Annotated in this window: 49 protein-coding genes (2 of these 49 only partly in view); 22 read left to right on the top strand and 27 right to left on the bottom strand. The window is 68.0% G+C overall.

Features of this window, described 5'->3' with window-relative positions:
* The 3 genes from ASC92_RS29305 to ASC92_RS13605 all read left to right on the top strand — a co-directional run.
* Positions 1-843, top strand: the 3' portion of a protein-coding gene (locus tag ASC92_RS29305) for a hypothetical protein (RefSeq protein WP_235505814.1). Its footprint begins 336 nt before the window's first position; 843 of the gene's 1,179 nt are visible here — the last part of the coding sequence; its start codon lies beyond the left edge, outside the window; the stop codon is at positions 841-843.
* Positions 770-1,633, top strand: coding sequence for a hypothetical protein (locus ASC92_RS29300; RefSeq protein WP_235505812.1), 864 nt, complete (start codon positions 770-772; stop codon positions 1,631-1,633). The genes ASC92_RS29305 and ASC92_RS29300 overlap by 74 nt, the downstream gene beginning before the upstream one ends.
* A gap of 152 nt (positions 1,634-1,785) precedes the next feature.
* Positions 1,786-3,420: a peptide chain release factor 3 gene (locus tag ASC92_RS13605; protein ID WP_056516053.1), complete on the top strand. Its 1,635-nt coding sequence runs from the start codon at positions 1,786-1,788 to the stop codon at positions 3,418-3,420.
* Between the two features lie 5 nt (positions 3,421-3,425).
* Here the strand turns inward: ASC92_RS13605 and ASC92_RS13600 are convergent, their stop codons facing one another.
* The 3 genes from ASC92_RS13600 to ASC92_RS13590 all read right to left on the bottom strand — a co-directional run bounded on the left by ASC92_RS13600 (position 3,426) and on the right by ASC92_RS13590 (position 6,384).
* Complete coding sequence (locus tag ASC92_RS13600; RefSeq protein WP_056516050.1) at positions 3,426-4,229, bottom strand: ABC transporter permease; 804 nt, start codon at positions 4,227-4,229, stop codon at positions 3,426-3,428.
* Between the two features lie 323 nt (positions 4,230-4,552).
* Positions 4,553-5,329, bottom strand: a complete 777-nt coding sequence (locus ASC92_RS13595) for an ABC transporter permease (protein WP_056516433.1) — start codon at positions 5,327-5,329, stop codon at positions 4,553-4,555.
* A 59-nt stretch (positions 5,330-5,388) separates the two neighbouring features.
* Positions 5,389-6,384: an ATP-binding cassette domain-containing protein gene (locus ASC92_RS13590; RefSeq protein ID WP_056516046.1), complete on the bottom strand. Its 996-nt coding sequence runs from the start codon at positions 6,382-6,384 to the stop codon at positions 5,389-5,391.
* A 96-nt stretch (positions 6,385-6,480) separates the two neighbouring features.
* Here ASC92_RS13590 and ASC92_RS13585 point away from each other — a divergent pair, with 96 nt between their 5' ends.
* Entirely contained in the window at positions 6,481-7,332 is an 852-nt protein-coding gene (locus ASC92_RS13585; RefSeq protein ID WP_056516044.1) for an HAD-IIB family hydrolase, read from the top strand.
* 36 nt (positions 7,333-7,368) lie between these two features.
* Here the strand turns inward: ASC92_RS13585 and ASC92_RS13580 are convergent, their stop codons facing one another.
* The 4 genes from ASC92_RS13580 to ASC92_RS13565 all read right to left on the bottom strand — a co-directional run bounded on the left by ASC92_RS13580 (position 7,369) and on the right by ASC92_RS13565 (position 12,116).
* Positions 7,369-8,343, bottom strand: coding sequence for a Bug family tripartite tricarboxylate transporter substrate binding protein (locus tag ASC92_RS13580; RefSeq protein ID WP_056516041.1), 975 nt, complete (start codon positions 8,341-8,343; stop codon positions 7,369-7,371).
* A gap of 128 nt (positions 8,344-8,471) precedes the next feature.
* Positions 8,472-9,512: a histone deacetylase family protein gene (locus tag ASC92_RS13575; RefSeq protein WP_056516038.1), complete on the bottom strand. Its 1,041-nt coding sequence runs from the start codon at positions 9,510-9,512 to the stop codon at positions 8,472-8,474.
* A 7-nt stretch (positions 9,513-9,519) separates the two neighbouring features.
* Positions 9,520-10,569 carry an ornithine cyclodeaminase gene (locus ASC92_RS13570; protein WP_056516035.1) on the bottom strand — a complete coding sequence of 350 codons (1,050 nt, stop codon included), beginning with the start codon at positions 10,567-10,569 and terminating at the stop codon, positions 9,520-9,522.
* Positions 10,570-10,703: 134 nt separating this feature from the next.
* On the bottom strand, positions 10,704-12,116 hold the full coding sequence (locus ASC92_RS13565) for a PLP-dependent aminotransferase family protein (protein WP_056516032.1): 1,413 nt from the start codon (positions 12,114-12,116) through the stop codon (positions 10,704-10,706).
* 163 nt (positions 12,117-12,279) lie between these two features.
* On the opposite strand from ASC92_RS13565, the gene gabT reads away from it, so the two are divergent.
* From gabT to ASC92_RS13530, 7 genes are all read left to right on the top strand, one after another.
* Entirely contained in the window at positions 12,280-13,572 is a 1,293-nt protein-coding gene (gene gabT / locus ASC92_RS13560) for a 4-aminobutyrate--2-oxoglutarate transaminase (protein ID WP_056516028.1), read from the top strand.
* Between the two features lie 27 nt (positions 13,573-13,599).
* Entirely contained in the window at positions 13,600-14,694 is a 1,095-nt protein-coding gene (locus ASC92_RS13555) for an ABC transporter ATP-binding protein (protein ID WP_056516026.1), read from the top strand.
* A 58-nt stretch (positions 14,695-14,752) separates the two neighbouring features.
* Positions 14,753-15,781, top strand: a complete 1,029-nt coding sequence (locus ASC92_RS13550) for an ABC transporter substrate-binding protein (protein WP_056516023.1) — start codon at positions 14,753-14,755, stop codon at positions 15,779-15,781.
* 22 nt (positions 15,782-15,803) lie between these two features.
* Positions 15,804-17,060, top strand: a complete 1,257-nt coding sequence (locus ASC92_RS13545; protein WP_056516022.1) for an ABC transporter permease — start codon at positions 15,804-15,806, stop codon at positions 17,058-17,060.
* A 22-nt stretch (positions 17,061-17,082) separates the two neighbouring features.
* A complete protein-coding gene (locus ASC92_RS13540) occupies positions 17,083-17,901 on the top strand; it encodes an ABC transporter permease (RefSeq protein WP_056516020.1) in 819 nt (272 codons plus the stop codon).
* The gene (gene speB, locus ASC92_RS13535; protein WP_235505811.1) at positions 17,877-18,989 is read left to right on the top strand and encodes an agmatinase; all 1,113 of its coding nucleotides are present in this window, start codon (positions 17,877-17,879) and stop codon (positions 18,987-18,989) included. The genes ASC92_RS13540 and speB overlap by 25 nt, the downstream gene beginning before the upstream one ends.
* 142 nt (positions 18,990-19,131) lie before the next feature.
* Positions 19,132-20,610, top strand: a complete 1,479-nt coding sequence (locus tag ASC92_RS13530; RefSeq protein WP_056516016.1) for an NAD-dependent succinate-semialdehyde dehydrogenase — start codon at positions 19,132-19,134, stop codon at positions 20,608-20,610.
* A gap of 35 nt (positions 20,611-20,645) precedes the next feature.
* Here the strand turns inward: ASC92_RS13530 and uvrA are convergent, their stop codons facing one another.
* Positions 20,646-26,567, bottom strand: coding sequence for an excinuclease ABC subunit UvrA (gene uvrA / locus ASC92_RS13525; protein WP_056516014.1), 5,922 nt, complete (start codon positions 26,565-26,567; stop codon positions 20,646-20,648).
* A 176-nt stretch (positions 26,568-26,743) separates the two neighbouring features.
* Between uvrA and ASC92_RS13520 the strand changes: the two genes are divergently transcribed.
* Complete coding sequence (locus ASC92_RS13520) at positions 26,744-27,859, top strand: ABC transporter substrate-binding protein (protein WP_056516010.1); 1,116 nt, start codon at positions 26,744-26,746, stop codon at positions 27,857-27,859.
* 18 nt (positions 27,860-27,877) lie between these two features.
* On the opposite strand, the gene ASC92_RS29065 is transcribed toward ASC92_RS13520, so the two are convergent.
* The 5 genes from ASC92_RS29065 to ASC92_RS13500 form a co-directional block, all read right to left on the bottom strand.
* Positions 27,878-28,024: a hypothetical protein gene (locus ASC92_RS29065; protein WP_200935980.1), complete on the bottom strand. Its 147-nt coding sequence runs from the start codon at positions 28,022-28,024 to the stop codon at positions 27,878-27,880.
* Between the two features lie 119 nt (positions 28,025-28,143).
* Entirely contained in the window at positions 28,144-29,838 is a 1,695-nt protein-coding gene (locus tag ASC92_RS13515; RefSeq protein ID WP_056516008.1) for an MFS transporter, read from the bottom strand.
* A 170-nt stretch (positions 29,839-30,008) separates the two neighbouring features.
* Positions 30,009-30,653 (bottom strand): 2-hydroxychromene-2-carboxylate isomerase, encoded by a 645-nt coding sequence (locus ASC92_RS13510; RefSeq protein ID WP_056516005.1) that lies wholly within the window; start codon positions 30,651-30,653, stop codon positions 30,009-30,011.
* Positions 30,650-30,916 carry a DUF1289 domain-containing protein gene (locus tag ASC92_RS13505; RefSeq protein WP_056516002.1) on the bottom strand — a complete coding sequence of 89 codons (267 nt, stop codon included), beginning with the start codon at positions 30,914-30,916 and terminating at the stop codon, positions 30,650-30,652. The genes ASC92_RS13510 and ASC92_RS13505 overlap by 4 nt, the downstream gene beginning before the upstream one ends.
* On the bottom strand, positions 30,913-31,401 hold the full coding sequence (locus ASC92_RS13500) for a YbaK/EbsC family protein (RefSeq protein ID WP_056515999.1): 489 nt from the start codon (positions 31,399-31,401) through the stop codon (positions 30,913-30,915). Before ASC92_RS13500 ends, ASC92_RS13505 begins: the two co-directional genes overlap by 4 nt.
* Before the next feature lie 395 nt (positions 31,402-31,796).
* On the opposite strand from ASC92_RS13500, the gene nirB reads away from it, so the two are divergent.
* From nirB to ASC92_RS13480, 4 genes are read left to right on the top strand one after another with little or no spacing between them, the layout of a single operon-like run.
* Positions 31,797-34,328, top strand: coding sequence for a nitrite reductase large subunit NirB (nirB, locus tag ASC92_RS13495; protein ID WP_056515996.1), 2,532 nt, complete (start codon positions 31,797-31,799; stop codon positions 34,326-34,328).
* A gap of 20 nt (positions 34,329-34,348) precedes the next feature.
* Positions 34,349-34,690 carry a nitrite reductase small subunit NirD gene (gene nirD, locus ASC92_RS13490; protein ID WP_056515992.1) on the top strand — a complete coding sequence of 114 codons (342 nt, stop codon included), beginning with the start codon at positions 34,349-34,351 and terminating at the stop codon, positions 34,688-34,690.
* A gap of 51 nt (positions 34,691-34,741) precedes the next feature.
* Positions 34,742-35,554, top strand: coding sequence for a formate/nitrite transporter family protein (locus ASC92_RS13485; RefSeq protein WP_056515988.1), 813 nt, complete (start codon positions 34,742-34,744; stop codon positions 35,552-35,554).
* A 10-nt stretch (positions 35,555-35,564) separates the two neighbouring features.
* Positions 35,565-37,307: a bifunctional protein-serine/threonine kinase/phosphatase gene (locus ASC92_RS13480; protein WP_056515985.1), complete on the top strand. Its 1,743-nt coding sequence runs from the start codon at positions 35,565-35,567 to the stop codon at positions 37,305-37,307.
* 15 nt (positions 37,308-37,322) lie between these two features.
* On the opposite strand, the gene ASC92_RS13475 is transcribed toward ASC92_RS13480, so the two are convergent.
* Positions 37,323-38,243 carry a hydroxymethylglutaryl-CoA lyase gene (locus ASC92_RS13475; protein ID WP_056515982.1) on the bottom strand — a complete coding sequence of 307 codons (921 nt, stop codon included), beginning with the start codon at positions 38,241-38,243 and terminating at the stop codon, positions 37,323-37,325.
* A gap of 160 nt (positions 38,244-38,403) precedes the next feature.
* Positions 38,404-39,315 carry a LysR substrate-binding domain-containing protein gene (locus ASC92_RS13470; protein ID WP_056516423.1) on the bottom strand — a complete coding sequence of 304 codons (912 nt, stop codon included), beginning with the start codon at positions 39,313-39,315 and terminating at the stop codon, positions 38,404-38,406.
* Positions 39,316-39,456: 141 nt separating this feature from the next.
* On the opposite strand from ASC92_RS13470, the gene ASC92_RS13465 reads away from it, so the two are divergent.
* The 5 genes from ASC92_RS13465 to ASC92_RS13445 all read left to right on the top strand — a co-directional run bounded on the left by ASC92_RS13465 (position 39,457) and on the right by ASC92_RS13445 (position 44,378).
* A complete protein-coding gene (locus tag ASC92_RS13465; protein ID WP_056515979.1) occupies positions 39,457-40,608 on the top strand; it encodes a CaiB/BaiF CoA transferase family protein in 1,152 nt (383 codons plus the stop codon).
* Between the two features lie 39 nt (positions 40,609-40,647).
* Entirely contained in the window at positions 40,648-41,550 is a 903-nt protein-coding gene (locus ASC92_RS13460; RefSeq protein WP_056515977.1) for a dioxygenase, read from the top strand.
* Positions 41,551-41,574: 24 nt separating this feature from the next.
* A complete protein-coding gene (locus ASC92_RS13455) occupies positions 41,575-42,381 on the top strand; it encodes a citryl-CoA lyase (RefSeq protein WP_056515974.1) in 807 nt (268 codons plus the stop codon).
* Positions 42,378-43,334 (top strand): Bug family tripartite tricarboxylate transporter substrate binding protein, encoded by a 957-nt coding sequence (locus ASC92_RS13450; protein WP_056515971.1) that lies wholly within the window; start codon positions 42,378-42,380, stop codon positions 43,332-43,334. Before ASC92_RS13455 ends, ASC92_RS13450 begins: the two co-directional genes overlap by 4 nt.
* Positions 43,335-43,409: 75 nt before the next feature.
* On the top strand, positions 43,410-44,378 hold the full coding sequence (locus tag ASC92_RS13445) for a Bug family tripartite tricarboxylate transporter substrate binding protein (protein ID WP_056515968.1): 969 nt from the start codon (positions 43,410-43,412) through the stop codon (positions 44,376-44,378).
* 29 nt (positions 44,379-44,407) lie between these two features.
* Here ASC92_RS13445 and ASC92_RS13440 read toward each other — a convergent pair whose 3' ends face one another.
* From ASC92_RS13440 to ASC92_RS13410, 7 genes are all read right to left on the bottom strand, one after another.
* On the bottom strand, positions 44,408-44,707 hold the full coding sequence (locus ASC92_RS13440; protein WP_056515965.1) for an acylphosphatase: 300 nt from the start codon (positions 44,705-44,707) through the stop codon (positions 44,408-44,410).
* A gap of 10 nt (positions 44,708-44,717) precedes the next feature.
* Entirely contained in the window at positions 44,718-45,887 is a 1,170-nt protein-coding gene (locus ASC92_RS13435) for an acyl-CoA dehydrogenase family protein (RefSeq protein WP_056515962.1), read from the bottom strand.
* Positions 45,884-47,110 carry a CaiB/BaiF CoA transferase family protein gene (locus ASC92_RS13430; RefSeq protein WP_056515959.1) on the bottom strand — a complete coding sequence of 409 codons (1,227 nt, stop codon included), beginning with the start codon at positions 47,108-47,110 and terminating at the stop codon, positions 45,884-45,886. The genes ASC92_RS13435 and ASC92_RS13430 overlap by 4 nt, the downstream gene beginning before the upstream one ends.
* A 193-nt stretch (positions 47,111-47,303) precedes the next feature.
* Positions 47,304-48,323 (bottom strand): Bug family tripartite tricarboxylate transporter substrate binding protein, encoded by a 1,020-nt coding sequence (locus tag ASC92_RS13425; RefSeq protein ID WP_056515956.1) that lies wholly within the window; start codon positions 48,321-48,323, stop codon positions 47,304-47,306.
* Between the two features lie 27 nt (positions 48,324-48,350).
* Positions 48,351-48,740: a cupin domain-containing protein gene (locus ASC92_RS13420; protein WP_056515953.1), complete on the bottom strand. Its 390-nt coding sequence runs from the start codon at positions 48,738-48,740 to the stop codon at positions 48,351-48,353.
* Positions 48,737-49,486 (bottom strand): IclR family transcriptional regulator, encoded by a 750-nt coding sequence (locus ASC92_RS13415; protein ID WP_056515951.1) that lies wholly within the window; start codon positions 49,484-49,486, stop codon positions 48,737-48,739. Before ASC92_RS13415 ends, ASC92_RS13420 begins: the two co-directional genes overlap by 4 nt.
* Positions 49,487-49,573: 87 nt before the next feature.
* Complete coding sequence (locus ASC92_RS13410; RefSeq protein ID WP_056515947.1) at positions 49,574-50,494, bottom strand: 2-hydroxyacid dehydrogenase; 921 nt, start codon at positions 50,492-50,494, stop codon at positions 49,574-49,576.
* Positions 50,495-50,611: 117 nt separating this feature from the next.
* On the opposite strand from ASC92_RS13410, the gene ASC92_RS13405 reads away from it, so the two are divergent.
* A complete protein-coding gene (locus ASC92_RS13405; RefSeq protein ID WP_056515945.1) occupies positions 50,612-50,926 on the top strand; it encodes an EthD family reductase in 315 nt (104 codons plus the stop codon).
* Here ASC92_RS13405 and ASC92_RS13400 read toward each other — a convergent pair.
* The 5 genes in view from ASC92_RS13400 to ASC92_RS13380 are tightly spaced (at most 36 nt apart) and all read right to left on the bottom strand, a layout consistent with a single transcriptional unit that may run on beyond the window.
* Complete coding sequence (locus tag ASC92_RS13400) at positions 50,923-52,926, bottom strand: acetyl/propionyl/methylcrotonyl-CoA carboxylase subunit alpha (RefSeq protein WP_056515942.1); 2,004 nt, start codon at positions 52,924-52,926, stop codon at positions 50,923-50,925. The two genes, ASC92_RS13405 and ASC92_RS13400, sit on opposite strands and share 4 nt — an antisense overlap.
* Positions 52,919-53,590, bottom strand: a complete 672-nt coding sequence (locus ASC92_RS13395; RefSeq protein WP_056515938.1) for a DUF4126 domain-containing protein — start codon at positions 53,588-53,590, stop codon at positions 52,919-52,921. The genes ASC92_RS13400 and ASC92_RS13395 overlap by 8 nt, the downstream gene beginning before the upstream one ends.
* Positions 53,591-53,599: 9 nt before the next feature.
* Positions 53,600-54,391, bottom strand: a complete 792-nt coding sequence (locus ASC92_RS13390; RefSeq protein ID WP_056515935.1) for an enoyl-CoA hydratase/isomerase family protein — start codon at positions 54,389-54,391, stop codon at positions 53,600-53,602.
* Positions 54,388-55,551, bottom strand: coding sequence for a hypothetical protein (locus ASC92_RS13385; protein ID WP_162245723.1), 1,164 nt, complete (start codon positions 55,549-55,551; stop codon positions 54,388-54,390). The genes ASC92_RS13390 and ASC92_RS13385 overlap by 4 nt, the downstream gene beginning before the upstream one ends.
* 36 nt (positions 55,552-55,587) lie before the next feature.
* Positions 55,588-56,220: the 3' end of a carboxyl transferase domain-containing protein gene (locus ASC92_RS13380; protein WP_056515930.1), read on the bottom strand. It continues 993 nt past the right edge of the window; only the last 633 of its 1,626 coding nucleotides appear in the window; its start codon lies off the right edge, out of view; the stop codon is at positions 55,588-55,590.

The raw sequence follows: 56,220 nt of genomic DNA, 5'->3' as shown, positions 1-56,220 counted from the left end.
CCCACCAAGATCGGTGTTGCACGCCAGATCGCTGAAACTGCGACCGTCCAGGCGGTGTCCAGCATGATGAGCTGGACGCCTTCGGAACGTGGAGGCAAAGTGGCCGCTTTGCGATTCGCATCACCGAATGCGAAGGGTGTTCGCACCGGCCTGCGTGTCGATAGTCTTCCCCCAGGCACCATGGTGCGCTTCTACGGCGACGCGAGCCCAAAGATCTACGAGGTGTCCGCGCAGGAAATCCTCACGGTCATTCAGCGCAATCTCGACGCAGGCGATTCGAGCGACAACGCGCGCACCTATTGGTCACCCAACATGGGCGGAGAAGCCCTCACGGTCGAGATCGAGGTGCCGCCCAACGCCGTGCTCGAAGCGGTCAAGGTGGCGGTGCCCATGCTGTCGCATGTGTCCATCGACATCACCAAGCAGGCCTCGCTGGAGAAAGTGGGTGAAGCCGGCTCATGCAATCTGGACGTTACCTGCGCCTCCCAATACGACACCCTCAGCAAGTCGGTGGCGTTGATGCACTTCATCGATAGCGGGAGCAACTATGTATGCACCGGCACCTTGCTACGACCGCATGTCGACGGGCACGCCGTATTTCCTGAGCGCGAACCATTGCATTTCCAATCAGACGGTCGCATCGACTCTCTACACCTACTGGTCCTACAAGTCCGCCAGCTGCAACAGCACGCAGGTCAGTCCGGCGGCGGTCGCCATGACCTCCGGCGCCACGCTGCTCTATGCGGAGTCGACGACCGACACGTCCTTCATGCGGCTGAATTCACAACCGCCGGCCGGCGCACTGTTTGCCGGTTCCAGTCCCTTCGACCCCAGTTCCTTTGACAGCATTCAGGGCGTCTATGGCGTGCACCACCCTAAAGGTGATTTGCAGAAGTACAGTGAAGGCGACTATCTCGGAACCGCGGCTTGTGCAAATTCAAGCTGCTCTTCTTCAACAGGAAGCAACGCCAAGTTTCTGGCAGTGAGATGGAATCGGGGCGTGACCGAGGGCGGCAGCAGCGGCTCGGGGCTGTTCCGGAGACTCAATGGCAAAGACTATCTTGTCGGACAATTGTGGGGCGGAGCGTCCTCGTGCATCCAACCCACCGGGTACGACTTCTACGGGCGCTTCGATCTCCCCTTCAACACCGCGCTGCAGCGGTGGCTCAATGCGCCTTCCACGACGGTGCGTACGACCATCTACCGCTTCTACAACACCAGAACAGGTGCGCATTTCTATACCTCCAGCATGCCGGAGCGTGACCTCGTCATCACGACGCTGCGCGAGTACAACTACGAAGGCCCTGCCTTTTTCGCGTTTGGTGCTGCAGCAGCAGGCACCAGCCCGGTTTATAGGTTTTATAACACGCGCACCGGCGCGCACTTCTATACGATCAGCGAGCAGGAGCGCGCCAATGTGCAGGCCACCTTGCCCTGGTATTCGTACGAGGGCGTGGCCTGGTATGCCAACACCTCGCAGACCGGCGGTGCCACCCCGATGTTCCGGTTCTACCAAACGAAGGTCCAAACTCACTTCTACACAATCAACGCAAGCGAGCGGGACAGCATCCAACAAAATCTTCCGATATACACCTACGAGGGGATTGCGTATTTCAGTTGGACGAACCTCTGATCCACGTGGCGCCGCAGCTACGCGGCGCCACCAGATCGGGTGTTCGATCATGGAATTCACCGCCACGGATGAGGTTGAGCGGGGAATTTCCAGCACGGGCTCGACGCCGGCAAACCCACATCTGCGAAAATCGCGGGTTCCCTGGAGTTCCCGTGTCATCCCCCTTCCTCGCCGAAACCCGCCGCCGCCGCACCTTCGCGATCATTTCCCACCCTGACGCCGGCAAGACCACGCTGACCGAAAAGCTGCTGCTTTTCTCCGGCGCGATCCAGATCGCCGGCTCGGTGAAGGCGCGCAAGGCCTCGCGCCATGCGACCTCCGACTGGATGGAAATCGAAAAGCAGCGCGGCATCTCGGTGGCCTCGTCGGTCATGCAGATGCTGTACCGCGACCACGTCATCAACCTGCTCGACACGCCCGGCCACAAGGATTTCTCGGAAGACACCTACCGCGTGCTCACCGCCGTCGACTCGGCGCTGATGGTGATCGACGCGGCCAACGGCGTGGAAGCGCAGACGCGCCGGCTGATCGAGGTCTGCCGCCAACGCGACACGCCCATCATCACCTTCGTCAACAAGATGGACCGGGAAGTGCGCGAGCCGCTCGACATCCTCGACGAGGTGGAACGCGAACTCGGCATGCCCTGCGTGCCGATGACTTGGCCGGTCGGCCAGGGCAAGTCTTTCCGCGGGATCATGAACCTGCGCACGCAGACGATGACGGTGTTCGAGTCGGGCAGCGAACGGCTGCCGCACGACTTCGAGACCATTGCGCTGTCGGAGCGCGAAACGCTCACGAAGCGCTTCGGCGCCGATTTCGAATCCGCGATGGACAGCATGGAACTGGCCACCGGCGCCTCCCCCACCTGGGACCGCGAAGCCTTCCTGGCCGGCAAGCAGACGCCGGTGTTCTTCGGCTCCGGCGTGAACAACTTCGGCGTGATGGAAGTGCTCGACGCGCTGGTCGACCTCGCGCCCTCGCCACAGTCGCGCACCAGCACCACGTTGGTCAACCGACAGCCGGTGGTGAATGAGATCCAGCCCGAGGACAAGGACTTCGCGGGCGTGGTCTTCAAGGTACAGGCCAACATGGACGCCAACCACCGCGACCGCATCGCCTTCGTGCGCATGGCCTCGGGCAAGTACACGCCGGGCATGAAGCTCAAGGTGCAGCGCACCTCGAAGGAGCTGCGGCCCACCAGCGTCGTGACCTTCATGAGCCAGCGCCGCGAGGCGGTCGAAGAGGCCTACGCGGGCGACATCGTGGGCTTCACCACCCACGGCGGCGTGCAGCTGGGCGACACCATCACCGATGGCGCGAGCCTCCAGTTCACCGGCCTGCCCTTCTTCGCGCCCGAGCTGTTCATGACCGTGATCCTCAAGAACCCGCTGCGCACCAAGCAGTTGCAGCAGGGCCTGGCCCAGCTCGGCGAAGAAGGCGCGATCCAGGTGTTCCGCCCTGAAGTCGGTGGCCCGATGCTGCTGGGCGCGGTCGGTCAGCTGCAGTTCGAAGTGGTGCAGCACCGCCTGAAGGCCGAGTACGACGCCGACGTGCGGCTCGAAGGCTGCCAGTACACGGGCGCGCGCTGGATCACGGCCGACACGCCGGCAGAGCTGCGCGAATTCGTCAATGCCTACCCGGTGCGCATGGCCAAGGATGCGGCGGACACACTGGCCTTTTTGTGCACCTCGCCGTATGACGTGCGGCTGGCGCAGGAGCGATTTCCGAAGATCCACTTCCATCCGCTGCGGGAGCATGCGGGGCTGGCGCTGCAGAGCGCAGGTTGACGCCGCTAGCTGCCCGTCGACGCATAGTGGCGCAGCCCGATGCGCCATGCGCCGAAAGCCGCCGCGAGGAACGCGAACCCCGCGAGGGGTGACACCCAGCCCACCCACCCCGGCGCGCCCAGCGGATCGGGCTTGCCGAGGATCGCCAGCACCGGGTAATAAGCCACGCAGGCCAGCGGCACAATGAAGGTCAACACCCGGCGAAACCACTGCGCGTACAGCGCCAGCGGAAACTGCGCGGCCTGCACGCCGCCGTAGGTGAGCACGTTGGCGATCTCCAGGCTTTCCACGGTCCAGAACGACAGCGTGCCCTGCAGCACGAGGATGCCGAGGAACAGCGCCACGCCGCCGGCGAGCGCGAACAGCGCTGCGGCGACCGCGTCGGGCGTCCAGACCAGGCCGGTCTGCGCCGCGCCGAAGGTCAGCACCAGCACGCCTTGCAGCAGGCGCCCGAGACGGCTGATGCGGAAGTCGTGCCCCATGAGCTGCAGCGCCAGCGGACGCGGGCGCAGCAGCAGCCGGTCGAACGCGCCAGTGCGCAGGAACTCGGTGCCCAGCACATCGAAGCCGCGGCCCAGTGCGTCGGCGATGGCGAACATGCAGTTCACCAGTCCGTAGAACACCGCCACCTCGCCGAGGGTCCAGCCCTGCACTTCACCGAAGCGGCGGAACAGTGCCCACACGGCGACCACCTCGATGCCGGTCGCGAGGAATTGGCCCAGCGTTCGCATCAGCGCAGAGGCGGGGTAGCGCGCCTGGCCGCTTAGCGAGGCCGCGACGAGGCGGAGGAAGAGGCTTGGAGAGTTCATCTCAGCTCATCCTTCGCTCGACGCGTTCGGGGTGCGTTCGTTCGGGACGCGTGCACAGGCCACCGGGTACTCCCCTCCGCGAATGTCCCCCGCTTCGCTCCTCCTTTATTTCGCTGCGGGGAGCACCTGGTGCCCTGTGCACGAGGGCACGCTGCTGGTTCGCGGCCGATCGACAAGTGCTCTGAACGATCACGACGGCGGGTGCCTTGCGCAGCGAAATAAAGGAGGAGCGAAGCGGGGGACATTCGCGGAGCAAGATACCCGTCGGCGTGAGCGCCCCACGCCCCACACGCAACGCGACGAAAAGAAAAGCGAGGCTTCATCTAACCGCCCTGCACTTCCAGCTTGCGCATCGTGCGCCCCATGGCCACATGGCCCAGCCCGACCAGCGCCACGATCCAGAAGCATTGCAGGCCCAGGCCGACCAGCGCCTGCGGCCCGTTCATCAACCCGAAGTACAGCCGTGCGGGAATGTCGACCACGCCTGCGAACGGCTGCAGCAGCAGCGCGGTCTGCCATGCATCGGGCAGCAGTACCAGCGGAAGCAGGTTGCCGGAGAACACGATCACGACCGGCCCCGCCAGCGCGTTGATGCCGCGCTCGTTAAGTGCCGCCGCCGTCGCGATGTTGAGCAGCATCACCATCGAAGTCGACAGCAGCAGTGCGAGCACGGTCGACGCCAGGAATGCGACCGCGGCGGCAACGCTCGCCGGCGGTTGCCAGGCCCAATCGCCCAACCCGGCCAGCGGCAAGGCGATGGCCGCAAAGGCGGCCATCAGCGCCAGGCGCGGCAGCACGCGCGCCGCGAGCCAGCCCGCGCTGCGTACGAACCACAGCGCATAGGCATCGACCGGCCGCAATCGGTCGTAGGCCACCGCGCCGGTGCGCACGGCCTGCGCCACTTCCGGGTCGCCCAGCCACGGCAGCAGCGCGAGCAACCCCTGCGCAAGCCAGGTGTAGGTGACGGCCTGCGCGAGCGACATCGGCGCGCCGCCCATCGACGCACCGCCGTAGAACGCGGCGAGCACCATCACCTTGATCCCACCCCACCAGCACTGCGTCGCGAAGCCCGCGAGCGCGGCGGTGCGGTACTGCAGCATCTGCAGGAAGCGAGACGCGAAGGCGGCGATGTAGGGGCGCGCCAGTTCGCGCGAGGCCGTCACGCTTCGGCCGCTCCGTGCATCGCGTAGAAGCGCGCGATGACGGCCTCGATCGGCAGGCCTTCGAGGCGGATGTCCTCCACCGCGTGTTCGGCCGCGATGCGTGCGATCAGCGCAGGGGCCGTCGTCACCGCGGGATCGAAATCGAGCACCAGCGTCTGCCCGTCGCGCGAATGCACCTTGGCGCCGGCCAACTGTGCGGGCAGCTCGGCCTCCTGTGCAAAGTCGACCACCAGCCGGCGCTCGGCCATCACCTGCGCGCGCAGCGCCTCGACCGGGCTGTCGGCCAGCACGCGGCCGTGGCCGATGATGATCACGCGCCGCGCCAGCGCCTCGATGTCGTGCATGTCGTGCGTGGTCAGCAGCACGGTAGTGCCGCGCTCGCGGTTGGCGCGGCGCACGAAGTCACGCACGGCCAGCTTCGAAGGTGCATCGAGCCCGATGGTCGGCTCATCGAGAAAGAGGATGTCGGGCTCGTGCAGCAGCGCCGCCGCGATCTCCGCGCGCATGCGCTGGCCCAGCGAGAGCTGCCGCACCGGCTGGTCGAGCACGCGCTCCAGGTGCAGCAGCGCGACCAGTTCGTCGCGCGTGCGGCGGTAGCGCTGCGGATCGACACGGTAGATGTCGCGCAGCAGGTCGAAGCCGTCGCCCACGGGCAGGTCCCACCACAGCTGCGTGCGCTGGCCGAAGACCACGCCGATGCGCGCCACGTGGCGCTCGCGGTCGGCGAAGGGATCGCGGCCGTCGATCTCCACGCGCCCGCCGTCGGGCCGCAGGATGCCCGCGAGGATCTTGATGGTGGTCGACTTGCCCGCGCCGTTCGGCCCGATGAAGCCCAGCAGCTCGCCTCTCTCCAGCGCGAATGACACGCCCGACAGCGCCTCCACCGTGCGGTGCCGGCGCTGCACGAGCCCGCGCAGCGCGCCCATCACGCCGGGATCGCGCTCGGAGATTCGATAGGTCTTGCGGAGGTGGTCGACGAGGATGTGAGGCATGGGAGGCGCCGCTCCGGCCTCGATGGCGCGGCGGGGGCGGGATGCTACACGAAAGCGCCGGTACGATCACCGACTCCCCAAAGATGCACGCCAGCCATGCCTTCGCAGTCGCCTCCCTTGCCCTCCTCGCCCCATCACCTGCAGCCGCTGGCCCAGTGGCCGGCGGCCGCGCGCAACGCACTCGTGGGCGTCTTCACCGACATCGACGACACACTGACCCACGAAGGCGCGATCACGCCCGATGCGTTGCAGGCGCTGCGCGACCTCAAGGCCGCGGGCCTTTGCGTCGTGGCGATCACCGGCCGGCCGGTGGGCTGGAGCCTGCCCTTCGTCAACACCTGGCCCATCGACGCCATCGTGGCGGAGAACGGCGCAGTGGCACTGCTGCCCACCGCCGACGGCCGGATCGAGAAGCGCTACCAGCAGGATGCCGCCACGCGCGCCGCCAACTTCGCGCGCATGCAGGCCGTGCTGGCACGCATCGAACGCGAGATCCCGGGCGTTGGGCGCGCTACCGACTCGCCGGGGCGCGAGACCGACATCGCCATCGACCACAGCGAGTTCGTGCAGCTGAGCGACGCCACCATTGCGCGCGTGGTGGCGCTGATGCGCCGCGAGGGCATGCACGCCACCGTGAGCAGCATCCACATCAACGGCTGGTATGGCGACAACGACAAGCTCGAAGGCGCGCGCTGGATCACGCGTGAGCTGTGGGGCCGCGCCCTCGACGACGAGATGGACCGCTGGGCCTACGTGGGCGACTCCACCAACGACCAGCTGATGTTCCGCACCTTCGCGCACAGCATCGGCGTGGCGAACGTCGCGCGCTTCGTGCCGCAGCTGGAGCACCTGCCGCGCTATGTGACGCAGGGCGAGCGCGGTGCAGGGTTTGCCGAGGCGGCGCGCGCGATCATCCTGGTGCGCCCGGGCCTCGACACTGCTGGCTGACCCGGCTGACGGGCGATCTGGACTAAAGCCGCAGGCTTACTTCTCCTTCGCCAACCCCAGCTTCTCGATCACCACCTTCTCCCGCACCACCGTGTCCTGCGCAAACTTGGTGTACTGCGCCGAGCTCATGTAGTTAGGCAGCATGTCGTAGCGCCCCAGCGCCGTGACGTAGCTCGGCTCTTCCATCGCCTGCTTGAACGCGTCGTGCAGCTTCTTCACCACCTCGGGCGGCGTGCCCTTGGGGGCGCCGATGCCGAAGGGCGAGTTCTGCACCACGTCGTAGCCCAGTTCCTTCAGCGTGGGCGCATCGGGGAATTTGGCCAGGCGCTTCTCGCCCCAGGTGTTCAGCACACGCAGCTTGCCGGCCTCGACCTGCGGCGCGAAGCCGGTGCTGTCGGCGGCGGCCATGAGCTGGCCGCTGACCACTGCGAGCATCAGGTCGGCACTGCCCTTGTAGGGAACATGCTGCAGCTCGATGCCGGCCTTCTGCGCGACGATCTCGGTGGTCAGGTGCGGGCTGGTGAGGTTGCCGGTGGAGCCGTAAGTCAGCTTGCCGGGGTTGGCCTTGGCGTAGGCAACGAAGTCGGCCCAGGTCTTGAAGGGGCTGTTGGCGGGCACCACGATGCCGAAGGCATAGCCCGTGACGTTGATGACGTACGTGATGTCCTTCAGCGGGTCCCAGTTGATCTTGGTGGTGTAGCCCATGCGAAACACGCCCAGCGGGATCTGCGCGACGGTGTAGCCATCGGGCTGGGAGGTCTGCAGCGCCTGCGCGGGCAGCGTGCCGGCGGCGCCGGGCTTGTTGTCGACGATGACCGGCTGGCCGAGGATCTTGCTCGCGTTGTCGGCGAGCTGGCGCATGGTGATGTCGGTCGGGCCGCCGGCCGGAAACGCGACGATCAGCTTGATGGGCTTGGCGGGAAAGCCCTGCGCGAAGGCCGCCATCGGAAAGGCGAGGCCGCAGGCGGCGAGCGTGGCGGCGGTACGGAGGAAGGTGGAGCGGCGGAGCATGGCTGACGGGGGTCCTGACTTTGAAACCGCCAATTGGGCCTTGCCCCGTTGGCGAAGGCAATCGGGGCTCCCCTGATTTCCCCGGGGAAACCCGGTCCATCGTCACACCGGAGTCGCCTGCGCGTCAGCTACGCCTGCTCGAAGCCTTCGAGCACGTTGACGGCGTTGATGCCCACCTCGGCCACCGCATAGCCGCCCTCGAAGACGAACACCGTGGGCAGGCTCGCGCGCGCGAGGTCTTCGCCCATGCGCAGGTAGTCGTCGCTTTTCAGCCTGAAGCCCGAGATCGGATCGCCCTCGAAGGTGTCGAGGCCGAGCGAGACCACGAGCGCGCCGGCCTTCACCGCTGCGATGCGGTCGAGCGCGGTCTTCAGCGCCGCGCGCCACGCTGCGAAGTTCGTGCCGCGCGGCAGCGGCAGGTTGTGGTTGAAGCCCTCGCCCTGGCCCGCGCCGCGCTCGTCGGCATGGCCCAGGTAGTACGGGTAGTCGGTCAGCGGATCGCCGTGCAGGCTGGCGAAATGCACGTCGCCGCGCTCGTAGAAGATGGCCTGGGTGCCGTTGCCGTGGTGGTAGTCCACGTCGAGCACGGCCACGCGGTCGACGCCCGCATCGCGCAGCGCCTGCGCCGCGACCGCGGCATTGTTGATGAAGCAGTAGCCACCGAAGAAATCGGCGCCCGCATGGTGGCCCGGCGGCCGCGTGAGCGCGAAGGCGGCGCGCTCGCCGCCGATGACGCGCTGCGCCGCGGTCCACGCGCAGGCCGCGCCGTGCCGCGCCGCGGCCCAACTGCCCGCCATCAGCGGCGTGCCGGCATCGAACGAGAACAGCCCCATGCGCGCCGGAAAACTCTTCGGCAGCACGTCGGTGCGCATGCCGCGCGTGGGCCAGTACGACGGCAGCGCATCGCGCGACACGTTGGACGGGTCGAGCGCGATCCACTCGTCCCATGCATGTGCGATGAAGTCCAGGTAGCGCGGCGCATGCACCTTGGCCAGCAGCGCCTCGTCGAAGGCATCGGGCCCCTGCAGCGCGCCGAAGCGGCGGCGCTCCAGCTCATGCTTCACATGGTCGACGCGGGCGGGCAACTCGAAGCACGGCACGAGCTCGCCGCGGAACATTTCGACTTTGCCCTGGTGAAGAACGTGCTGGTCGTTGTAGATGGTGAGCATGCCGCCATCATGCCGCACGCCGCAGCACCGCTCGGCGCCGCCCCGAGGCCGTGAGGCCGAACAAGTCCTTCGGGTCCTCCAGCTCGGGCACCAGCGCGATCTGCTGGCCGACGCCGCGTTCGGTCGCAATGCGCTGTATGTAGCGCAGCGCCGTGTAGTCTTCCAGCGCGAAGCCGACCGAATCGAACAGCGTGACCTGTGTGGGGGTTTCGCGGCCGGGCACTTCGCCGAGCAGCACGCGCCACAGCTCGTGCACCGGAAAGTCGGCCCCCACCTGCTGGATCTCGCCCTCCACGCGCGTCTGCGGCTCGTACTCGACGAACACCCGCGCCTTGCGCAGCACGTCGGGGTGCAGTTCGGTCTTGCCGGGCGAATCGCCGCCCACGGCATTGATGTGCATGCCCGGCTCGATCATCTCGGGCGTGAGCACGGTCGCGCGCCCCTGGCAGGCGGTGACGGTGGTGACGATGTCGGCACCGCGCACGGCCTCCGCCACGGAGCGCGCACGCACGATGTCCAGCGGCGTGCACGCCGACAGATGGCGCACCAGCTTGTCGGTGGCGTGCGGGTCGGAGTCATACACGCGCACTTGCTCGATGCCCAGCAGCGCATGGAAGGCCAGCGCCTGGAATTCGCTCTGCGAACCGTTGCCGATCAGCGCGAGGCTGCGCGAACCGGGCCGCGCCAGGGCCTGCGCCGCCATGGCCGAGGTGGCGGCCGTGCGCAATGCGGTGGTGAGCGTGAGCTCGGAAAGCAGCACCGGGTAGCCCGTATCGACTTCCGCCAGCACGCCGAAAGCCATGACGGTCGGCAGCCCGAGCTGGGTGTTGTTCGGATGCCCGTTGACGTACTTGAAGGCATAGGCGCCGTCGTCGGCCACCGGCATGAGTTCGATCACGCCAAGATGCGAATGGCTGGCCACGCGCGCCTTCTTGTCGAACTCGCGCCACCGCAGGAAGTCGTCGCGCAGCGCGTCGGCCAGGGCCATGAGGAACTGCGGAACGCCGGTCTCGTCCACCAGGCGGACCAGGCTGTGAACATCGATGAAGCGGGTCATGACATGGCTCCTTGCGTAGCCCGGCTCGGCGCTTCATCCCATCGCATGTTCACTCCACCATGGCTGATTCAGGATGCGCCTGCGCCAAGGGTTGAAGCCATTGTGCGCCTGCTTGCGCGCCATTGCGAGCAACGTCAGTCGTACCTGCGCTGCTCTTCGATGCTGCGCTCCAGGAAGCGCCAGAGCCGCTCGTCCTCGCTGAAGGCCACGTTGAAGCGCAGCCAGCCGGTGGGATGCGGATTGACCAGGAACAGCTGGCCCGGGCCGAGCATGATTCCCTCGGCCGCAGCGCGGCGCGAGAGCTCGGCGCTGTCGGCAATGTCCGGATGCCGGGCCCACAGGTACATGCCGGCCGCGGCTTCGTGGAACAGCTCGAAGCCCAGCCCGTCCAGCCGCCTCGCGACGCTGCCCCGTGCCTGCGCGAGGCGGTCGCGCAGGGCCTTGAGATGCTTGCGCCAGCGCCCGTCCGTCACGGTGCCGAAGGCCAGGCGCTCGGTGATGTCGGACGAGGTCAGGCCCGAGATCATCTTGAGCTGCGCCAGCTCTTCGAGCAGCTCCGGCTGCGCGACCACGTAGCCCACCCGGATGTTCGGCGAGATGGTCTTCGAATAGCTGCCCACGTAGACCACGCGGCGCAGCTGCCCCAGGCTGGCGAGCGAGGGACGCATCGACGCATCCATCTCGGCGTAGATGTCGTTCTCGACCAGCGTGAAGTCGTGCGCCTGCGCCAGCTGCAGCAGTTGCACCAGCTGCGGCAGCGAGGCCATCGAGCAGGTCGGGCTCTGCAGCCGCGGCTGGGTGAAGAAGGCCTTGGGCCGGTGCACCGCGAGCAGCGCCTCGAGTGCGGGCATGTCGTAGCCCGAAGGGATGCGCGGCACGCCGATGAGCTCCACGCCCAGGAAGCGCAGCATGAACATCAGGTTCGGATAACCGGGGTCGTCCACCAGCACCGCATCGCCCGGCTTGAGCAGCCGGCGCGCGACCAGGTCCAGCGCCTGGCTGGAGCCCTGGGTCAACAGCACCTGCGCGGCCTCGACCACGATCTGCTGCTCCGACAGCGCCTCGGCCGTGGCCATGCGCAGCGCCATGTGGCCGAAGGGCAGGCCGTAGCCGCCGATGTCGGTGCCTTCGGAGGCCAGGTGGCGCAGGCTGCGGCGCATGCCGTCCTCGAACAGCCAGTCGTGCGGCAGCCAGCCGCAGCCGGGCTTGAGCGGCAGGTTGCGGTTCTCGAAGATCTGCTGCAGGTACCAGCGGGCGTCGAAGCGGGGGTCCGGGCGGGGCGTGCTTGCCGCGCCGGCGGCGCTCTCGTCGCTGCGCCGCTTGACGAAGAAACCCGCGTTGGCGCGCGAGACCAGCAGGCCCTGGGCCACCAGCCGATCGTAGGCTTCGACCACCGTGAAGACACTGACGCCGTGCGCCGCGGCAAAGGCGCGGATCGACGGCAGCTTGCTGTCGGCCTTGAGCTTCTGGGTGCCGATCAGGCCGCGCAGCCCTTCAACGATCTGGCTTACCAGCGGCGTCGGCTGTTCGGGGCGAAGAATGAGCATCGGGGGGCGTCTCCGGCAGTCCGGCCTGCACCATATTGAGGAAAGTATGTACAGGATACAAGACCAGTACAGTCTCCCCGGCGATCACTTCCGGTGTACATGGCTGGATCGATTCGCGCGACCTAGAGTGCCGGCATTCCTCCTTCAAAGCACAGGTCGTACCATGCAACGCGAACCCCATCTCAGCAATGCCGCCCTCATGGCCCGCCGCAGCGCGGCCGTCGCCCGCGGTGTGGGCCAGGCCCATGAAATCTTCGTCAGCCGCGCCGCCAACGCCGAACTGTGGGACGTCGAGGGCCGCCGCTACATCGACTTCGCCGGCGGCATCGCGGTGCTCAACACCGGCCACTGCCACCCGGAGATCAGCGCCGCCGTGAAGGCGCAGGTCGATCTCTATTCGCACACCTGCTTCCAGGTGGTGGCCTACGAGCCCTACGTGGAGCTGGCCGAGCGCCTGAATGCACTGGCACCGGGCGCGTTCGCGAAGAAGTCGATCTTCCTGAGCACCGGTGCGGAGGCGGTGGAGAACGCGGTCAAGATCGCCCGCGCCCACACCCGGCGCCCCGGCGTCATCGCCTTCACCGGCGGCTACCACGGCCGCACGATGATGACGCTCGGCCTGACCGGCAAGGTCGCTCCCTACAAGATCGGCTTCGGCCCCTTCCCGGGCGAGGTGTTCCATGCGCTGTACCCGAACGCGCTGCACGGCGTGAGCGTGGACGATGCGCTGCACTCGGTCGAGCTGCTGTTCAAGAACGACATCGAGCCCGAGCGCGTGGCCGCCTTCATCCTGGAGCCGGTGCAGGGCGAGGGCGGCTTCTACGTGGCGCCCAACGACTTCGTCGAAGGCCTGCGCGCGCTGGCGGACCGCCACGGCATCCTGATCATTGCCGACGAGGTGCAGACCGGCGCCGGCCGCACCGGCACCTGGTTTGCCAGCGAGCAGTGGCCCGTGGCGCCCGACCTGATCACCACTGCCAAGTCGATGGCGGGCGGCTTCCCGATCTCCGGCGTGGTGGGCCGCGCCGAGGTGATGGACGCGCCCGCGCCCGGCGGCCTGGGCGGCACCTATGCCGGCAGCCCCATCGGCTGTGCCGCGGCGCTCGCGGTGCTGAAAGTGTTCGACGACGAGCAACTGCTCGCGCGCAGCCGGGCGCTGGGCGAACGGCTGACGGCCGGGCTGCGCCGCATCGCGGCCGATGTGCCGGCCATCGGCGACGTGCGCGGGCTCGGCGCCATGGTGGCCATCGAGCTGTTCGAGCAGGGCGACACCGCGCGGCCCGATGCCGCACTGACCCGCCAGGTGGTCGCGGAGGCGGCGCGGCGCGGGTTAATCCTGCTGTCATGCGGCACCTACGGCAATGTAATTCGTGTACTGGTGCCGCTCACGGCATCCGACTTGCTTGTGGACGAAGGCCTGGCGCTTCTCGCGGACAGCTTCGCCGCGCTGCGCTGATCGATCGATCCTTTCCCGGAATCCTCCATGACAGCAGAACCCTTGGTGCGCTTCCAGCGCGTCCAGAAGACCTACGACGGCGAACACCTGGTGGTGCGCCAGCTCGACCTGGACATCCACCGCGGCGAGTTCCTGAGCCTGCTCGGGCCTTCGGGGTCGGGCAAGACCACCACGCTGATGATGCTGGCGGGCTTCGAGTCGCCGACCTCGGGCGAGATCCTGCTCGACGGCAAGCCGATCACTCGCACGCCGCCGCACAAGCGGAACTTCGGCATGGTCTTCCAGAACTACGCGCTGTTTCCGCACCTGAGCGTGGGCCAGAACGTGGCCTACCCGCTCACCGTGCGCAAGGTTTCGAAAGACGAGCAGCATCGCCGCGTGCAGCGCGCGCTCGACATGGTGCAGCTGCGCGGCATGACCGACCGCCTGCCCGGCCAGCTTTCGGGCGGCCAGCAGCAGCGCGTGGCGCTGGCGCGCGCGCTGGTGTTCGAGCCGCAGCTGGTGCTGATGGACGAGCCGCTCGGCGCGCTCGACAAACAGCTGCGCGAGCACATGCAGCTGGAGCTCAAGGACCTGCACCGCCAGCTCGGCGTGACCTTCGTCTACGTGACGCACGACCAGGGCGAGGCGCTCACCATGAGCGACCGCGTGGCGGTGTTCAACGAAGGCGTGATCCAGCAGCTGGACACGGTCGACAGGCTCTACGAGACGCCATCCAACCGCTTCGTGGCCGGCTTCGTCGGCGACAGCACCGTGCTCAAGGGCCAGCTGGACCGCGGCGGCGAGCATGCCGAGATGAAGCTGCCCGACGGCCGCGTGCTGCGCGGGCTCAACGTCGGCGGCGCGGCCGCGGGTGCGGCCGTGGAAGCCTGCATCCGCCCCGAGCGCGTGGTGCTGCACCGCCGGCCGGAGGCGCAGGGCGCCAACATGCTCGCCGCCGAAGTGGCGCGCGTCATCTACTACGGCGACCACCTGCGGCTGCTGTGCAGCGTCGGCGGCGGCCAGACCGAGGCCACCGTGAAGCTGCCGCTGGACGGCCTCGATGGCGCCGCTGCGCCGCGGGCCGGTGAAGCGGTGGTGCTCGAATTTCCGACCGCGCATGCGCGCATCTACGCCCCCTGATCCCGGTCCGTTGTTGTTGTTCCCTCGTTTCCTTTCATCACCCAGGAAGATTTCCATCATGAAAAAGACATTCCTCGCCTGCATCGTCGCCGCCAGCTTCGCGCTGCCGGCCATCGCCCAACAGCAGCTCACCGTGGTCAACTTCGGCGGCGCCAACGCCAATGCCCAGAAGAAGGCCTACTACGAGCCCTACGAGAAGACCGGCACCAAGATCATTCCGGTCGAATACAACGGCGAACAGGCCAAGATCAAGGCCATGGTCGAGACCAAGAAGGTCACCTGGGACGTGGTCGAGGTCGAATCGCCCGACGCGGCGCGCGGCTGCGACGAGGGCCTGTTCGAGAAGCTCGACTATTCCAAGATCGGCAGCAAGGCCGACTTCCTGCCGGCCGCCGTTACCGACTGCGGCGTGGGCCTGTTCGTGTGGTCGACCGTGATGGCCTACAACGGCGAGAAGCTCAAGACCGCGCCCACCAGCTGGGCCGACTTCTGGGACGTGAAGAAGATTCCCGGCAAGCGCGGCATGCGCAAGGGCGCGCGCTACAACCTCGAGTTCGCGCTCATGGCCGACGGCGTGAAGCCGGCTGACGTCTACAAGGTGCTCGGCACCAAGGAAGGCGCCGACCGCGCGTTCAAGAAGCTCACCGAGCTCAAGCCGAACATCCAGTGGTGGGAAGCCGGTGCGCAGCCGCCGCAGTTCCTGGTGGCCGGCGACGTGGTGCTGACCACCGTGTACAACGGCCGCATCGACGCCGCCAACCGCGAAGGCCGCGACCTCAAGATCTACTGGCCGGGCGGCATCTACGACCTCGACTACCTCGTGATTCCGAAGGGCGCGCCGAACAAGGAAGCCTCGCTGAAGTACATCCAGTTCGCGATGCAGCCGGCCAACCAGGCGGTCTATGCCCAGAGCATCGCCTACGGCCCCACCAACACCAAGGCGCTGGCCTCGCTCAGCCCCAAGGTGCTGGCCGACCTGCCGACCTCGGCGACCAACGCCAAGGATGCGCTGCAGTTCAGCGTCGGCTTCTGGGCCGACCAGGGCGAGGCGCTCGAGAAGCGCTTCGCCTCCTGGGCCACGCAGTAAACGAGCGGGCGCGAAAAAAGCCATGCACGCGGCAACGTCTGTCCCCCTGGTTTCCACGCAGGCCCCGCCCGGCGAGCTCCGGCGTGCGCTGGCGCGCGCCGAGGCCCGCCGCAAGTGGCGCGCCTTTGCGCTCACGGTGCCGCTGCTGGTGTTTCTGCTGCTGACCTTGCTGGTGCCCATCGTGGCGCTGCTGCAGCGCGCGGTCGAGAACCCCGAGGTGGCCAACGCGCTGCCGCGCACCGTGCGTGCGCTCGACGGCTGGAACCGAAAAGAGGCGCCCGCGCCTGCGGCCTATGCGGCCATCGCGGCCGATCTCGGCCAGTTGCCCGACAGCTCCGATGCGGGCGCCCTGGCGCGCCGCCTCAACACCGAGATCGCAGGCGCCCGCTCGCTGGTGATGGGCACCTTCCGTGCGCTGCCAATCGCCGGCACGCCCGAAGAAATCAAGGCGCGCATGCTGGAGCTCGACCCGCGCTGGGGCGAAGCGCCGTACTGGCAGGCGATCGCCAAGAACGGCTCTCGCTGGACGCCCGACTACCTGCTCGCCTCGGTCGACCTGCGGCGCGACGCGGCCGGCGAAGTGGAGCGCATGCCCGCCGACCAGCGCGCCTTTGCCGGCATCCTGCTGCGCACCTTCCAGATCAGCGCCGTGGTCACCTTCTTCTGCCTGCTGCTGGCCTATCCGCTGGCCTGGTGGCTGTCGACGCTGCCGGCGCGCAAGGCCAACGTGCTGATGATCCTGGTGCTGGTGCCGTTCTGGACCTCCATCCTGGTGCGCGTGGCCGCGTGGATCGTGCTGCTGCAATCCGAAGGGCTGGTCAACCGCGGCCTCATGGGCATCGGCCTGACCGACCATCCGCTGGCGCTACTGTTCAACCGCACCGGCGTGATCATCGCGATGGTGCACATCCTGCTGCCCTTCATGATCCTGCCGCTCTACAGCGTGATGAAGAGCGTGCCGCCCACTTACCTGCGCGCAGCCGTCTCGCTGGGCAGTTCGCCGCTGGCGGCCTTCTTCCGCGTGTACGTGCCGCAGACCTATCCGGGCATCGGCGCGGGCGCGCTGCTGGTCTTCATCCTGGCGATCGGCTACTACGTGACGCCGGCGCTGCTCGGTGGCGCGGACGACCAGATGCTGAGCTACTACATCGCGCGCTACACCAATGTGGAAATCAACTGGGGCATGGCCTGTGCGCTGGGCGCCGTGCTGCTGGTCGCCACCCTGCTGCTGTACGCCGTCTACCGCCGCATCGGCAAGGCCGAGCTGAGCCTCGGCTGAGCGGCACGAAAGACAGACAAGCATGTTCAAGCTTCCCCAATTCCCGGCCTACGCCACCTTCGCCGACAAGCTCGGCTGGTGGCTGGTGCGCGCCGGCTGCGTCGCGGTGCTGGCCTTCCTGCTGGCGCCGATCCTGGTGGTGATTCCGCTGTCGTTCTCCGACAGCTCGTTCCTGGCCTACCCGATTCCGGGCTGGTCGCTGAGGTGGTATCGCAACCTCTTCGAGTCGGCCGAGTGGGCGCGCGCGGCGCGCAACAGCTTCATCGTCGCGCCGGCCGCCACGGTGTTGGCCACCGTGCTGGGCACGCTGGCGGCGGTAGGCCTGTCGCGCACGAGCTTCGCCTTCAAGGGCCTGCTCATGAGCGTGCTGATCTCGCCGATGGTGGTGCCGATCGTGGTGGTGGGCGTCGCCACGTACCTCTACTTCGCTCCCATCGGGCTGGCCGACACCTACTTCGGGCTGATCGTGGTGCATGCGGCGCTGGGCGCGCCTTTCGTGCTGACCACCGTGCTCGCCACGCTGGCCGGCTTCAACCAGAACCTGGTGCGCGCATCGCTGGGCCTGGGCGAGACGCCATTCAGGACCTTCATGCGCGTCACGCTGCCGGTGATTGCGCCGGGCGTGATCTCGGGCGCGCTGTTCGCCTTCGCCACTTCGTTCGACGAGGTGGTGGTCACGCTGTTCCTCGCGGGACCGGACCAGGTCACGCTGCCGCGCCAGATGTTCACGGGCATCCGCGAGAACATCTCGCCCACCATCGCCGCCGTGGCGACGCTGCTGATCATCTTCACCACCACGCTGCTGCTCGCGCTCGAATGGCTGCGCGGCCGGCGGCGCTGAACCCGCACGCCATGCCGATCACCACGACACCGAACCAGCCGCTCGGCGGCAACACGATGCCGCGCTTCGCCGGCCCCGGCACGATGACGCGGCTGCCGGCCGCAACCTCGCCGGAGGGGCTGGACGCGGCGTTCATCGGCGTGCCGCTGGACATCGGCACTTCCAACCGCCCGGGTGCACGCTTCGGGCCGCGCCAGATCCGCGCCGAATCGGCACTGCTGCGGCCCTACAACATGGCCACCGGTGCGGCGCCTTTCGACCGGCTGAACGTGGCCGACCTGGGCGACGTGCCCATCAACACCTACTCGCTCGAAAAGTCGATCGACATCATCTCGGCGTTCTACGACTCGGTGCTGGCCGCCGGCTGCGCGCCGCTGACGCTGGGCGGCGACCACACCATCGCGCTGCCGATCCTGCGCGCGGTGGCGCGCAAACATGGCCCGGTTGCGCTGGTGCACGTCGATGCGCATGCGGACGTGAACGACGACATGTTCGGCGAGCGCATCGCACACGGCACACCGTTCCGCCGCGCCGTCGAAGAGGGCCTGCTGGCCTGCGACAAGGTCTGGCAGATCGGTCTGCGCGGCACCGGCTATGCGGCGGACGATTTCGACTGGCCGCGCGAACAGGGTTTCACGGTGGTGCAGGCGCACGAAGTCTGGTATCAGTCGCTCGCGCCGCTGATGGCGCAGGTGCGCGAGCGCATCGGGCCGACGCAGCCGGCCTACATCAGTTTCGACATCGACGGCATCGATCCTTCGTTCGCTGGCGGCACCGGCACGCCGGAGATCGGTGGGCTCACCGTGCCGCAGGCATTGGAGATCGTGCGCGGCTGCCGCGGGCTGAACGTGGTGGGCGCCGATCTGGTGGAGGTCAGCCCGCCCTATGACATCAGTGGGAACACTGCGCTGCTCGGGGCCAACCTTCTTTACGAGATGCTGTGCGTCGGGGTGCGTGCACAGGCCACCGGGTACTCCCCTCCGCGAATGTCCCCCGCTTCGCTCCTCCTTTATTTCGCTGCGGGGAGCACCCGGTGCCCTGTGCACTGGACGCGCTGCTGGTGTACAGCCGATCAACGACCGCTCTGAACACGATCACGCCGATGGGGTGCCTTGCGCAGCGAAATAAAGGGGGAGGCCGCAGGCCGGAGGACATTCGCGGAGCAAGGTACCCCGTCGGCGTGATCGCACCCCCCAACTTCACTCCAACCCAAATAGAACGTAGACAACCATGAACATGAAAACCTCCCCCCTCGCACTGCTGAACGACCCGACCCTGCTCAAGACCGACGCCCTGATCGCGGGCGAATGGACAACGGGCGCGGCCCGCTTCGACGTGAACGACCCCGCCACCGGCCTGAAGCTGGTCGACGTGGCCAACCTCACGCGCGCGGATGCCGAGCTCGCCATTGCCGCTGCTGACAAGGCGCTCGCCGCCTGGCGCGGCAAGACCGGCAAGGAGCGCAGCATCGTGCTGCGCAAATGGTTCGACCTGCTGATCGCCAACACCGAGGACATCGGCCGCCTCATGACCGCCGAGCAGGGCAAGCCCTTCGCCGAAGCCAAGGGCGAGGTCGCCTACGGCGCGAGCTTCGTCGAGTGGTTTGCCGAAGAGGCCAAGCGTGTGAACGGCGAGGTGCTGCCGCAGTTCGACAACAACCGCCGCCTGCTGGTGATGAAGCAGGCCATCGGCGTGTGTGCGGCGATCACGCCGTGGAATTTTCCGCTCGCGATGATCACCCGCAAGGTGGCACCGGCGCTGGCCGCGGGCTGCACGGTGGTCATCAAGCCGGCCGAACTTACGCCGCTCACCGCGCTGGCTGCGGCCGAGCTGGCGATACGCGCGGGCATTCCGCCGGGTGTGCTCAACGTGCTCACGGCCGACAGCCAGAACAGCATCGCGATCGGCAAGGCGCTGTGCGAGAGCGACGTCGTGCGCCACCTGAGCTTCACCGGTTCCACCGAAGTGGGCCGCATCCTGATGAGCCAGTGCGCGCCGACGGTCAAGAAGCTGTCGCTCGAACTGGGCGGCAACGCGCCCTTCCTGGTGTTCGACGATGCGGACGTGGATTCGGCCGTCGAGGGCGCCATGGCCAGCAAGTACCGCAATGCCGGCCAGACCTGCGTGTGCGCGAACCGGCTGTATGTGCAGGACGGCATCTACGACGCCTTCGTTCAGAAGTTCGCGGCCAAGGTCAAGGCGCTCAAGGTCGGCAACGGCTTCGAGGACGGCGTGGCGCAGGGTCCGCTGATCGAGGATGCGGCCCTCGACAAGGTGCAGCGCCACGTCGACGACGCCGTCGCCAAGGGCGGCAAGGTGCTGGCGGGCGGCCACCGGATGCAGGGCCAGTTCTTCGAGCCGACCGTGGTGGCCGAAGCCACCTCCGACATGCTGTGCGCGCGCGAAGAAACCTTCGGTCCCTTCGCACCCGTGTTCCGCTTCAAGACCGAGCAGGACGGCATCGACGCGGCGAACAACACCGAGTTCGGCCTCGCGAGCTACTTCTACACCCGCGACGTGGGCCGGATCTTCCGCGTGGCGGAAGCGCTGGAATACGGCATGGTCGGCATCAACGCCGGCGTGATCGCCACCGAGCATGTGCCGTTCGGCGGTGTGAAGCAGTCGGGCCTTGGGCGCGAAGGCTCGCACCACGGCATGGACGACTACGTGGAGATCAAGTACCTCTGCCTGGGCGACATCCAGAAGTAGGAAGAGAAGGAGGGCGGGGCGAGCCCCGCCTTGCCCTATCGCGCCAGCACCGGCGCCAGGGCCACCCCGGTGTGCGTGCCCAGCCGCACCACCTCTTCGGGCGGCGCCGCCGCGACGATGCGCCCGCCCGCGTTGCCGCCCTCGGGCCCGAGGTCGAGGATCCAGTCGGCCTCGGCGATCAGGTCGAGGTCGTGCTCGATCACCACCACGCTGTGGCCGCCGTTCACCAGCCGGTGCAGCACGTGGATCAGCTTCTCGACGTCGGCCATGTGCAGGCCCACGGTCGGCTCGTCGAGCACGTACAGCGTGTGCGGCGCCTTCTGGCCGCGGCGCGTGATGTCGTCGCGCACCTTGCTGAGTTCGGTCACCAGCTTGATGCGCTGCGCCTCGCCGCCCGACAGCGTGGGCGAGGGCTGGCCCAGCGTGAGGTAGCCGAGCCCCACATCCTTCAGCAGCTGCAGCGGATGCGCGATGTTGGGCATGCTCGCGAAGAACGCGACGGCCTCGTCGACTTCCATCTTCAGCACGTCGCCGATGCTCTTGCCGCGCCAGCTCACGGCCAGCGTCTCGGGGTTGAAACGCGCGCCGTGGCACACCTCGCAGGGCACCTTCACGTCGGGCAGGAAGCTCATCTCGATGGTGCGCACGCCCGCGCCTTCGCAGCCGGGGCACCGGCCTTCGCCGGTGTTGAAGCTGAAGCGCGCCGGGCCGTAGCCGCGCGCCTTGGCTTCGAGCGTGTCGGCGAACAGCTTGCGGATGGTGTCCCAGAAGCCGATGTAGGTGGCCGGGCAGCTGCGCGGCGTCTTGCCGATGGGCGTCTGGTCGACCTCGAGCACGCGGTCGATGGTCTCGTAGCCTTCGATGCTCTTGCAGCCGGCCCATGCCGGGCGCTTGCCCGCCGCATCGGCGTCGCGGCCCGCCTTGGTCATGCGCTGCACCACGATGCCCTGCACGTTGGCGAGCAGCACGTCGCGCGCAAGCGTCGACTTGCCCGAGCCGCTGACGCCGGTGACCACCACGAGGCGGTGCAGCGGCAGCGTGGCGGTCACGTCCTGCAGGTTGTGCAGGTCGGCGCCATGCACGGTGAGCCACGGACTTGCTCCCTCCCCTCCCGGGGGAGGGTTGGGGTGGGGGCTCGCGGCGCTTGCACGGCCAGTGGCCTTGTTAGAGACCGTCGCGCCCCCTCCCCGGCCCTCCCCCGGAAGGGGAGGGAGAGGAACCAGGCGCCGCTCGTGCAGCGGATGCTTGATGGCATCGCGCAGGTAGCGCCCCGTCTGCGAATCGCCCGCTGCCTGAATGTCGGCCACCGTCCCCTCCGCCACCAGCCGCCCACCGCGCTTGCCCGCGCTCGGGCCGATGTCGATGATGTGGTCGGCGCGGCGGATGGTGTCCTCGTCGTGCTCCACCACCACCAGCGTGTTGCCCTTGTCGCCGAGCTTGTGCAGCGCATCGAGCAGGATCTGGTTGTCGCGCGCGTGCAGGCCGATGGTCGGCTCGTCGAGCACGTAGCACACGCCCTGCAGGTTGCTGCCGAGCTGCGCCGCGAGGCGGATGCGCTGCGCCTCACCGCCGCTCAGCGTGGGCGCGCCGCGGTCGAGCGTGAGATAGCCAAGGCCCACCTCTTCGAGGAATTCGAGCCGGCTCCTGATCTCCGGCACGAGGTCGCGTGCGATCTCGGCTTCGCGGCCCGTGAGCGCCAGTCCTTCGAACCACTGCCGCACCTCGGTCACGCTCATGCGCGCGAGCTCGGTGATGCCGATGCCGCTCAGGCCATCCGCCGGCGAGGCGCCGAAGCTCACGGCGCGCGCCGTGGCGTTCAGGCGCGTGCCCTCGCAGGTGGGGCAGGCGGTGTCGGCCAGGTCTTCCACCTCGGGCTCGGCGAAAGTCTGCTCGCGGCCCTTGCTGTCGTCGTCGCGGATGGAATCGTCGAAGACCTTGCGCTGGTCCTTGCTGAGCTTCACGCCGGTTCCCACGCAGTCGGGGCACCAGCCATGCTTGCTGTTGTAGCTGAACAGGCGCGGGTCGAGTTCTGCGTAGCTGGTGCTGCACACGGGGCAGGCGCGCAACGTGGAGAACACGTTCACGCGGCCGATGCCGAGTGCGGACACGCCGGCCATCATCGCGGCCTTGAGCCCGTCGAGATCGCTCAGCACATGCACCACGCCCTTGCCGTGCTCGAGCGCCTTGGCCAACGCCTCGCGCAGCTCGGTCTCCTTCAAAGGCGACACGTCGAGGCTGGCCACCGGCAGTTCGATGCTGTGCTCCTTGAAGCGGTCGATGCGCGGGAATCCTGTCGTCGGCAGAAAGTCGCCGTCCACGCGCAGGTGCGTGAAGCCGCGCGGCCGCGCCCAGTCGGCCAGCTCGGTGTACACGCCCTTGCGGTTGCTCACCAGCGGCGCGAGCAGGCCGATGTGCTGGCCCTTGAAGTTGCGCATCAGCTGCGCGGCAATGCTGTCGGGCGTCTGCGGCTGCACGGCCGCGCCGTCGTGGGTGCAGTGCTGGATGCCGAGCTTCACGTACAGCAGGCGCAGGAAGTGCCAGACCTCGGTGGTCGTGCCTACCGTGCTCTTGCGGCCGCCGCGCGACAGGCGCTGCTCGATGGCCACGGTCGGCGGAATGCCGTACACCGCATCCACCTCGGGCCGGCCCGCGGGCTGCACGATGCTGCGCGCATAGGCATTGAGCGATTCGAGATACCGGCGCTGCCCTTCGTTGAACAATATGTCGAACGCAAGCGTCGACTTGCCCGAGCCGCTGACGCCCGTCACCACGCTGAACTTGCCGCGCGGAATATCGACGCTGAGGTTCTTCAGGTTGTGCTCGCGCGCATTGACGATCTGCACCGCATCGGCGCCCGGCGCCTTCTTCGCGTTGGCGATGTAACGGCGCGCTGCGCGCTCGGCCACCTTGTAGGCATCGGGGCCGATGGCCAGCTCGTAGTCGGCCAGCGCGGCGCCGGTGAACGAGGCGCGGTTCTCTCGCAACTGCTCGGGCGTGCCCTCCGCCACCACCATGCCGCCGCCCTCGCCGCCTTCGGGGCCGAGGTCGATGAGCCAGTCGCTGGCGCGGATCACGTCGAGGTTGTGCTCGATCACGATCAGCGAATGGCCGGCGTCGAGCAGCTTGCGCAGCGCGCGCATCAGCCGCGCGATGTCGTCGAAGTGCAGGCCGGTGGTCGGCTCATCGAACAAAAAGAGCGTGCCCTTTCGCGCCACCGACTGCTTGCTCGACGTGGCGTTCTTCGCTGCTTCGGCCAGGAAGCCCGCGAGCTTCAGGCGCTGCGCCTCGCCGCCGCTCAGCGTGGGCACGGGCTGGCCGAGCTTCACGTAGTCGAGGCCCACGTCGGAGATCGGCTGCAGCACGCGCAGCACGTCGCGGTCGGCCTCGAACACGGCCGCCGCTTCGGCCACGGTGAGGTCGAGCACGTCGGCCACGTTGTAGCTCTTGCCCTTGCGCTCCACGCGCACTTCGAGGATCTCGGGGCGGTAGCGCTTGCCGTCGCAGTCGGGGCAGCGCAGGTAGACGTCGGACAGGAACTGCATCTCGACGTGCTCGAAGCCCGAGCCGCCGCAGGTCGGGCAGCGCCCGTCGCCGGAGTTGAAGCTGAACTTGCTCGCGGTATAGCCGCGCTGGCGCGACAGCGTGGCCGTCGCGAAGATCTCGCGGATCGCGTCCCAGGCGCCCACGTAGCTCGCGGGGTTGGAACGCGCGGTCTTGCCGATCGGTGACTGGTCGACGAACACCACGTCGCCGAGGTGATCGGCGCCGAGCATGCGGTCGTGCGCTCCGGGCGTTTCCGTGGCCTTGCCGAAGTGGCGCATCAGTGCAGGCGCCAGCACGTCCTGGATCAGCGTCGACTTGCCCGAGCCGCTGACGCCGGTGATGCACACCAGCCGCGCGAGCGGGAACTCGACCGTGACGTTCTTCAGGTTGTGCTCGCGCACGCCTTCCAGGATGAGCCGGTGCGTGTTCTCGCTCACGAGCCGCTTGAAGCCCATGCCGATCTTCTTGCGCCCGCCCAGGTACTGGCCGGTGAGCGTGTCGGCATCGCGCAGCTGGTCGGTGGTGCCGTCGAACACGATCTGCCCGCCGCGCGCACCGGGGCCGGGGCCCATGTCGATCACGCGGTCGGCCGCGAGCATCACGGCCGGGTCGTGCTCGACCACGACCAGCGTGTTGCCCGCATCGCGCAGGCGCAGCATGGCCTCGGTGATGCGGTTCATGTCGCGCGGATGCAGGCCGATGCTGGGCTCGTCGAGCACGAACAGCGTGTTGACCAGCGAGGTGCCGAGCGCGGTCGTGAGGTTGATGCGCTGCACCTCGCCGCCGGAGAGTGTGCGGCTCTGGCGGTCGAGCGTGAGGTAGCCGATGCCGACGTCGTGCAGGTAGCGCAGGCGGGTGGTGATTTCTTCGAAGAGGAGTTTGAGGGCCTGGGTTTCGCCCTCACCCCTGCCCTCTCCCGCAAGCGGGAGAGGGAGCAAATCGCCCTCCTCGACCGGCCGTTCGGTCTTGCCCCCTCTCCCGCTTGCGGGAGAGGGTTGGGGTGAGGGCTGCTGCCTGTCAAAGAACCGCCGCAGCCGTTCGATAGGCAACAGCATCAGGTCATGCAGGCAAAGCCCAGGCAAGGCTTCGAGCTGCGCCCGCGTCCACTTCGCCCCCGTCGGCATGAAGCGCTTCCCCGGCGGCAGCACCGCATCCGCATCTTCCTTGCTGCCGATGCGCCAGATCAGGCTGTCGAGCTTCAGGCGCGCACCGCTGCAGGTCGGGCATTGCGTATAGCTGCGGTACTTCGACAAGAGCACGCGGATGTGCATCTTGTAGGCCTTGCTCTCCAGGTAGCCGAAGAAGCGCCGCACGCCGTACCACTGCTTGTTCCAGTTGCCTTCCTTGTAGTTGGGCGTGCCTTCGATCACCCAGTGCTTCTGCTCGTCGGTGAGCTTGTTCCAGGGCGTGTCGCGCGGGATGCCGGCCGCCTCGGCGTGGCGCATGAGGTCGTCCTGCGCTTCCTTCCACGCGGGCGTCTGGATGGTCTTGATCGCACCGGCGCGCAGCGTGAGCTTGTCGTTCGGGATGACGAGCCCCAGGTCGACGCCGATCACGCGGCCGAAGCCGCGGCAGGTGTCGCAGGCGCCGACGGCCGAGTTGAACGAGAACATCGACGGGATCGGGTCGGCGTAACGGATGTCGCTCTCGGGGCAATGCAGGCCGGTGGAGAACTTCCACACGTCCGTCGGCGCGTTTTCCTCGGCGCCGGTCGCATGCACGGTGACGCGCCCGCTGCCGCGCTTGAGCGCCACCTCGATCGCCTCGACCACGCGCGCCCGCTCTGCACTCGATGCGCGGAAACGGTCGGCCACCACGTCGAGCACCTTGCGCGGACCGGTGGGCGTGGCCACCTCGCGCTCGGCCTGCACGCGCGTGAAGCCGCTGGCCGACAGCCACTGCGTGACTTCCTCGGCCGTGGTGCTCGCGGGCAGCTCCACCGGGAAGGTGACGACCAACCGCGGATCGCCCGCTGCGGCCGCCCGCTCGGCGATCTGCGCGTAGATGCTGTCGGGCGAATCGTGGCGCACCGGCAGCGCGGTCTCGCGGTCGAACAGGTCGGCCGCGCGCGCGAAGAGCAGCTTCAGGTGGTCGTTCAGCTCGGTCATGGTGCCGACCGTGGAGCGCGAGGAGCGCACCGGGTTGGTCTGGTCGATGGCGATGGCGGGCGGCACGCCCTCCACCTTGTCGACGGCCGGCTTGTCCATGCGGTCCAGGAACTGGCGCGCATAGGCGGAGAAAGTCTCCACGTAGCGCCGCTGGCCTTCGGCATAGAGGGTGTCGAAAACGAGGCTCGACTTGCCCGAGCCGCTGGGCCCGGTGACCACGGTCATCTCGCCTGTGCGGATGTCGAGGTCGAGGTTCTGGAGATTGTGCTGGCGCGCGCCGCGAATCCGGATGGAGCCCTGTGTCATGAGTGCCTTGGGGGGTGGGGCAAACATTCTAGGGAGTGGCCCATGACGGGTTCGTGCAGTACTTCACAAGGTCGGTGGCTTCGCAGGGGTTTGTCCGGATGGAGTCGAAGACACTTTTAGAAACAAATAGCACATTTGTTTTCGATTGCTCCCAAGCATCGAGAGGAGAGGTTTCCATGAAGAAGATGACGCGCACGCTGTGTGCCGCCGCGCTGCTGGCACTGTCGGCGGCCGGCGCTCAGGCGCAGATCCTGATCGGCCAGACGGCCGGAATGACCGGCTCGGTGGCCGCGGGCGTGAACGAGACCATCGGCGGCGCCCAACTGCTGATCGACGCGGTCAACGCCCAGGGCGGCATCCACGGCGAGAAGATCGAGTTGCTGCGCATGGACGACGGCTTCGACGTGAAGCGCGCCAGCGAGAACGCCCGCGTGCTGATCGAGGACAAGAAAGTGCTGGCGCTGTTCATGAGCCGCGGCACGCCGCACTCGCAGGCCATCATCCCCTGGCTCGACAAGTACGACGTGGCGCTCATCGGCCCCTCGACGGGCGCGATGGCGCTGCACAAGCCGCTGCAGAAGCACGTGTTCAACGTGCGCGCCACCTACCAGCGCGAGGCCGAGAAGGCAGTGCAGCACCTGCTGACCATCGGCCTCACGCGCATCGCGGTGGTGCACGTGACCGACTCGTTCGGCACGGACGCGCTCGAAGGCGCGATGACCGGCTTCACCAAGGGCAAGGCCAAGCCGATCGTGACCATTCCGGCCGACCGCGAGAAGCCCGACTACAAGACCATCGTGCCGGCCATCAAGAACGCCGATGCGCAGGCCGTGGTGTGGATCGGCTCGGGCGTCGCCGTGGTGGACGGCATCAAGGCGCTGCGCGCCGCGGGCTCGGCGGCGCAGGTGGTCACGCTGTCGAACAACGCTTCGTCGGGCTTCATCAAGCAGCTGGGCGACGCGAGCCGCGGCGTGATCGTGACGCAGGTGTTCCCGAACGAGCGCTCGCTCGGCCAGCCGATGGTGAAGGAAGCCCTGGCCCTCGCGCAGGCCAAGGGCCAGGCCGAACTGTCGCCGGCCACGCTCGAAGGCTTCGCCTCGGCCAAGGTGCTGGTGGAGGCGCTGCGCCGTGCAGGCCCCAAGCCCACGCGCGCAAAGATTGTGGCCGCGCTCGACAGCCTGCGGGGCTACGACCTGGGCGGCGGGCTCGAGGTGAGCTACTCGCCGCAGGACCACAGCGGCATCGACTTTGCGGACCTGTCGATCATCAGCGACGGCAAATTCAAGCGCTGACCGCTGCGCGGCGCCTTCCTACTTCGGCGCGGCGGCGGGCGCCGTTTCGTGCGCCGCGTCGGCGCCGTGCTTCTCGCCCGACATGTCGACCTTGTCGCCGGCCTTGGAGATGACGAACAGAGCGATGGCGGCAAAGACGATGAAGCCGACGGCGATTTTCCACATGGGTGTTGTCTCCTGACGAGGTTGATTCAAGGGGCTCAAGAAAAAGGCCTCATGCGGTTGGCATGAAGCCTCTTTGTTGAACGGAGGGCGGGTGGCGCCCTCCTCTGCGCGGGCGGCGCTCAGTCGTTGGCGTAGATGTCCACGTTCTTGGTTTCGCGGATGAACAGCGTGCCCACCACCAGCGTGACGCCGGCGATGATGATCGGATACCAGAGGCCGTTGTACATGTTGCCGGTGGAGGCCACGATGGCGAAGGCGGTGGTCGGCAGCAGGCCGCCGAACCAGCCGTTGCCGATGTGGTACGGCAGGCTCATCGAGGTGTAGCGGATGCGCGTGGGGAACATCTCGACCAGCATCGCGGCGATCGGGCCGTAGACCATGGTCACCAGCAGCACCAGCCAGAACAGCAGCAGCACCGTCAGCACCTTGTTCATCTTCGCGGGGTCGGCCTTGGCCGGGTAGCCCGCGACCTTCAGGTCTTCGGCCACGCCCTTCTTGAAGGCGGCGATTTCCTTGGCGGAGCCCTCGTCGAACTTGAGGTTCACGACGTTGCCGATGGGCGCCTCGACCGTCTTGTCGCCGATCTTCACGACGGCCTTGGAGCCCGGCGCGCCGGCCACGTTCTCATAGCTCACCGAGTTCTGCACGAGGTAGCGCTTGGCGATGTCGCACGAGCTCTTGAAGTCGATCTCGCGGGCCACCGGGTTGCCCTGGAACGAGCAGGTCGCCGGATCGGCCGTCACCGTGACGCCGGCCGTGGCCTGCGCGCGGGCGAGGTCGGGGTTGGCGGCTTCGGTCAGCATCTTGAAGACCGGGAAGTAGGTGACCACGGCCAGCAGGCAGCCGGCCATGATGATCGGCTTGCGGCCGATCTTGTCGGACAGCGTGCCGAAGATCACGAAGAACGGCGTGCCCAGCAGCAGCGCGGCGGCGATCATCAGGTTGGCCGTGGTCGCATCGACCTTGAGCTGTGCCGTCAGGAAGAACAGCGCATAGAACTGGCCCGAATACCAGACCACCGCCTGGCCTGCCGTGAGGCCGACCAGCGCCAGGATCACGATCTTCAGGTTCTTCCACTCGCCGAAGGACTCCGACAGCGGCGCCTTCGAAGTCTTGCCCTCGGCCTTCATCTTCTGGAAGGCCGGCGATTCGGACAGCGACAGCCGGATCCACACCGACACGCCGAGCAGCAGGATCGACACCAGGAACGGAATGCGCCAGCCCCAGTCGTTGAACACCGCTTCGCCCATGCCTTCGCGAACGCCCAGGATCACCAGCAGGCTCAGGAACAGGCCGAGCGTGGCGGTGGTCTGGATCCACGAGGTGTAGGCGCCGCGCTTGCCGTGCGGCGAGTGCTCGGCCACGTAGGTGGCGGCACCGCCGTACTCGCCGCCGAGCGCGAGGCCCTGCAGCATGCGCAGCGCAATCAGGATCACCGGCGCCGCGACGCCGATGGTCGCGTAGCTGGGCAGCAGGCCGACGATGAAGGTCGACAGGCCCATGATCAGGATGGTCACCAGGAAGGTGTACTTGCGCCCGATCATGTCGCCCAGGCGGCCGAACACGATGGCGCCGAACGGACGCACCAGGAAGCCCGCGGCGAATGCCAGCAGCGCGAAGATGAAGGCGGCACCCGCATCGAGGCCGCTGAAGAACTGCTTCGCGATGATCGCGGCGAGCGAACCGTAGAGATAGAAGTCGTACCACTCGAACACGGTGCCGAGCGAGGAGGCGAAGATGACTTTCTTCTCCTCCGAGGACATGGGCCGGGGGGCCGGATGCGGCACTCCCCGTGAATCTAGTGTGGCTGCCATTGCGTCGTCTCCTGTGTGTATGCGTTCATGCGGCGCCCGACTGTTTCGGGACCGTGAAGCATTCTTGGAGGCGCGACTGACCCGAGCCTTGCGCGAAACTGAACCGGCGCTTACGGTCTAAGGTGAAACCCGCGGGGCGCGTTTCAGGTTGTAAGAAATCCGGCGTTCGCTCAGTTTTTGCTGCTGCGCAGCAGGGACGGGCGCTGGTCCGCCGAGGTCCATTGCGGGCCGTCGAACCATGCGTCGCCCGACAGATAGGCGCGCAGCATCTGCAGGCCGTCGAAGCCCCAGAACAGGCGGCCGTCGACCACGTACGCCGGCGTGCCGAACACGCCGAGCTGCAGGGCCTCGTCGGTGTTGCGCGTGAGCAGGGCCTTGCTCTCGTCGCTGTTCGCGTCGCGCTTCGGCGACAGCTGCGCGGTGAGCGCGGCGAGGCGCGCGGCGTCGCCCGCCTCTTCGCCGCCGCGCCACACGTGGCGCAGGATGGTTTCGGCCACGAGGCGGCTGATGCTACCGTCGTCGCTCGTCGACACTGCCAGCCGCAGGTGCGGCAGCGGGTTGTAAGGGTGCGATGCCGGCATCTCGATCTCGATGCCGTTCGCGTGGCCCAGCCAGAGCACGTGGCGGTAGGTCCAACTGCGCTTCGACGGAATCTCCGCCGGTCCGAGCTGGCCGTGTTGCTTGAGCAGCGCACCCAGCAGCACCGGCTTGTAGGCCACGCTGCAGCTCAAGCCTTCGAGCGCCTCGGGCAAGTGCTCGAACGCGAGGTGCGCGTAGGGCGAGATGAAGTCGAGATAGAAGTCGATGTGCTTCATGCGACGCTTTCCTCTGCATGTCCGGGAGCGCGCCAGATGCCGGCCCGCGCACGCAACTCTATCGCGCGCCAGACGTGGCGCCGCGTTTCGTCTTCCATCCGGCTCCAGCCCGCGATCTCGGGGATGGTGCGCAAACACCCTTCGCAGAAACCACTCAGGCGGTCCATGCGGCACACGGAGGAGCACGGCGAGGGCACGTCGTCGGCCATGGCCTGCACGGCCACGGCGCGCTCGGCCAAGGTCTCGGCCTCGTCGAAGTTCACACCACGTCCGCCACCGGCGCGCCGGTGAGCTTCTCGAGATCGTGCGGGCGCAGCTGGAACACCGCATGCGGATGGCCCGCGGCCGCCCAGATCTCCTCGAAGCGGAACAGCTCGCGGTCGATCAGCACCACGGGCTTCGTCACATGCCCGACCGGCGACACGCCGCCGATGGTGAAGCCGGTGCGCGCCTTCACGAAGTCGGCATCGGCACGGCCGGTCTTGCCGACCAGTGCGTCGACCTTCTTCTCGTCGACGCGCTTGTCGCCCGAGGTGATGACCAGCACCGCCGCCTCGTCGCTCTTGCGGCGAAAGATGATGCTCTTGGCGATCTGGCCGACCGAGATGCCGAGCGCGTCGGCCGCCTGCTGCGCGGTGCGGCAGGCGTCGTCGAGCATGCGTGGCGAATGGGGATGACCGGCATCCTGGAGCACGCGCGAGACGCGCTGGACACCGTCGGGAAGGGAATGGAGTTCGGAGCCGCACATGGCAAGTTCAGCAGGTTCTGGGTTCATCGAGGCCCCAGAGCATACGGAAAAGCCTGCGCCGCCGCCCGGGCGCACCAATGCGGAGAGCCTCGCGGCGCCACGGCGCACGACGCCCGTGCGTCCGGCCGGCGCCGGGCCGGTTTCGGTGCGCAACCGGCCGGCCAGGGTGGCTGCAGCGCTTTTTTTACTCGGCACGGATATTGCTTATCCCTGGGTTCACAGTGCCTCCGCTAACGACGGCGGGGTTCAAGCGAGCCGGCGGCCGACAAGCCGAGGGTTCGTCTGCTCCAACCCAATTTCGCATCCGTTCCGTCGCGGGGGCCCTCTGCCGCTGTCTGCCCAGACAGTGACCGGCGGGCCGCAGCTTCCAGGACCGGTTGCCCGCAGGACCCCCAATGAAGATCGCAGTCATCGGCCACGGCATGGTCGGCCACAAGTTCCTCGAGCAGCTCCACGAGCTCGGCGTCGCGAACGCACAAGTCACCGTGCTTTGCGAAGAGCCCCGGCCGGCGTACGACCGGGTCCACCTCTCCGAGTTCTTCGCCGGCAAGACGGCGGAAGACCTGTCGCTGGTCGAGCCGGGCTTCTTCGAGCGCAGCGGCTTCACGCTGCGCCTGGCGGCGCGGGCAGTTGCCATCGAGCGGCGCAACAACACCGTCACCACGGCCGACGGCGAAGTGGTGCACTACGACAAGCTGGTGCTTGCGACGGGCTCCTTCCCCTTCGTGCCCGCCGTGCCGGGCCGCGACCGCCCGAACTGCTTCGTCTACCGCACCATCGAGGACCTCGAGGCCATGAAGGCCTGCGGCGCCCGCTCGAAGAGCGGCGTGGTGGTCGGCGGCGGGCTGCTGGGCCTTGAATGCGCCAAGGCCCTGCGCGACATGGGCCTCGAAACCCACGTCGTGGAGTTCGCGCCGCGCCTGATGGCCGTGCAGGTCGACGAAGGCGGCGGCCGCGCCCTGCGCAGCAGCATCGAAGCCATGGGCCTGCATGTGCACACCGGCCGCAACACGGTGGAGATCACCGACGGCGCGACCGCCCGGCACCGCATGGTGTTCGCCGACGGCACGCACCTGGAGACCGACATGATCGTGTTCTCCGCCGGCATCCGCCCGCGCGACGAACTGGCGCGCCAGAGCGTGCTGGCCGTCGGCCCGCGCGGCGGCGTGGCGGTCGACAGCCACTGCCGCACCAGCGACCGCAGCATCTACGCGATCGGCGAATGCGCGTCGTGGAACGAGCAGACCTTCGGCCTCGTCGCGCCGGGCTACGACATGGCCCGCGTGGCCGCCAGGCACATCGCCGGCCAGGACGACGCAGCCTTCACCGGCGCCGACATGAGCACCAAGCTCAAGCTGATGGGCGTGGACGTGGCGAGCATCGGCGACGCGCACGGCAAGACGCCGAAGTCGCGCGCCTACCAGTACGTCGACGAGCGCAAGCAGGTCTACAAGAAGATCGTCGTCAGTGAGGACGGCAAGCAGCTGCTGGGCGCGGTGCTGGTCGGCGACGCCGCCGAGTACGGCACGCTGCTGCAGATGGCGCTCAACGGCATCACGCTGCCCGCCGACCCTGAGTTCCTGATCCTGCCGTCGAGTGACGGCAAGGCCAAGCCGGGCCTGGGCGTGGATGCGCTGCCCGACAGCGCGCAGATCTGCTCGTGCAACAGCGTCACCAAGGGCCAGATCTGCGAGGCCGTGGGCCAGGGCGTGTGCACCGTCGCCGAGCTGAAGGCCTGCACCAAGGCCGGCGCCACCTGCGGCGGCTGCGTGCCGCTGGTCACGCAGGTGATGAAGATGGAGATGTCCAAGCGCGGCATGGCGGTCAACAACCACCTGTGCGAGCACTTCCCCTATTCGCGCCAGGAGCTGTACCACCTGATCCGCGTGGGCGAGATCCGCAGCTTCGCCGACCTGCTGGCAAAGCACGGCAAGGGCCTGGGCTGCGACATCTGCAAGCCGACGGCCGCGAGCATCTTCGCGTCGTGCTGGAACGAGTTCGTGCTGAAGAAGGACCTGGCCAGCCTGCAGGACAGCAACGACTACTTCCTCGGCAACATCCAGAAGGACGGCACCTACTCGGTGGTGCCGCGCATGCCCGGCGGCGAGGTCACGCCCGACGGGCTGATCGCCGTGGGGCAGGTGGCGAAGAAGTACGGCCTGTACACCAAGATCACCGGCGGCGCGCGCGTGGACATGTTCGGCGCGCGCGTCGAGCAGCTGCCCGCCATCTGGGAAGAACTGATCGCGGCCGGCTTCGAGTCGGGCCATGCCTACGGCAAGTCGCTGCGCACGGTGAAGAGCTGCGTCGGCTCCACCTGGTGCCGCTACGGCGTGGACGACAGCGTGGGCCTGGCCGTGGAACTGGAGAACCGCTACAAGGGCCTGCGCGCGCCGCACAAGATCAAGTTCGGCGTGTCGGGCTGCACCCGCGAATGCGCCGAGGCGCAGGGCAAGGACGTCGGCATCATCGCCACCGACAAGGGCTGGAACCTCTATGTGTGCGGCAACGGCGGCATGAAGCCGCGCCATGCCGAACTGCTCGCGAGCGACCTCACCAAGGCCGAGCTGATCCGGCTGATCGATCGCTTCCTGATGTTCTACGTGCGCACGGCCGACCGCCTGCAGCGCACCAGCACCTGGCGCGAGAACCTCGAAGGCGGGCTCGATTACCTGAAGGGCGTGCTGCTGCAGGACACGCTGGGCCTGGGCGACGAGCTGGAAACGCAGATGCAGCGCGTGGTCGACACCTACCAGTGCGAGTGGAAGACCGCGGTGAACGACCCCGTCACGCGCCAGCGCTTCCGCTCCTTCGTCAACAGCGAGAAGCCCGACGAGCACATCGTGTTCGTGCAGGAGCGTGGCCAGATCCGCCCCGCCCGCGTGGAAGAGCGAGGCGAAGCCGCCTCCGACGTCTCGATGGCTTGAAGAACATCCAAGGAAACCTCATGACCCAAGACAACCTCCAGTGGACCCCGGTGTGCGCAGCCACCGACATCCTGCCCGACACCGGCGTGTGCGCGCTGGTCGACGGCGTGCATGTCGCGATCTTCAGCGTCGGCCATGAGCAGGCGCTGTTCGCCATCGACAACGTCGACCCGAAGGCGGGGGCCAGCGTGCTGTCGCGCGGGCTGGTCGGCAGCCTCGGCGAGCGGATCGTGGTGGCTTCGCCGCTCTACAAGAACCACTTCGACCTGCGCAGCGGCGAATGCCTGGAAGCGCCCGAGCACTCGGTGCGCGCGCATGCCGTGCGCGTGCAGGAAGGCCGCGTGCTCGTCGCGCTGGCTTGAGGCCCGAGTCCCTTTTTTCAGTTTCGTCTTTTTCGCTTCCAAGGAACCAGAATGGCCTATCTAGCCCCCGCCGAGTTCGTCACCAAGATGGTGGACGCCGGTGAATCCAAGCTGCTGATGTCCACGCGCGACACGCTTATCCGCTCGTACATGGCGGGCGCGATCCTGGCGCTGTCGGCGGCCTTTGCCGTGAGCATCACCGTCAACACCGGCAATGCGCTGGTCGGCGCGATGCTGTTCCCGGTGGGCTTCATCATGCTGTACCTGCTGGGCTTCGACCTGCTGACCGGCGTGTTCACGCTGGCGCCGCTGGCCGTGTTCGACAAGCGCCCCGGCGCCACCTGGGGCGGCGTCGTGCGCAACTGGGGCCTGGTGTTCACCGGCAACTTCGCGGGCGCGCTGACGGTCGCGGTGTTCATGGCCGTCATCTTCACCTTCGGCTTCAGCGAGGCGCCCAACGCCATCGGCGAGAAGCTCGGCCACATCGGCGAAGGCCGCACGCTCGGCTACTCGGCGCACGGCGCCGCCGGCATGCTCACGCTGTTCATTCGCGCCGTGATGTGCAACTGGATGGTGTCGACCGGCGTGGTGGCGGCCATGATGTCGACCACCGTGTCGGGCAAGGCCATCGGCATGTGGATGCCGGTCATGGTCTTCTTCTACATGGGCTTCGAACACTCGATCGTCAACATGTTCCTGTTCCCCACCGGCCTGATGCTGGGCGGCAAGTTCACGATCATGGACTACCTGATCTGGAACGAGCTGCCCACTGTGCTGGGCAACCTCGTCGGCGGCCTGACCTTCGTCGGGCTGACGCTGTACTCCACGCACTACAAGACGGCGCCCAAGCGCGCCGCCAGCTGAGCCGGCCTGGATGCCGCGCAAGGCATTGCGCGTGACGCTCGGCCAGCATTCGCTGGCCGGCGCCAAATCGCCGGTCAACCAGGACTTCCACGGCGCCATGCTGCCCGAGGGAGCGCTGCGCGCCTCCAAGGGCATCGCGGTGGCGCTCGCCGACGGCATCGGCTCCAGCCGCGTGAGCCAGGTGGCGAGCGCGGCGGCCGTGCGGGGCTTTCTCGACGACTACTACGCAACCTCCGACGCGTGGTCGGTGCGCCGCTCCGCGCAGCGGGTGCTGGACGCCACCAACTCGTGGCTGCATGCGCAGACGATGCGCAGCGACGCGCGCTTCGACAAGGACAGTGGCTACGTCTGCACCTTCAGCGCGCTGATCCTCAAGGGCCGCGACGTGCACCTGCTGCACGTCGGCGATGCGCGCATCTACCGGCTGCACGCCGGCGCGCTCGAACAGCTCACCGAAGACCACCGCGTCAACGTGTCGTCGGCCGAGTCGTACCTGGGCCGCGCGCTGGGCGCGGGCGCCAGCGTGGAGATCGACTACCGCTGCTGGCAGGCGGAGGTGGGCGAGGTCTACCTGCTGGCCACCGATGGCGCTTACGCGCACCTCGACATCGGCACGGTGAATGACGCGCTGACCCGGAGCGCGGACGATTTCGATGCGGCGGCCCGCCTGCTGGCAGAAGCCGCGCAGGCCAAGGGCAGCGACGACGACAGCACGGTCCAGTTGCTGCGCATCGACGAACTTCCCGTGGCCGACGCGCCGCATGCGCAGCTGCAGCGCGAAGGCCTGGCGCTGCCGCCGGCCCTCGCGCCGAGGGACCGCTTCGAGGGCTTCACGCTCGTGCGCGAGATCCACATGAGCGCGCGCAGCCACGTGTACCTGGCCACCGACGACGCCACCGGCCAGCCGGCGGTGCTGAAGCTACCGTCGATCGACCTGCGCGACGACCCGGACTACCTCGACCGCTTCGTGCTCGAGGAATGGGTGGCGCGGCGCATCGACAGCCCGCACGTGCTCAAGGCGAGCGCCGTGGAGCGTGCGCGCAGCCACCTGTACGTGGCCATGGAATACGTGGACGGCCACACGCTGGCGCAATGGATGGTCGACCACCCCCGGCCCACGCTGGACAGCGTGCGCGGCATCGTCGAGCAGTTGGCGCGAGGCCTGCAGGCGCTGCACGGCAAGGAAATGCTGCACCAGGACATCCGCCCCGAGAACGTGATGATCGACCGCACGGGCACCGTCAAGATCATCGACCTGGCCGCCACCCACGTCGCGGGCCTGTCCGACGGCGGCGGCGAGCACCGCGCGCTCGCCATCGAAGGCACGCTGCAGTACACCGCGCCGGAATACTTCACCGGCCATGGCGGCACGGCCCGCTCCGACCTGTTCTCGCTGGCGGTGATCGCCTACCAGATGCTCGCCGGCCAGTTGCCTTACGGGCTGCAGGCGTCGCGCATCCGCTCACCCGCCGATGTCGGACGGCTGCGCTATGTGCCGGTGCGGCACTTCCGGCCCGACCTGCCCGCGTGGGTCGACGCCGTGCTGCAGAAGGCACTGCACCCGCAGGCCGCGAAGCGGCAGGAGGCGGTGTCCGAGTTCGCGCACGACCTCAGGGCGCCGGGGCCGGAGTTTCTTCGCGCGCGGTCACCCGCGCTGATCGAGCGCCGCCCGGTACTGTTCTGGCAATGCACGACGGTGCTGCTGGCCGCGGCGGTGATCGTGCTGCTCGGGCTGCGCGCCTTCGGGCACTGAAGAAGACGAAACTGTTCAGCCGGCCCGCTTGGTGCGGATCGCCTTCGACGCGCGCGAGTTCGGTTCGCGGCCCAGTGCCTCGCTGATGTACACGCCCGCATCGATCAGCTTGTCGAGATCGATGCCGGTCTCGATGCCCATGCCGTGCAGCATGTAGACCACGTCTTCGGTCGCCACGTTGCCCGTCGCGCCCTTCGCGTAGGGGCAGCCGCCGAGGCCGGCCGAGGACGACTGGAAGTTCCACACGCCCAGTTCGAGCGCCGCCAGCGTGTTGACCAGCGCCTGCCCGTAAGTGTCGTGAAAGTGGCCGGAAATGGCGTCGACATCGAAGTGCGCCAGCGTGGCCTCCATCGCCCCTTGCACCTTGCGCGGCGTGCCCACGCCGATGGTGTCGGCCACGTCCACGCGCTGCACGCCAATGCCCTTCATCAGCTGCGCGAGGTAGCCGACCTTGGCCGGCGCGATCTCGCCTTCGTACGGGCAGCCCACGGTGCACGACATGGCGCCGCGCACATGGATGCCCTTCTCTAGCGCCGCGGCCACCACGGGTGCGAAGCGCTCGATGCTCTCGGCAATGGAGCAGTTGATGTTCTTCTGGCTGAAGGCCTCGCTCGCGGCGCCGAACACCACGATCTCGTCCGGCCACTCCTCGCGCGGCGCGGCGATGGCCGCCTCGAAGCCCTTCATGTTGGGCGTGAGCACCGAGTAGAGAACACCGGGCTTGCGCACGATGCCGTGCATCACGGAGGCAGCGTCGGCCATCTGCGGCACCCACTTGGGCGAGACGAAGCTGGTGACCTCGATCTCCTTCAGGCCCGCGTCCTGCAGGCGGTGCACGAGGCCGATCTTGACTTCGGCCGAGACGGGCTGCTTTTCGTTCTGCAGGCCGTCGCGCGGGCCGACGTCGACGAGCTTGACGCGGGTGGGGAGTTTCATGGGATGTCTCTTGTGTCGCGGGAGGATGAAAAAACCGTCCTCGATTGTCGAACACATGGGAATGCCCTGCTTGGTATACAGGGGCGCGGAAGGTAGCAATGCGCGCCAGTCGCGTTGCAAATGGTGCCAGGAGTGCCCCGGGGGTGCCATCTGCCCGCCGCTAGGCCTTCGCGTCCGTCCGCTCCAGCATGCTCGTGCGGAACGCCATCTTCCGCACGATGGCGGAAAAGGCACGCGTGGGCGCCGACTCGCGCGCGCCCGGAGACCACAGCATGCCGGGCGTGCGCACCGGCGTCGGGCTTTCCAGCCGCACGATGGCAAGGCCCGAATGCGGGAGCACCGCGTTGGCCGAGACGATGGCGGCGAGCTGCGTCTTGGCCACCAGCCCCATGATCGGCGCCAACGTGTTGATCTCGGCCACCACCTGGGGTTCGGCGCCGCAGGAGCGGAAGCACTCGTCGAGCATCTGCCTGGTCGCGAAGCTCGCGGGCAAGAGCACCATCGGCAGGCGGTGCAACTCCACCATGCGCACCCGCTTACGCCGCGCGAGCGGATGGTCCTGCGCCACTACAAGCACCATCTCCTCGTTGTAGAGCGGCTCGAACTGCAGCGGCCCGGGCACGCCGGGCCGGTAGGCAATGCCGAGGTCGAGCGTGCCCTGCTGCAGCCGCTCGGCGATCAGGTCGGCGGCCAGCTCCTCCACCATCACGCGCACCCGCGGATAGCGCTGCTGGAAGCTCGCGATGCAGTCGGGAATGAAGCCGAGGTTGAAGGTGTGGGTGGAGCCGATGCGCAGCTCGCCCGCTGCTTCCTGCGGGTCTTCGCGCAACGCGCCCAGGCCGCGGTCGATCTCCTGCAGCGCGCGGGTCGCGTGGTGCAGGAAGACCTCGCCGGCCTCGGTCAGCGCCACGCGCTTGCCAATGCGGTCGAACAGCAACTTGCCCAGCTCGTCCTCCAGCTGCTTGATCTGGTGCGACAGCGTCGACTGCGTCACGTGCAGCCGCTCGGCCGCGCGGGTGAAGTTGAGCGAGCCGGCCAGCGCGCTGAAGTAGCGCAGGTGACGCAATTCCATGGAGACCTCGGGTCCGTCGAACAATCGATGTCATCGATGGTATCCATGAAAAACCATCATTGTTAAAAATCGTCGTGCCTGCATAGAGTTCGCACCCATCCCGGCACACAGGCATGGACACGAACAACAGGAGATAACGAGGTGCACAAAGTCCTCAGCGGCATCAAGGTCCTCGAACAGGGCACCTTCATCACCGGGCCGGCGGCCGGCATGTTCCTGGCCGACCTGGGCGCCGAGGTGGTCAAGGTCGAGCAGCCTGGCAGCGGCGATCCGTTCCGCTCGTTCCGCGGCGGCCTCTACAGCCCGCACTTCCAGACCTACAACCGCAACAAGCGCAGCATCACGCTCAATCCGAAGCTGCCCGACGACGCGGCGGTGTTCGACGAGCTGGTGAAGGAGTCGGACGTCTACATCCAGAACTTCCGTCCCGGCGCGGCCGAGCGGTTGGGCGCGGGCGAGGCGCGGCTGCGCGCGCTCAACCCGCGGCTGGTGTACTGCGCCATCAGCGGCTTCGGCCAGACCGGCCCCGCCGCCAACCGCCCCGCCTACGACACGGTGGCGCAGGCGGCCAGCGCCTTCCTCAAGCTGCTGGTGAACCCGGCCAACCCGCGCGTGGTGGGCCCGGCCGTGGCGGACGCGATGACCGGCTTCTACGCGGCCTACGGCGTGATGGGGGCGCTGGTGGAGCGCGGGCGCACCGGCCAGGGCCGCAAGGTGGAGGTGTCGATGCTCGAGGCCATGTGCCACTTCAACCTGGACGCCTTCACGCACTACTTCTCCGAGAACGAGATCATGGGCCCCTTCAGCCGTCCAAGCGTCTCGCAGTCGTACGTGCTGGAGTGCGCCGACGGCCTGTGGATCGCGCTGCACATGTCCTCGCCCGAGAAGTTCTGGCAGGGCCTGGCCAGCGCGATCGAACGGCCCGACCTGTTCCAGGACCCGCGCTTCGCGACGCGCGAGGGCCGCATCGCCCACCAGAACGACATGATCGCCCTGCTCGACGGCCTGTTCCGAGCGCGCGATCGCGCTGACTGGTGTGCGCGGCTGGAGGCCGAGGACGTGCCCCACGCGCCCATGTACGACACCCGCGAAGCGATGGAAGACCCGCAGGCCCGCCACCTGCAACTCGAGGTGAGCGCGCCGCACCCCGAGGGCGGCGAGTGGCGCACCATCCGCTCGCCCGTGAGCTTCGACGGCGAGCGCGCGCTGGCGGTCACCGCGCCGCCCGTGCTGGGCGCGGACAACGACAGCATCGTCGAGCCGATACGGCGCAGGCTGCGCCCGGCCGCCTGACGCGCCACCTCATTCCCACAAGAAAACGGAGACAGCCCCATGGCCCCATCGAACGAGGACGAACTGACACAGGCCGCGCTGCAGCGCCTGGAAGGCGCGGCCGACCCGCGCTTCGCGCGGATCATGCAGTCGCTCATCACGCACCTGCACGCCTTCATCCGCGAGGTCGACCTGCAGCCCGCCGAATGGATGACCGGCATCGAGTTCCTCACCGCCGTGGGCCGGACCTGCGACGACAAGCGCCAGGAGTTCATCCTGCTGTCGGACACGCTGGGTGCGTCGATGATGGTGGTGATGCTCGACCAACTGCGCGCCGCCGCACGCGCCGGACAGGAGCAAGACGCGCTGCACGCGACCGAGACCACCGAGGCCACGGTGCAGGGGCCCTACTACTGGGACGGCGCGCCCGAGCTGCCGTGCGGCGCCGACATCGCGCCGGGCGTACGCGGCGAGCCTGCCTTCTACAGCGGCCGCATCACCAACACCCGCGGCCAGCCGCTCGCGAATGCGCTGCTCGACATCTGGTCGGGCGACGGCGAGGGCGTGTACGACATGCAGGTCGAGGGCGCGGGCATGGCGGCGCGCGCGCGCATCCGCACCGACGCCGAAGGCCGCTACTGGTTCTGGTCGATCAAGCCCTCGTACTACCCGGTGCCGGTCGACGGCCCGGTGGGCCGCATGCTGATCGGCATGGGCCGCCACCCCAACCGGCCCGGCCACATCCACATGAAGGTCGCCGCCGACGGGCACGTGCCCGTGACCACGCACCTCTTCGTGGCGGGCAGCCCGTACATCGAATCGGACGCGGTGTTCGGCGTGCGGCCCAGCCTCGTCGTCGAGTTCGAGGCGCACGCGCCGGGCAAGGCGCCCGACGGCCGCGCGCTTGCGCAGTCCTGGTGGTCCGCGCACTACGACTTCCATCTCCAACCCGAGGCCGCCTGAGCCTTGCCTGAGCCTGTACACCCCATGAAAATCGGCAAATCCACCGTCCCGCGCACCGCCATCTGCACGTCGGACGAACACACCATCGTCGTGCGCGGGCACGACCTGTGCCGCGACCTGATCGGCCAGCTGTCTTTCGCGGACTACTTCTTCCTCCTGCTCACCGGCAAGCGACCCGACGCGGCCTGCAGCGCCGTGCTCAACGCCACGCTGGTGGCGATCGCCGAGCACGGGCTGGTGCCCAGCGTGCAGGCCAGCCGCATGACCTTCGCCGCCGCGCCCGACGCGCTGCAGGGCGCGGTGGCCGCCGGCATCCTGGGTTGCGGCTCGGTGATCCTCGGTGCGTCGGAAACCGCGGGCCGGTTGTTCGCCGAGGTGGCGGCGCGCGTCGATGCGGGCGAAGCACTCAACGATGTGGCCGCCGCCACGATCCGCGCACTGAAGGAAGGCCGTCAGGCCATCCCCGGCTACGGCCATCCGCTGCACAAGGCGAACGACCCGCGCGTGGACCGCCTGATCGAAGTGGCTGCCCAGGCCGGCGCCGACCTGCGCTACGTGCGCATCGCGCAGGCGCTGGAGCGCGTGATTCCCGACATCGTGGGCCGCGAACTGCGCATGAACGTCTCGGCCGCCATCCCGGCCGTGCTGCTCGGCGTGGGCTTTCCGGTGGCATCGCTGCGCGGCGTGCCCATCCTTGCGCGCACCGCGGGACTGATCGCGCACCTGGCCGAGGAGGCCGAGACGCCGAGCGGCTTCGCGCTGTCCTACCAGGCCACGCGCGAGCTGCAGTATGAAGGCGATGTGCCCGCCGGCTTCGGGAGCGCGGCATGAGGCGCCGCCTGCTGCTCGCCAGCACGCTGCTGGCCACCGGTGCCGCGCTGGCACAGATGCCCTCGCAGGGGTCGTCGCGGCCGCTGAAGATCGTGGTGCCCTTCGGCGCCGGCACCACCACCGACATCGTCGGCCGCATCCTGGCCGACGCGCTGGGGCGCCAGCTGGGCGTGGCCGCGATCGTGGAGAACAAGCCCGGTGCGGGCGGGTCCATCGGCAGCGAGCAGGTCGCGCGCGCCGGCACCGATGGCCAGACCCTGCTGCTGGGCACGGTCGGCACGCACGCCATCAATCCCTCGCTCTACAAGCGGCTGAGCTACCAGCCGCTGCGCGACTTCGTGCCGCTGGGCTTCGTGGGCGCCACACCCACGCTCCTGGTGGTGCCCGCCGGTTCGCCCTGGAAGAACGTGGCCGACCTGGGCCGCGCCACCGGCAACGTGAACTTCGCCTCGGCCGGCAACGGCACCTCGGGCCACCTGGCGGGCGAACTGCTCAACGTGCGCCTGTCGAAGAGCTTCATGCACGTGCCCTACCGCGACGGCGCGCAGGCCATGACCGAGCTGATGGCCGGCAACGTGCAGTTCATGTTCTATCACCCGGCCGCGGTGCTGCCGCAGGTGCGCGCGGGCAAGCTGCGCGCGCTCGGCGTGTCGAGCGCGAAGCGCAGCGCCGCCGCACCCGACGTGCCCACGCTGATGGAACAGGGCGTGAAGGACTTCGACCTCGTCGCGTGGTTCATGCTCTACGCGCCGGGCAGCATGCCCGCCGCGCAGCGCGACCGCCTGCGCGAGGCCACGCGCCAGGTGCTGGCCCAGCCCGAGGTCCGCGAGAAGCTCGCGCTGCAGGGCGTGGAGCGCACCGAGATGAACGCCGACCAGCTCGACGCCTTCGCCCGCGCGGAGATCGCCAAGTGGGGCGAGGCCGTGCAGCGCTCGGGTGCGCAGATCGACTGAGTGGCGGAAAAAGAGACCGGGCCAGGGAGCCGATTCACACAAACAAGCGGGCACGGCCTGCGACAGGAGACATTCATGCGTTCGAGAATCCAATGGTTGACCGGCCTTCTTCTCATGGGCCTCGCGTGCAGCGTCGCGTTCGCGCAGAACGCGGCCTGGCCCAGCAAGCCCATCCGCATCGTGGTGGGCTTCGCGCCCGGCACGCCGCCGGACATCTTCGCGCGCCTGTACGGCGAGTACGCGGCGCGACAACTCGGCGTTCCCGTGGTGATCGACAACAAGCCGGGCACGGCCGGCAACCTGGCCTCCGACACGGTAGCGAAGGCCGCGCCCGACGGCTACACATTCCTCTACAACCTGTCGACGGCGTTCACCATCAATCCCTACATCTACGGCAAGCTGCCCTTCGATCCGCAGAAGGACCTGGTGCCGGTCGCCACCACGATGCGGCAGGGGCTGGTGCTGATCGCGAACCCGAAGTTCCCGGCGAAGTCGGTCAAGGAACTGGTGGCCGCTGCGAAGGCGAAGCCGGGCGCGATCTCGCACGCCTCGTACGGCGCGGGCAGCCCCTCTCATCTGATCGTGGAATGGCTAAAGGAAGAGACCGGCACCGACATGCTGCACGTGCCTTATCGGGCGAGCCCGGTGACCGACGTGATGGGCGGCCAGGTTGACACGCTGATGGAGCCGATCGCCACCGGCTACCCGCTCATCAGCAGCGGCCGCGTGCAAGCACTGGCCTATTCGGGCCCGAACCGCCATCCCGCCATGCCCGACGTGCCCACGCTCTCCGAGGTGGTGCCCGGCCTCACGATGACGTCGTGGCACGGCATCTGGGCACCGGCCGCGACGCCGGCCGCGGTGCAGCAGCGCTTCAACGCCGTGATGGTCGAGGCCAGCAAGAACCCCGACCTGTCCCGGCGCATCCGCGAGCTGAACAGCGAGCCGCTGGGGCTGACGCAGGCCGAGATGGCCGCAGCGGTGCGGCGCGATGCGGAGATCTACAGCCGCATCGTGAAGGCAAAGAACATCCGCGTCGACTGAGCGGGTGGATACGTGAACGGGCGCTGGCGCTAGACCGTCTCGCGCTGCGCGAAGCTGTCGACCCACCCGTCGCGCATGTCGTCCGCCACCACCGCATCGACCGCATCCACGCGCGCGCTGTCCGGCCCCTGCTGCGCCCAACGGACCAGCGCCTCGACCGCGCCAGCCTCGCCGATCGCCAGCGCTTCCACGCTGCCGTCGCGGCGGTTGCGCACCCAGCCGTGCACGCCGAGCCGCTGCGCGACCTGCACCATCGACCAGCGGTAGCCCACGCCCTGCACGAGGCCGCGGATGACGAGGTGGCGGGTGACGGTGATGTCGTTGTTCATGGCATGGCGATCAATACGACTTGGGCAGCCCGAGCGCCTTCTCCGCGATGAAGTTCAGGATCATCTGCGGGCTGACCGGCGCGATGCGCGGAATGTAGCTCTCGCGCAGCAGGCGCTCGACATGGTATTCCTTCGCATAGCCCATGCCGCCCAGCGTGAGGATCGCGTTCTGGCAGGCATCGTGCGCCGCCTCGGCCGCGAGGTACTTGGCGGCATTGGCCTCGATGCCGCAGGGCTCGCCCGCGTCGTACAGCGTGGCGGCCTTGAACACCATCAGGTCGGCCGCCTCGAGATTGGCCCAGGCCCGCGCGAGCGGATGCGCCACGCCCTGGTTCTGCCCGATGGGCCGGCCGAACACGATGCGCTCCTGCGCGTACTGCGAGGCGATGCGCAGCGCCGCGCGGCCGATGCCGATGGCTTCCGCGGCGATCAATATGCGCTCGGGGTTGAGGCCGTGCAGGATGTATTCGAAGCCGCGCCCTTCCTCGCCGATGCGGTCTTCCTCCGGCACTTCGAGCCCGTCGATGAAGAGCATGTTCGAGTCGACCGCCGCGCGGCCCAGCTTGTGGATCTCGCGCACCTCGACCTTGCTGCGGTCCAGTGCCGTGTAGAACAGCGTGAGGCCTTGCGTGGGCTTCTTCACCTGGTCGATCGGCGTGGTGCGCGTGAGGATGAGCATGCGGTCGGCGACCTGCGCGGTCGAGATCCAGAGCTTGCGGCCGTGCAGCAGGTAGCTGCCTCCGGGCTGGCGCACCGCCTGCGTCTTGAGGCTGGTGGTGTCCAGCCCCGCGTCGGGCTCGGTCACGGCGAAGCAGGCTTTCTCGGTGCCCGCGATCAGCGGCGGCAGGAAGCGCTGGCGTTGCGCCTCGGTGCCGAACACCACCACCGGGTTGAGGCCGAAGATGTTCATGTGCACCGAGGACGCGCCCGACATGCCTGCGCCCGAGGCGCTGATGGCACGCATCATCAGCGCGGCCTCGGTGATGCCGAGCCCCGCGCCGCCCTGCGCCTCGGGCATGGCGATGCCGAGCCAGCCACTCTCTGCCACGGCGCGGTGGAACGCGTGCGGAAACACGGCGCGGTCGTCGTGGTCGCGCCAGTAGTCGGCGGGGAAGTCTTCGCAGAGGCGTTCGATGGCCGCGACCAGCGAGCGATGGTCTTCGTCGAGGGAGAAATTCATTCGTTGTCGTCCTTGTGTGGGGCCGGTTGTAGCGTGACGCCGCGCTCGAGCATGCGGGCGATGGCCTCATCGCCATAGCCCGCTTCGCGCAGCAGTTCCACGCTCTGCTCGCCGATGCGCGGCGTGGGCCGGCGGATGGCGGTGGGCGTGGCGCTGTAGCGGCCGACCGGCGCGAGGGTGCGGATGCGGCCCTCGGTCGGGTGGTCGAGCTCGGGATAGAAATCGACGGCGCGCAGGTGCGGGTCGTCGAGCAGGCTCTCGGTGCTGTGCAGGCGTGCGACGGGGATGTCGGCGGCAGCCAGTGCGGCGAACCATTCGTCGCTGGTGCGCGTGGCCATCGCCTCGGCGACGAAGGCGTACACCGCGCCGATGTTCGCGGCGCGCGCGGTGTGCGTGCCGAACATCGGTGAGCTGCGCAGCTCGGGCCGGCCGATCAGGTCGAAGAAGGCCTGCCAGTGCTTGTCGTTGTAGATCAGCACGCTGAGGTGGCCGTCCGATGTTGCATAGGGCTTGCGATGCGGCGCGAGCAGGCGCGCGTAGCCGGTGGGGCCGAGCGGCGGCTCGAAGCTGTGGCCGCCGAGGTGGTCGCCCATGACGAACTGCGAGAGCGCCTCGAACATCGGCACCTCGACCGCCTGGCCCTTGCCCGTGCGTTGCGCGTGCAGCACGGCAGCAAGCAGCGCGATGGCGGCCTGCAGGCCGACGGCGCGGTCGGCCAGCGTGACGGGTGCATAGCGCGGTTCGCCACCGCTTTGCTGCGCGAACAGCGAGGCCACGCCTGCCGCGCCCTGGATCAGATCGTCGTACGCGGGCCTGCCGGCGTAGGGCCCCTGCTCGCCATAGCCGAAAGCGCCGAGGTAGACGATCTTCGGGCTCACCGCGGCCACCGCGTCGTAGCCGAGCCCGAGCCGCGCCATCGCCTGCGGACGGGTGTTGTAGATCAGCGCATCGCAACTTGCCGCGAGCTTCAGGCAGGCCTCGCGGCCCTCGGGCTGCTTGAGGTCGAGCACGATGGAGCGCTTGTTGCGGTTGAGGTGCATCGCCATCGCGCCCATGCCGGGGTGGCGCATCGGGCCGACGGCGCGCAGGTTGTCGCCGCCTGGCGGTTCGACCTTGATGACGTCGGCGCCGAGGTCGCCAAGCGTCTGCGTGGCGTAGGGGCCCATCACCACGGCCGTGAGGTCGAGGATGCGGATGCCTTGGAGAGGTCCTGTGGAATTCATGTCTTGGTCTTCGCTCCTTCCCCTTCCGTGGGAAGGCTGGGATGGGGGCAGGCAGAGCGCCCGACGGATGCGCCGCTTGCCCTCACCCCCGCCCTCTCCCCAAGGGGAGAGGGAGTCATGCAGCCCTTGTCTTGCCCCCTCTCCCGCTGGCGGGAGAGGGTTGGGGCGAGGGTGAGGTCCGCGGCGCGCAGCTTCATTCGGGCTGAATCCCCGCAGCTTGGATCAGCTTCTTCCACTTCGCCAGCTCCGACACCGTGAACGCTCCCAGCTCCTCGGGCGTGCTGCCGAACGCATCGAAGCCCAGCTTGCTCACACGCTCGCGGAAGGCCGCGCCGTTCGCCATCTCCGACAGCGCCTTGTTGAGCTTCAGCACGATGTCGCGCGGCGTACCGGCCGGCGCGAACACGCCGTTCCACGACGTGATGTCGAAGCCTTTCAGCTCGGGCGTATCGGCCAGCGGCGGCAGCTCGGGGAAGAGCTTGGTGCGCTCCTGCGTGGTGACGGCAATCGCGCGCATCTTGCCGGCCTTCACCGTGGCAAGGCCCGCGGCCAGATCGACCACCATCATCGACACCTGCCCGCCGATCAGGTCGGCAATGGCCGGCGGCGTGCTCTTGTACGGCACGTGCAGCATAGGCACGCCGCTCATGCGCGACAGCGTGGCGCCGCTCACGATGCCCGTGCTGTTGCCACTCGCATAGGTCAGCTTGCCGGGGTGCGCGCGGCCCCAGGCCAGCAGCTCGGCCACGCTCTTCACGGGCAGGTCGTTGTTCACCACCAGCATGAACGGCAAGTTGCCCATGCGGCTCACGGGCGCGAAGTCTTTCACCGGGTCGTAGGGCAGCGACTTCATCAGGCTCGGGTTGGCCGAGTGCGTGGTGTTGGTCGTCATAAAGAGCGTGTAGCCGTCGGGCGGCGCCTTGGCCACGGCTTCGGCGCCGATCACACCATTGGCACCGGCCTTGTTGTCGACGATGACCGAGCCCTTGAGCGCCTCGCCGAGCATCTGCGCGGTGATGCGCGCCACCGCGTCGGTGCCGCTGCCGGCCGCGAAGGGCACGACGATGCGGATCGGCTGCTTCGGGTAGCCCTCCTGTGCAAAGGCCCACGGCGCAGCGCCGGCCAGGCCCGCGGCGGCGCCGATGGAAATGAAACGGCGGCGGCCGGCCACCACGACCGATTTCTCTTCAGTCGCGTTCTTCGTCGTCTGCATGTGGTTTGTCTCCGGGTTGTTGTCGCTTCAGGGCCGGATCACGCGCTCCGGCAGTTCCTCGTATGGCGGGCTGTAGATCACCAGCACGCGCACCGGCTCGTCGCTCACCACCGTGAAGGTGTGCATCGCGTCGGCCGGAAAAAAGCAGCTGTCACCAGGGTGCAGCTCCTGCCGCTGGCCGCCCACCTCGGCGACTGCACGGCCTTCGAGCATGTAGCAGACCTGCTCGATGCCCGGGTGCGCGTGCGGCAGCGCGCCCTTGCCCTTCTGGATGTGGCCGACCAGCACTTCGAGCTGCTTCGCGCCCACGGTCTCGGGGCCGATCAGGCGCTTGTTGAGCGTGCCGGTGTGGTTGGCCGGGTGGTAGCCGGCGATGTCGGCTTCGCGGACGAAGTAGCGGGGAGTGCTTGCGGTCATCGGGTGCTTTCGGTCTTGGGTTCGATGGCGAGGCAGGCCGAGCGCAGCATCGCCGCGATCTCCTCGATGCGCGCCTCCATGCGGTAGCGCGGACCGGCGACCGAGATCGCGTAGGCCTCGCCGCCGATGCGCAGCGGCCAAGCGAGGCCAATCAGGTCGGGAATGCTTTCGCCGAGGTTGCCGTACCAGCCGCGCGCGGCAGAGCGCTGCAGTTCGGCTTCGATGGCATCGGCGGTGGTGAGCGTGGCGTCGGTCAGCGGCGTGAGCGCCATGCCGTCGAGCAGCTTGCGGCGCACATCGGGCGCGAGCGTGGAAAGCAACGCACGGCCCAGCGAATTGGCGTACGCCGGGCGCGTCTCGCCCGACTCGGCCGTGTAGCGGATGCTCTGCGGCGCGCTCAGCACCTCCAGGTACACCACCAGGCCCGCATCGCGGAATTTGGCGAACACCACCGTCTCGCGCGCCGCATCGCGCAACTCCTCGAGCGTGGCCTTCACCCGGTCGAGCACCGGGTCGTGGGCGGCGATGACCTGCGCCATCGCGAGCAGCCGGCCCGTCGGGTAGTAGCCCTGGCGGCGGCCGGTTTCGTACATGTAGCCCTGCTCTTCGAGCGTGCGGATCAGGCCCAGGCAACTCGACACCGGCATGTCGAGCAGGCGAGCCATCTCGGACAGCGCCAGCGGCTGCTTCTCGCGAGCGAAGAGCTCGACGATCTCGATCACGCGGAATGCAGTTTTCACAGTCATGAAAATATTTTCATGCTTATGAAAAATCGGCGCTTCGGGGTTTCCCCTGCCCGCGCCGCGTTTCCACGGGAACGAAGGTGGCGCGTGTCAGTACCCGCGCGCCGGATCGACCACGCCGGCGATCGGCAGGCCCTGCTCCATCGCCCGGATCTTCCCGGCGATCTGGGCGATGGACTCCTCGCGCAGCGTGCGCGCCGAGCCGTGCGGCGTCACGGTGATCTTCGGGTGCCGCCAGAACGCATGGTCCGCCGGCAGCGGCTCGACCTGGAACACGTCGAGCGTCGCGCCCGCGAGCTGGCCGGCGTCGAGCATCGGGATCAGGTCGTCTTCCACGAGGTGCGCGCCGCGCGCGATGCTGATCAGGTAACCCTCGGGTTTCAGTTTGCCCAACGTGCCGCGGTTGAGGATGCCGCGCGTCGCCTCCGTCAGCGGCAGCAGGTTCACGAGCACGCGCGTGGACGACAGGAACTCGTCGAACTGCGCCTCGCCGCTGAACACGCGCACGCCGTCGATCTCCTTCGGCGAACGGCTCCAGCCCAGCACCGGAAACTCGAACTGCGCGACCGCCTTTGCCACGCGCTCGCCAAGCACGCCCAGACCCATGATCCCGACCGGGAAGTCGCGCCGCAGCTTCGGCTTGCGGTAGCTCCACTTGCCCTCGCGCGCATCGGCCTCGTAGGCGTCGAACTCGCGGAAGTGGCGAATCAGCGTGTGGCAGACGTACTCGGCCATCTGCACCGACATGCCCGCGTCGTCGAGCCGCACGATGCGCGTGTGCGCCGGCACCTTCAGCTTGAGCAGCGCATCGACGCCCGCGCCGATGTTGAACAAGCCGCGCAGCCCGGGTTGCTCGTCGAGCAGCTGCTGGGGCGGCGCCCACACCACCGCATGGTCGGCCTGGGCGGCGCCGGGCTTCCAGACCTCGATCTGCGCATCGGGCAGCTCGGCCTTCAGGCCTTCGATCCAGGGTTCGGGGCGGTTGTCGGTCAGGGAGACGATGATTTTCATGCACCGGATCTTAGGGGCCCCGGTCCGCGCGCCGGCTCGGCGGCTTGTACCGCCCGAAGCCTTCTTCTATGCTCGCGCGCGACCTACCAGAACCTCGACACACCCGGAGACCGAAGCATGATCAAAGTCAGCGTGATGTACCCCTACACCGAAGGCGCACGGTTCGACCACGCCTACTACCGCGACAAGCACATGCCGCTGCTGAAGGCGCGCATGGGCGATGCCTGCAAGGCGTACACCATCGACAAAGGCCTGGCCGGCGGCGCGCCCGGCACCCCGCCGGCCTATGTCGGCATGTGCCACGTGTTCTGCGACTCGGCCGAGGCCTTCCAGGCGGCGTTCGGCCCGCACGCCAAGGAGATCCAGGGCGACATCAGGAACTACACCGACATCGCGCCCGTCATGCAGATCAGCGAAGTGGTGGTGGGCTAAGCCGCCGCGGCGGCCATCCGCAACAGCTCGTCGCCTTCGGCCACCTGCTCGCCCGGCGCGAACATCAGCTCCTCCACCGTGCCGTCGGCCGGTGCTGCGATGGTGTGCTCCATCTTCATGGCCTCCATCACCGCGAGCGGCTGGCCGCGGCTGACCTTGTCGCCGGCCTTGACGGCGAAGGACACGACCTTGCCGGGCATCGGCGCCGTGAGCCGGCCGCCTTCGGCGTGGGTGTCGCCCGCATGGGCGAGGCGATCGATGGCGGTGATCTTCGTCGCGCCCTTCGAGGCAAAGACGTGCGCCGTGGCGCCATCGACGTGCACGTCGAGCGTCTGGCGCGTGCCGGCGAACTCGACCTCGAATTCACCGCTCGGGAACTGGCCGATGACCAGCGGACCTTCGGCGCCACCGGCTTCGAGCCACAGGCCGCCGTCGCGCTTGTAGGTCAGCAGGGCGGTCTGCTCGGCACCGCGGAACTCGAAGTCGAAGTGGCGCCGGTATTCGCCCAGCGAGCGCCAGCCGTCGCGCCGCGCAAAAGGATCGGGCATCTTCGCGGGCCACTCGGTGATCAGCGTGCGCGTGATCGCGGCGGCAGCAGCCAGCGGCAGTCCCAGCGGCTCGCGGTCGAACAGCACGGCGCGTTCGCGCTCGATCAGCGCGGTGTCGAGGTTCGCCTTCGAGAACGATTCGGTCGCCAGGATGCCGCGCAGGAACTGCACGTTGGTCGCCACGCCCACGATCTGCACCTGCGCCAGCGCGGCGTCGAGCCGGGCCAGCGCCTCGTCGCGCGTGCTGCCATGCACGATGAGCTTGGCGATCATCGAGTCGTAGAAGGGCGAGATCTCGCCGCCCTCGCGCACGCCGTCGTCGATGCGCACGCGGCTGCGCTGGAAGGCGGTCGCCTGCGGCTTGCGGTACACGCGCAGCGTGCCGGTGGCGGGCAGGAAGTTGTTGTCGGGGTTCTCCGCGCAGATGCGCGCCTCGATGGCATGGCCGTGGATCTGCAGGTCGGCCTGCTTCGCGGGCAGCGCCTCGCCCGAGGCCACGCGCAGTTGCCATTCGACGAGATCCTGCCCCGTGATGGCTTCGGTCACCGGGTGTTCGACCTGCAGCCGCGTGTTCATCTCCATGAAGAAGAAGTTCATCTCGCCGCCTTCGCGCTGTTCGACGATGAACTCCACGGTGCCAGCACCGACGTAGTTCACCGCCCGCGCGGCGGCCACCGCGGCCTCGCCCATCTGCTTGCGCATCGCCTCGGTCATGCCGGGCGCGGGTGCTTCTTCCAGCACCTTCTGATGGCGCCGCTGCACCGAGCAATCGCGCTCGAACAGGTAGACGTAGTTGCCGTGCGTGTCGCCGAACACCTGGATCTCGATGTGGCGCGGGCGCTGCACGTACTTCTCGATCAGCACCGCGTCGTCGCCGAAGCTGTTGATGGCCTCGCGCTGGCATGAGGCGAGCGCGGCGGCGAAGTCTTCCGCCTTGTCGACCGCGCGCATGCCCTTGCCGCCGCCGCCCGCACTGGCCTTGATGAGCACCGGGTAGCCGATGCGGTCGGCCTCGCGCTGCAGCAGCTGCGGGTTCTGGTCGTGGCCGTGGTAGCCGGGCACCAGCGGCACACCGGCCTTTTCCATCAGCTGCTTCGACTCGGCCTTCAGCCCCATCGCCTTGATGGCCGAGGGCGGCGGGCCGATGAAGACCAGGCCGGCGTCGGCGCAGGCCTGCGCGAATTCTTCGTTCTCGCTGAGGAAGCCGTAGCCGGGGTGCACGGCTTCGGCGCCCGTGGCCTTGGCGGCTTCGAGGATCTTTTCCCAGCGCAGGTAGCTGTCCTTCGGGGCGCTGCCGCCGAGGTGCACCGACTCGTCGCAGGCGCGCACGTGGTTGGCATGCGCGTCGGCATCGGAATACACGGCGACGGTGCGGATGGCCATGCGGCGGGCCGTTGCAGCCACGCGGCAAGCGATCTCGCCACGGTTGGCGATGAGGATTTTCTTAAACATTCGGAGTGTCTCCCGGAGGATTCTTTTTCAGTTGAAACGCGGGCACGACGCCCGGATCGGGTCGGCCGCTGAAGATGCGGGCCACGCGGCTGAACAGCGCCTTGAGAAAGCGCCAGCTCTTGCGGATCAGCCACACGCTGAGCACCAGCACGAAGACGAACATCACCAGGAAGACCAGCGGATGCGCCACCGCGAGCCACAGCCCCGCCGGCACCATCGTGTCTTCGACCAGCGAAGCACCCACGTTCGAGAACGGCTCGGGCGAGGTGTTGATGGCCGCGCGCGTCGTGGCCTTGGCCGCGTGCGCCGTGGCCGCGAAGCTGCCGCCGAGCAGTGCGGCGACGATGGCCATCACGCCATGGTCGGCGCCGAACACGCTGGCTGCAAGCGCGGCACCCGCGGGAATGCGGATGGCCGTGTGCACCACGTCCCACAGCGAATCGAGGCCGGGGATCTTGTCGGCGAAGAATTCGACGAACACCATGAAGCCACTGGCAGCGATGACCACCGGGTGCGCCAGCAACTGCAGCCCGCTCGGCAATGGCACCCAGCCGAAGTAACCGACAAGTCCGGTCAGCAGCACGACGAGGTAGAGCCGCACGCCGCTGGCCCAGCCGATGGCGGCGGCCAGTGCGAGCAGCTGGGGCATGTCGAGTGCGTTCATCGCGTGTGCTCAGCGGCCCAGCCAGGACGGCTTGCGCTTCTGCAGGAAAGCCTGCACGCCTTCACGGCCTTCCTCGCTCGCGCGGATGTCGGCGATGCCTTCGACCGTCTTCGCGATCAGCGCGTCGTCGATCTCGCGGCCGGCCACGTCGGCGATCAGCTGCTTGCACGCGCGCACCGCGGCGGGGCTCGCACCGGTCAGCGCTTTCACGAGTTCGTCGACCTTGGCATCGAGCGCATCGGCCGCCACCACTTCATGCACGAAGCCGATGCGGTGGGCCTCGGCCGCCGTGAAGCGCTCGGCGGTGAGGAAGTAGCGCTGCGAGGCGCGCGTGCCCATGGCGCGCAGCACGTAGGGACTGATGGTCGCGGGTACGAGGCCGATCTTGACTTCGCTGAGGCAGTACCAGGCGGTGTCGACGCTCACGGCCATGTCGCACGCGGCCACGAGGCCCATGCCACCGGCGTACACGTCGCCCTGCACGCGCGCGATGGTCGGCTTGGGGCACTCGGCGATGACGCGCAGCATCTCGGCCAGCTTGCCCGCGTCGGCGATGTTCTCGTCGCGCGAGTAGTCGGCCATGCGGCGCATCCAGTTGAGGTTGGCGCCCGCGCAGAAGGCCGGGCCGTTGGCGCCGAGCACGATGGCTTTCACCTGCGGTGCGGCGCCGGCTTCGGTGAAGGCCTGCGTCAGCTCGGCGATGACGATGTCGTCGAAGGCGTTACGGGCGTCGGGCTGGTCGAGCCAGATGCGCGCGATGGGGCCTTCTATCTGGAGATCGAGTTTTTCGTAATCACTCATGGCGTGCGTGCATCCTGTTGAATCCTGGAGAGTTGGTTGACGCGGCCGATGCGTTGGTGCGGGTCGGACTTCCACACCACGCGATCGTCCACGGCATAGAGCCAGCAGGTCTTTCCTTCGCGTTCGCAGGTGTTCAGGACATCGGCCATCGCCGCGCCGCCGGAAGCGAAAGCCGCGCTGCCATCGGCCGCGATGGCAAAGGCGCGCGGCATGGGCAAGGCAAGGAATCCAAGGTAGCGCTCCCTGCTCTGCTCACGCACGGGCACCACGGAGGGATCGTTGACGTCGGCAAAGTGGCTGTCGGTCGGCAACTTGTAGAGGCTGGCGACGGGGCCTTCGGTTGCCGCTTTGCGTTCGGCTGCAGCAGGCTGAGGCTTCTGGTAAACCACGGCGTAATCGACCGCGTAGACACTGCACTCGCCCTGGTGGCGCTCGGTGCAATATTCCAGCGCCCGCTGAGTCGGGTCCGAGGGCCGGTTGATGTCGCGCGGCACCAGGCCATCGGCCCAGTGGACCCACGAACTGTCGCCAGCCCGCCGGATGACGAGGGCCCGAGGCGCCTTCATTTGCAAGAATTTCTGATACGCCGCACGACCTTCCGCGTTCAGGCCCGGAACGGCATCGACGTCGTCGACGTTGACACCTGCTGTCGCTGCTGCGCCGCCATCGCCCCCCGCCACGCCTCGCAGATGCACTTCAGCGCTGCCGGTGCCCGCATGGCATTCATAGGCACCGGGCGTCGACAACACGGCGCCTTCGTAAAAACTCTCGACCTGTGTCACCGTGTGCACGCCGCGCGCCCGTGCTGCCTGGGACAGCGCCACCAGCGTATTGCGCATGGCCTCGCGGCAGGTCTCTTCGTCGCTGCGGATCACCGGCCGGCCGTCGCCGTAGCGCTGCGTGGGGGAGTACGGCCGGGCATAGCTTTCGGCCTTGAGCATCTGCGACTGAGACACGAGTGGCTGCGGCGTGGTCGCGAAGCGAAGCTGCACGTCGTTGCCGATGGCCTCGCGCGTGGCGGGCTGCTGCATCACCGGATAGATGGGCAGCACCAGCCGCGTGTCGCGGGCGAGCGCGGGCATGGCCAATGTCGCCAGGCAAGCAGCAAGCACGAGAAAGCCGACTCCCGGCTGACTTGTACCAAGGGATTTCGAGATCATGCGATTACTTCCTGTTCGAAGCCGGCGGAGGCCGACTTACATGCGGAAGATACCGAACTTCGGCTCTGGAATGGGTGCGTTGCGGGCGGCGGCAAGACCGAGCGCCAGCACGCGCCGCGTATCCGCCGGATCGATGATCCCGTCGTCCCACAGTCGCGCGGTCGCGTAGTACGGATGGCCCTGGTCTTCGTACTGCTGGCGGATCGGCGCCTTGAAGGCTTCTTCCTCGTCCTTGCTCCAGCTGCCGCCCTTGAGCTCGATGCCGTCGCGCTTCACCGTCGCCAGCACGCTCGCGGCCTGCTCGCCGCCCATCACGCTGATGCGCGCGTTGGGCCACATCCACAGGAAGCGCGGGCTGTACGCGCGGCCGCACATGCCGTAGTTGCCGGCACCGAAGCTGCCGCCGATGATGATGGTGAACTTGGGCACGTTGGCCGTGGCCACGGCCGTCACCATCTTGGCGCCGTGGCGCGCGATGCCTTCGTTCTCGTACTTGCGGCCCACCATGAAGCCGGTGATGTTCTGCAGGAACACCAGCGGGATCTTGCGCTGGCAGCACAGTTCGATGAAGTGCGCGCCCTTCTGCGCCGACTCGCTGAACAGGATGCCGTTGTTGGCGACGATGCCCACCGGCATGCCCTCGATCTCGGCGAAGCCGCAGACCAGCGT

The organism is Variovorax sp. Root411 (assembly GCF_001425205.1).
GTDB lineage: Bacteria > Pseudomonadota > Gammaproteobacteria > Burkholderiales > Burkholderiaceae_C > Variovorax.
The sequence above is the reverse complement of the archived record's forward strand: the minus strand, read 5'-3'. Positions and strand labels throughout refer to the sequence as shown.

Excerpts from the sequence above, each read along its gene's own strand:
- ASC92_RS29300 (WP_235505812.1), top strand. The coding sequence starts at position 770 with ATGCGGCTGAATTCACAACCGCCGGCCGGCGCACTGTTTGCCGGTTCC.
- ASC92_RS13600 (WP_056516050.1), bottom strand. The coding sequence starts at position 4,229 with ATGAACTCTCCAAGCCTCTTCCTCCGCCTCGTCGCGGCCTCGCTAAGC.
- ASC92_RS13595 (WP_056516433.1), bottom strand. The coding sequence starts at position 5,329 with ATGCTGCAGTACCGCACCGCCGCGCTCGCGGGCTTCGCGACGCAGTGC.
- ASC92_RS13590 (WP_056516046.1), bottom strand. The coding sequence starts at position 6,384 with ATGCCTCACATCCTCGTCGACCACCTCCGCAAGACCTATCGAATCTCC.
- ASC92_RS13585 (WP_056516044.1), top strand. The coding sequence starts at position 6,481 with ATGCCTTCGCAGTCGCCTCCCTTGCCCTCCTCGCCCCATCACCTGCAG.
- ASC92_RS13580 (WP_056516041.1), bottom strand. The coding sequence starts at position 8,343 with ATGCTCCGCCGCTCCACCTTCCTCCGTACCGCCGCCACGCTCGCCGCC.
- ASC92_RS13575 (WP_056516038.1), bottom strand. The coding sequence starts at position 9,512 with ATGCTCACCATCTACAACGACCAGCACGTTCTTCACCAGGGCAAAGTC.
- ASC92_RS13570 (WP_056516035.1), bottom strand. The coding sequence starts at position 10,569 with ATGACCCGCTTCATCGATGTTCACAGCCTGGTCCGCCTGGTGGACGAG.
- ASC92_RS13565 (WP_056516032.1), bottom strand. The coding sequence starts at position 12,116 with ATGCTCATTCTTCGCCCCGAACAGCCGACGCCGCTGGTAAGCCAGATC.
- gabT (WP_056516028.1), top strand. The coding sequence starts at position 12,280 with ATGCAACGCGAACCCCATCTCAGCAATGCCGCCCTCATGGCCCGCCGC.
- ASC92_RS13555 (WP_056516026.1), top strand. The coding sequence starts at position 13,600 with ATGACAGCAGAACCCTTGGTGCGCTTCCAGCGCGTCCAGAAGACCTAC.
- ASC92_RS13550 (WP_056516023.1), top strand. The coding sequence starts at position 14,753 with ATGAAAAAGACATTCCTCGCCTGCATCGTCGCCGCCAGCTTCGCGCTG.
- ASC92_RS13545 (WP_056516022.1), top strand. The coding sequence starts at position 15,804 with ATGCACGCGGCAACGTCTGTCCCCCTGGTTTCCACGCAGGCCCCGCCC.
- ASC92_RS13540 (WP_056516020.1), top strand. The coding sequence starts at position 17,083 with ATGTTCAAGCTTCCCCAATTCCCGGCCTACGCCACCTTCGCCGACAAG.
- speB (WP_235505811.1), top strand. The coding sequence starts at position 17,877 with ATGGCTGCGCGGCCGGCGGCGCTGAACCCGCACGCCATGCCGATCACC.
- ASC92_RS13530 (WP_056516016.1), top strand. The coding sequence starts at position 19,132 with ATGAACATGAAAACCTCCCCCCTCGCACTGCTGAACGACCCGACCCTG.
- uvrA (WP_056516014.1), bottom strand. The coding sequence starts at position 26,567 with ATGACACAGGGCTCCATCCGGATTCGCGGCGCGCGCCAGCACAATCTC.
- ASC92_RS13520 (WP_056516010.1), top strand. The coding sequence starts at position 26,744 with ATGAAGAAGATGACGCGCACGCTGTGTGCCGCCGCGCTGCTGGCACTG.
- ASC92_RS29065 (WP_200935980.1), bottom strand. The coding sequence starts at position 28,024 with ATGTGGAAAATCGCCGTCGGCTTCATCGTCTTTGCCGCCATCGCTCTG.
- ASC92_RS13515 (WP_056516008.1), bottom strand. The coding sequence starts at position 29,838 with ATGGCAGCCACACTAGATTCACGGGGAGTGCCGCATCCGGCCCCCCGG.
- ASC92_RS13510 (WP_056516005.1), bottom strand. The coding sequence starts at position 30,653 with ATGAAGCACATCGACTTCTATCTCGACTTCATCTCGCCCTACGCGCAC.
- ASC92_RS13500 (WP_056515999.1), bottom strand. The coding sequence starts at position 31,401 with ATGTGCGGCTCCGAACTCCATTCCCTTCCCGACGGTGTCCAGCGCGTC.
- nirB (WP_056515996.1), top strand. The coding sequence starts at position 31,797 with ATGAAGATCGCAGTCATCGGCCACGGCATGGTCGGCCACAAGTTCCTC.
- nirD (WP_056515992.1), top strand. The coding sequence starts at position 34,349 with ATGACCCAAGACAACCTCCAGTGGACCCCGGTGTGCGCAGCCACCGAC.
- ASC92_RS13485 (WP_056515988.1), top strand. The coding sequence starts at position 34,742 with ATGGCCTATCTAGCCCCCGCCGAGTTCGTCACCAAGATGGTGGACGCC.
- ASC92_RS13480 (WP_056515985.1), top strand. The coding sequence starts at position 35,565 with ATGCCGCGCAAGGCATTGCGCGTGACGCTCGGCCAGCATTCGCTGGCC.
- ASC92_RS13475 (WP_056515982.1), bottom strand. The coding sequence starts at position 38,243 with ATGAAACTCCCCACCCGCGTCAAGCTCGTCGACGTCGGCCCGCGCGAC.
- ASC92_RS13470 (WP_056516423.1), bottom strand. The coding sequence starts at position 39,315 with ATGGAATTGCGTCACCTGCGCTACTTCAGCGCGCTGGCCGGCTCGCTC.
- ASC92_RS13460 (WP_056515977.1), top strand. The coding sequence starts at position 40,648 with ATGGCCCCATCGAACGAGGACGAACTGACACAGGCCGCGCTGCAGCGC.
- ASC92_RS13455 (WP_056515974.1), top strand. The coding sequence starts at position 41,575 with ATGAAAATCGGCAAATCCACCGTCCCGCGCACCGCCATCTGCACGTCG.
- ASC92_RS13450 (WP_056515971.1), top strand. The coding sequence starts at position 42,378 with ATGAGGCGCCGCCTGCTGCTCGCCAGCACGCTGCTGGCCACCGGTGCC.
- ASC92_RS13445 (WP_056515968.1), top strand. The coding sequence starts at position 43,410 with ATGCGTTCGAGAATCCAATGGTTGACCGGCCTTCTTCTCATGGGCCTC.
- ASC92_RS13440 (WP_056515965.1), bottom strand. The coding sequence starts at position 44,707 with ATGAACAACGACATCACCGTCACCCGCCACCTCGTCATCCGCGGCCTC.
- ASC92_RS13435 (WP_056515962.1), bottom strand. The coding sequence starts at position 45,887 with ATGAATTTCTCCCTCGACGAAGACCATCGCTCGCTGGTCGCGGCCATC.
- ASC92_RS13430 (WP_056515959.1), bottom strand. The coding sequence starts at position 47,110 with ATGAATTCCACAGGACCTCTCCAAGGCATCCGCATCCTCGACCTCACG.
- ASC92_RS13425 (WP_056515956.1), bottom strand. The coding sequence starts at position 48,323 with ATGCAGACGACGAAGAACGCGACTGAAGAGAAATCGGTCGTGGTGGCC.
- ASC92_RS13420 (WP_056515953.1), bottom strand. The coding sequence starts at position 48,740 with ATGACCGCAAGCACTCCCCGCTACTTCGTCCGCGAAGCCGACATCGCC.
- ASC92_RS13415 (WP_056515951.1), bottom strand. The coding sequence starts at position 49,486 with ATGACTGTGAAAACTGCATTCCGCGTGATCGAGATCGTCGAGCTCTTC.
- ASC92_RS13410 (WP_056515947.1), bottom strand. The coding sequence starts at position 50,494 with ATGAAAATCATCGTCTCCCTGACCGACAACCGCCCCGAACCCTGGATC.
- ASC92_RS13405 (WP_056515945.1), top strand. The coding sequence starts at position 50,612 with ATGATCAAAGTCAGCGTGATGTACCCCTACACCGAAGGCGCACGGTTC.
- ASC92_RS13400 (WP_056515942.1), bottom strand. The coding sequence starts at position 52,926 with ATGTTTAAGAAAATCCTCATCGCCAACCGTGGCGAGATCGCTTGCCGC.
- ASC92_RS13395 (WP_056515938.1), bottom strand. The coding sequence starts at position 53,590 with ATGAACGCACTCGACATGCCCCAGCTGCTCGCACTGGCCGCCGCCATC.
- ASC92_RS13390 (WP_056515935.1), bottom strand. The coding sequence starts at position 54,391 with ATGAGTGATTACGAAAAACTCGATCTCCAGATAGAAGGCCCCATCGCG.
- ASC92_RS13385 (WP_162245723.1), bottom strand. The coding sequence starts at position 55,551 with ATGATCTCGAAATCCCTTGGTACAAGTCAGCCGGGAGTCGGCTTTCTC.